Annotated in this window: 51 protein-coding genes (1 of these 51 only partly in view); 17 read left to right on the top strand and 34 right to left on the bottom strand. The window is 50.1% G+C overall.

Annotation, left to right across the window (positions count from 1 at the left end):
• The first annotated feature begins 387 nt into the window (after positions 1 to 387).
• Genes B0I18_RS23695 through B0I18_RS23685 form a run of 3 tightly spaced genes read left to right on the top strand, consistent with a single transcriptional unit; the run spans position 388 to position 4,725 of the window.
• Positions 388 to 1,086: a hypothetical protein gene (locus B0I18_RS23695; RefSeq protein ID WP_106525254.1), complete on the top strand. Its 699-nt coding sequence runs from the start codon at positions 388 to 390 to the stop codon at positions 1,084 to 1,086.
• Positions 1,087 to 1,129: 43 nt separating this feature from the next.
• The gene (locus B0I18_RS23690) at positions 1,130 to 1,993 is read left to right on the top strand and encodes a hypothetical protein (RefSeq protein ID WP_146146861.1); all 864 of its coding nucleotides are present in this window, start codon (positions 1,130 to 1,132) and stop codon (positions 1,991 to 1,993) included.
• A gap of 20 nt (positions 1,994 to 2,013) precedes the next feature.
• Positions 2,014 to 4,725 carry a T9SS type A sorting domain-containing protein gene (locus tag B0I18_RS23685; RefSeq protein WP_106525252.1) on the top strand — a complete coding sequence of 904 codons (2,712 nt, stop codon included), beginning with the start codon at positions 2,014 to 2,016 and terminating at the stop codon, positions 4,723 to 4,725.
• A 163-nt stretch (positions 4,726 to 4,888) separates the two neighbouring features.
• On the opposite strand, the gene B0I18_RS23680 is transcribed toward B0I18_RS23685, so the two are convergent.
• A complete protein-coding gene (locus tag B0I18_RS23680) occupies positions 4,889 to 5,788 on the bottom strand; it encodes a histone deacetylase family protein (RefSeq protein WP_106525251.1) in 900 nt (299 codons plus the stop codon).
• A gap of 288 nt (positions 5,789 to 6,076) precedes the next feature.
• Here B0I18_RS23680 and B0I18_RS23670 point away from each other — a divergent pair, with 288 nt between their 5' ends.
• The gene (locus tag B0I18_RS23670; protein ID WP_106525249.1) at positions 6,077 to 6,256 is read left to right on the top strand and encodes a hypothetical protein; all 180 of its coding nucleotides are present in this window, start codon (positions 6,077 to 6,079) and stop codon (positions 6,254 to 6,256) included.
• Between the two features lie 649 nt (positions 6,257 to 6,905).
• Here the strand turns inward: B0I18_RS23670 and B0I18_RS23665 are convergent.
• Positions 6,906 to 8,480, bottom strand: coding sequence for a T9SS type A sorting domain-containing protein (locus B0I18_RS23665; protein WP_106525248.1), 1,575 nt, complete (start codon positions 8,478 to 8,480; stop codon positions 6,906 to 6,908).
• Between the two features lie 725 nt (positions 8,481 to 9,205).
• Here B0I18_RS23665 and B0I18_RS23660 point away from each other — a divergent pair.
• Entirely contained in the window at positions 9,206 to 10,423 is a 1,218-nt protein-coding gene (locus tag B0I18_RS23660; protein ID WP_106525247.1) for a THUMP domain-containing class I SAM-dependent RNA methyltransferase, read from the top strand.
• Between the two features lie 152 nt (positions 10,424 to 10,575).
• On the opposite strand, the gene B0I18_RS23655 is transcribed toward B0I18_RS23660, so the two are convergent.
• The 14 genes from B0I18_RS23655 to B0I18_RS23590 all read right to left on the bottom strand — a co-directional run bounded on the left by B0I18_RS23655 (position 10,576) and on the right by B0I18_RS23590 (position 24,776).
• The gene (locus tag B0I18_RS23655; RefSeq protein ID WP_106525246.1) at positions 10,576 to 11,073 is read right to left on the bottom strand and encodes a DinB family protein; all 498 of its coding nucleotides are present in this window, start codon (positions 11,071 to 11,073) and stop codon (positions 10,576 to 10,578) included.
• 149 nt (positions 11,074 to 11,222) lie between these two features.
• Entirely contained in the window at positions 11,223 to 11,912 is a 690-nt protein-coding gene (locus tag B0I18_RS23650; RefSeq protein WP_106525245.1) for a helix-turn-helix transcriptional regulator, read from the bottom strand.
• 133 nt (positions 11,913 to 12,045) lie between these two features.
• The gene (locus tag B0I18_RS23645) at positions 12,046 to 12,342 is read right to left on the bottom strand and encodes a hypothetical protein (RefSeq protein ID WP_106525244.1); all 297 of its coding nucleotides are present in this window, start codon (positions 12,340 to 12,342) and stop codon (positions 12,046 to 12,048) included.
• An 8-nt stretch (positions 12,343 to 12,350) separates the two neighbouring features.
• Positions 12,351 to 13,091, bottom strand: a complete 741-nt coding sequence (locus B0I18_RS23640) for a phosphodiester glycosidase family protein (protein WP_219906040.1) — start codon at positions 13,089 to 13,091, stop codon at positions 12,351 to 12,353.
• An 18-nt stretch (positions 13,092 to 13,109) separates the two neighbouring features.
• Positions 13,110 to 14,435: a serine hydrolase domain-containing protein gene (locus B0I18_RS23635; protein ID WP_106525243.1), complete on the bottom strand. Its 1,326-nt coding sequence runs from the start codon at positions 14,433 to 14,435 to the stop codon at positions 13,110 to 13,112.
• A gap of 91 nt (positions 14,436 to 14,526) precedes the next feature.
• Entirely contained in the window at positions 14,527 to 15,102 is a 576-nt protein-coding gene (locus B0I18_RS23630) for an AraC family transcriptional regulator (protein WP_106525242.1), read from the bottom strand.
• Complete coding sequence (locus tag B0I18_RS23625; protein WP_106525241.1) at positions 15,086 to 15,406, bottom strand: hypothetical protein; 321 nt, start codon at positions 15,404 to 15,406, stop codon at positions 15,086 to 15,088. Before B0I18_RS23625 ends, B0I18_RS23630 begins: the two co-directional genes overlap by 17 nt.
• 7 nt (positions 15,407 to 15,413) lie before the next feature.
• The gene (locus B0I18_RS23620) at positions 15,414 to 15,791 is read right to left on the bottom strand and encodes a DUF1801 domain-containing protein (protein WP_181358599.1); all 378 of its coding nucleotides are present in this window, start codon (positions 15,789 to 15,791) and stop codon (positions 15,414 to 15,416) included.
• Positions 15,792 to 15,892: 101 nt separating this feature from the next.
• Positions 15,893 to 16,720 carry a hypothetical protein gene (locus B0I18_RS23615; RefSeq protein WP_106525239.1) on the bottom strand — a complete coding sequence of 276 codons (828 nt, stop codon included), beginning with the start codon at positions 16,718 to 16,720 and terminating at the stop codon, positions 15,893 to 15,895.
• Positions 16,721 to 16,769: 49 nt separating this feature from the next.
• A complete protein-coding gene (locus tag B0I18_RS23610) occupies positions 16,770 to 18,566 on the bottom strand; it encodes a MutS-related protein (protein ID WP_106525238.1) in 1,797 nt (598 codons plus the stop codon).
• Between the two features lie 120 nt (positions 18,567 to 18,686).
• On the bottom strand, positions 18,687 to 20,156 hold the full coding sequence (locus B0I18_RS23605) for an META domain-containing protein (RefSeq protein ID WP_106525237.1): 1,470 nt from the start codon (positions 20,154 to 20,156) through the stop codon (positions 18,687 to 18,689).
• A gap of 291 nt (positions 20,157 to 20,447) precedes the next feature.
• Entirely contained in the window at positions 20,448 to 21,944 is a 1,497-nt protein-coding gene (locus B0I18_RS23600; protein ID WP_106525236.1) for a GH3 auxin-responsive promoter family protein, read from the bottom strand.
• 90 nt (positions 21,945 to 22,034) lie between these two features.
• A complete protein-coding gene (locus B0I18_RS23595; RefSeq protein ID WP_106525235.1) occupies positions 22,035 to 23,252 on the bottom strand; it encodes a DUF1501 domain-containing protein in 1,218 nt (405 codons plus the stop codon).
• Between the two features lie 33 nt (positions 23,253 to 23,285).
• Positions 23,286 to 24,776, bottom strand: a complete 1,491-nt coding sequence (locus tag B0I18_RS23590) for a DUF1800 domain-containing protein (protein ID WP_106525234.1) — start codon at positions 24,774 to 24,776, stop codon at positions 23,286 to 23,288.
• 205 nt (positions 24,777 to 24,981) lie between these two features.
• Here B0I18_RS23590 and B0I18_RS23585 point away from each other — a divergent pair, with 205 nt between their 5' ends.
• From B0I18_RS23585 to pfkA, 5 genes are all read left to right on the top strand, one after another.
• Positions 24,982 to 27,012: a flagellar hook assembly protein FlgD gene (locus tag B0I18_RS23585; RefSeq protein WP_106525233.1), complete on the top strand. Its 2,031-nt coding sequence runs from the start codon at positions 24,982 to 24,984 to the stop codon at positions 27,010 to 27,012.
• A gap of 68 nt (positions 27,013 to 27,080) precedes the next feature.
• Positions 27,081 to 28,523, top strand: coding sequence for a TolC family protein (locus B0I18_RS23580; RefSeq protein WP_106525232.1), 1,443 nt, complete (start codon positions 27,081 to 27,083; stop codon positions 28,521 to 28,523).
• A gap of 51 nt (positions 28,524 to 28,574) precedes the next feature.
• On the top strand, positions 28,575 to 29,336 hold the full coding sequence (locus tag B0I18_RS23575) for an inositol monophosphatase family protein (protein WP_106525231.1): 762 nt from the start codon (positions 28,575 to 28,577) through the stop codon (positions 29,334 to 29,336).
• Between the two features lie 41 nt (positions 29,337 to 29,377).
• A complete protein-coding gene (gene dut / locus B0I18_RS23570; RefSeq protein ID WP_106525230.1) occupies positions 29,378 to 29,815 on the top strand; it encodes a dUTP diphosphatase in 438 nt (145 codons plus the stop codon).
• A 58-nt stretch (positions 29,816 to 29,873) separates the two neighbouring features.
• A complete protein-coding gene (gene pfkA / locus B0I18_RS23565) occupies positions 29,874 to 30,845 on the top strand; it encodes a 6-phosphofructokinase (protein WP_106525229.1) in 972 nt (323 codons plus the stop codon).
• A 308-nt stretch (positions 30,846 to 31,153) separates the two neighbouring features.
• Here pfkA and B0I18_RS23560 read toward each other — a convergent pair whose 3' ends face one another.
• From B0I18_RS23560 to B0I18_RS23545, 4 genes are read right to left on the bottom strand one after another with little or no spacing between them, the layout of a single operon-like run.
• Positions 31,154 to 31,990 carry a hypothetical protein gene (locus tag B0I18_RS23560; protein ID WP_106525228.1) on the bottom strand — a complete coding sequence of 279 codons (837 nt, stop codon included), beginning with the start codon at positions 31,988 to 31,990 and terminating at the stop codon, positions 31,154 to 31,156.
• Between the two features lie 37 nt (positions 31,991 to 32,027).
• Positions 32,028 to 32,810 (bottom strand): LytR/AlgR family response regulator transcription factor, encoded by a 783-nt coding sequence (locus tag B0I18_RS23555; RefSeq protein WP_106525227.1) that lies wholly within the window; start codon positions 32,808 to 32,810, stop codon positions 32,028 to 32,030.
• Complete coding sequence (locus B0I18_RS23550) at positions 32,771 to 33,859, bottom strand: histidine kinase (protein ID WP_106525226.1); 1,089 nt, start codon at positions 33,857 to 33,859, stop codon at positions 32,771 to 32,773. Before B0I18_RS23550 ends, B0I18_RS23555 begins: the two co-directional genes overlap by 40 nt.
• An 8-nt stretch (positions 33,860 to 33,867) precedes the next feature.
• Complete coding sequence (locus B0I18_RS23545; protein WP_106525225.1) at positions 33,868 to 35,013, bottom strand: sensor histidine kinase; 1,146 nt, start codon at positions 35,011 to 35,013, stop codon at positions 33,868 to 33,870.
• A gap of 264 nt (positions 35,014 to 35,277) precedes the next feature.
• On the opposite strand from B0I18_RS23545, the gene B0I18_RS23535 reads away from it, so the two are divergent.
• The 4 genes from B0I18_RS23535 to B0I18_RS23520 are packed head-to-tail and all read left to right on the top strand — an operon-like array spanning position 35,278 to position 38,209.
• Positions 35,278 to 35,640, top strand: coding sequence for a hypothetical protein (locus B0I18_RS23535; RefSeq protein ID WP_106525223.1), 363 nt, complete (start codon positions 35,278 to 35,280; stop codon positions 35,638 to 35,640).
• A gap of 20 nt (positions 35,641 to 35,660) precedes the next feature.
• The gene (locus B0I18_RS23530; protein ID WP_106525222.1) at positions 35,661 to 35,912 is read left to right on the top strand and encodes a hypothetical protein; all 252 of its coding nucleotides are present in this window, start codon (positions 35,661 to 35,663) and stop codon (positions 35,910 to 35,912) included.
• Between the two features lie 33 nt (positions 35,913 to 35,945).
• Positions 35,946 to 36,197, top strand: a complete 252-nt coding sequence (locus tag B0I18_RS23525; RefSeq protein WP_106525221.1) for a DUF2062 domain-containing protein — start codon at positions 35,946 to 35,948, stop codon at positions 36,195 to 36,197.
• Positions 36,198 to 36,247: 50 nt separating this feature from the next.
• Positions 36,248 to 38,209 carry a S9 family peptidase gene (locus B0I18_RS23520; RefSeq protein ID WP_106525220.1) on the top strand — a complete coding sequence of 654 codons (1,962 nt, stop codon included), beginning with the start codon at positions 36,248 to 36,250 and terminating at the stop codon, positions 38,207 to 38,209.
• 121 nt (positions 38,210 to 38,330) lie between these two features.
• Here the strand turns inward: B0I18_RS23520 and B0I18_RS23515 are convergent, their stop codons facing one another.
• The 9 genes from B0I18_RS23515 to B0I18_RS23475 all read right to left on the bottom strand — a co-directional run bounded on the left by B0I18_RS23515 (position 38,331) and on the right by B0I18_RS23475 (position 48,048).
• A complete protein-coding gene (locus tag B0I18_RS23515) occupies positions 38,331 to 40,514 on the bottom strand; it encodes a DEAD/DEAH box helicase (RefSeq protein WP_106525219.1) in 2,184 nt (727 codons plus the stop codon).
• Entirely contained in the window at positions 40,514 to 41,833 is a 1,320-nt protein-coding gene (locus B0I18_RS23510; protein WP_106525218.1) for an ATP-binding protein, read from the bottom strand. The genes B0I18_RS23515 and B0I18_RS23510 overlap by 1 nt, the downstream gene beginning before the upstream one ends.
• The gene (locus tag B0I18_RS23505) at positions 41,830 to 43,653 is read right to left on the bottom strand and encodes a tellurite resistance TerB C-terminal domain-containing protein (RefSeq protein WP_106525217.1); all 1,824 of its coding nucleotides are present in this window, start codon (positions 43,651 to 43,653) and stop codon (positions 41,830 to 41,832) included. Before B0I18_RS23505 ends, B0I18_RS23510 begins: the two co-directional genes overlap by 4 nt.
• A 321-nt stretch (positions 43,654 to 43,974) precedes the next feature.
• Positions 43,975 to 44,457 (bottom strand): hypothetical protein, encoded by a 483-nt coding sequence (locus B0I18_RS23500; protein WP_106525216.1) that lies wholly within the window; start codon positions 44,455 to 44,457, stop codon positions 43,975 to 43,977.
• A 20-nt stretch (positions 44,458 to 44,477) separates the two neighbouring features.
• Entirely contained in the window at positions 44,478 to 45,122 is a 645-nt protein-coding gene (locus tag B0I18_RS23495) for an MgtC/SapB family protein (RefSeq protein ID WP_106525215.1), read from the bottom strand.
• Positions 45,123 to 45,173: 51 nt separating this feature from the next.
• Positions 45,174 to 46,262 (bottom strand): peptide chain release factor 2, encoded by a 1,089-nt coding sequence (gene prfB / locus B0I18_RS23490; protein WP_106525214.1) that lies wholly within the window; start codon positions 46,260 to 46,262, stop codon positions 45,174 to 45,176.
• Between the two features lie 56 nt (positions 46,263 to 46,318).
• Entirely contained in the window at positions 46,319 to 47,041 is a 723-nt protein-coding gene (locus B0I18_RS23485) for a (Fe-S)-binding protein (RefSeq protein WP_106525213.1), read from the bottom strand.
• A 56-nt stretch (positions 47,042 to 47,097) separates the two neighbouring features.
• Entirely contained in the window at positions 47,098 to 47,661 is a 564-nt protein-coding gene (locus B0I18_RS23480; protein ID WP_106525212.1) for a hypothetical protein, read from the bottom strand.
• A 66-nt stretch (positions 47,662 to 47,727) separates the two neighbouring features.
• Entirely contained in the window at positions 47,728 to 48,048 is a 321-nt protein-coding gene (locus B0I18_RS23475) for a rhodanese-like domain-containing protein (RefSeq protein WP_106525211.1), read from the bottom strand.
• A gap of 198 nt (positions 48,049 to 48,246) precedes the next feature.
• On the opposite strand from B0I18_RS23475, the gene B0I18_RS23470 reads away from it, so the two are divergent.
• On the top strand, positions 48,247 to 48,537 hold the full coding sequence (locus tag B0I18_RS23470) for a YtxH domain-containing protein (protein ID WP_106525210.1): 291 nt from the start codon (positions 48,247 to 48,249) through the stop codon (positions 48,535 to 48,537).
• A 76-nt stretch (positions 48,538 to 48,613) separates the two neighbouring features.
• Here the strand turns inward: B0I18_RS23470 and B0I18_RS23465 are convergent, their stop codons facing one another.
• The 5 genes from B0I18_RS23465 to B0I18_RS23445 all read right to left on the bottom strand — a co-directional run bounded on the left by B0I18_RS23465 (position 48,614) and on the right by B0I18_RS23445 (position 54,250).
• The gene (locus tag B0I18_RS23465; protein ID WP_106525209.1) at positions 48,614 to 49,330 is read right to left on the bottom strand and encodes a head GIN domain-containing protein; all 717 of its coding nucleotides are present in this window, start codon (positions 49,328 to 49,330) and stop codon (positions 48,614 to 48,616) included.
• A gap of 36 nt (positions 49,331 to 49,366) precedes the next feature.
• Entirely contained in the window at positions 49,367 to 50,362 is a 996-nt protein-coding gene (locus tag B0I18_RS23460; RefSeq protein WP_106525208.1) for an AAA family ATPase, read from the bottom strand.
• Positions 50,363 to 50,418: 56 nt separating this feature from the next.
• A complete protein-coding gene (locus tag B0I18_RS23455) occupies positions 50,419 to 50,751 on the bottom strand; it encodes a dihydroneopterin aldolase (RefSeq protein ID WP_106525207.1) in 333 nt (110 codons plus the stop codon).
• Between the two features lie 87 nt (positions 50,752 to 50,838).
• Complete coding sequence (locus tag B0I18_RS23450) at positions 50,839 to 53,778, bottom strand: M16 family metallopeptidase (protein ID WP_106525206.1); 2,940 nt, start codon at positions 53,776 to 53,778, stop codon at positions 50,839 to 50,841.
• 124 nt (positions 53,779 to 53,902) lie between these two features.
• Positions 53,903 to 54,250, bottom strand: coding sequence for a DMT family protein (locus B0I18_RS23445; protein ID WP_106525205.1), 348 nt, complete (start codon positions 54,248 to 54,250; stop codon positions 53,903 to 53,905).
• A gap of 167 nt (positions 54,251 to 54,417) precedes the next feature.
• Here B0I18_RS23445 and B0I18_RS23440 point away from each other — a divergent pair, with 167 nt between their 5' ends.
• A complete protein-coding gene (locus B0I18_RS23440) occupies positions 54,418 to 55,788 on the top strand; it encodes a dipeptidase (RefSeq protein ID WP_106525204.1) in 1,371 nt (456 codons plus the stop codon).
• 427 nt (positions 55,789 to 56,215) lie between these two features.
• Positions 56,216 to 57,671, top strand: the start of a protein-coding gene (locus tag B0I18_RS23435) for a T9SS type B sorting domain-containing protein (RefSeq protein ID WP_106525203.1). It continues 3,617 nt past the right edge of the window; the window shows 1,456 of its 5,073 coding nt (coding positions 1-1,456); it begins with the start codon at positions 56,216 to 56,218; its stop codon lies off the right edge, out of view.

Raw genomic sequence — 57,671 nt, 5'->3', positions numbered from 1 at the left:
ATGATGATAAGTGGTATGTATTTTAGTTGTAAACGTGTTTTTGGGAGGGAAAGTATTTTGAGGGGGTATTATTCGCCCTTGCCGGTTTTATCAGGTATACATACCACATAAATAGGGAACACTACTGCTGTCCGGGTCGAAGCCCGCTATCCTGCTTTTGCTTTTGTAAATAAGAGGTACCGTTACTTTACGCCGGGTCATAAAACAACACCGGACACGCGCAGTTATGAACACGAGCAGCTCACCTGTAGCCAGGGTTGCACGTCGGTGAACATTGATTTCAGGCCTGTGTAAGAAGGGGTATTATTGCACCTGTATTGTTTATCTGTCTAATAATTAAGGATAAACATAAAACCATCTTTTATCCCTTACCAAAGCTCAGACTTTATGAAAAAGACATTGATCGCCGTGCTCCTGTTGGCAGCCAACGGCGCTTTTGCACAGAATTTATGGACCGGAAGCTCCATCCCCACAACAACGAACGGAAAGGTAGGCATTGGCCTGGGCACTACGGCTCCTGATGCGAGCCTTTCTATTCTGCGCCCTTATTCGTTCACCCCTTTCGAACCGGTAACGCCGCAGCCCGCTTTGAAAATACAGAGCAGCACCTCGAGTCAACTGGCTGCCCCCGGCAATATTTTTGAAATATACCGGGCTTACAAAGGACTGGGTTTTCCCGGAACGATGATCAATGAACTGACATTTGCCGCGGAGAATAACGGCGGGATTTTGATCAACACAAAACTCCGGATCGGGCCAACGCAGGCCACCGGTGCATTTGCCGACTACCGGTTGAGTGTAGATGGTACACTGGTAGCCAAACGCTGTGTCGTGCAGGTAGACAACTGGGCAGATTTTGTTTTTCACGATGCTTATGCTTTACCGGAACTCGAAGACGTAGCACAATTTGTCAACGAACATAAACATTTACCCGGTGTACCCAGCGAAGCCGAATTGAAAGAAAAAGGACTTGAAGTGGTAGAAATGAACCGGATCCTGATGCAGAAGGTCGAGGAACTTACGCTGTATGTAATCAAACAACAGAAGGAGATCGACGCCCTGAAAGTAAATACAGGAAAGCATTAAAGGACGATTGTCCAATAAGAAAACAGCCGGATAAGTAAATGTTATGCGAAAAAAACTACACCTGGGCCTGCTTTTAACGATGCTTGTAGCCGGCGGCTGCAGGAAAGCTGGTACCGATATTTCAGACCCTGATCCCTGTACCGGACAAATGAATATCAATGCAGGTTTCAGCATCACAGAAGAGCTGGTGTATACCGAGACAGATGCTGCCGGAAATTATATACACCAATACGAATACGCCGAAACAGATACGGTCTATGCCGCTAATACGGTAGTGTTCAGTGCCCTGACGCCTTACTGCGACAGTCTTAAATGGTATATAGGGGCGGAAGTACTGCCGGATAGAAAAGTACGCAGAAGAAGTTTCCCGGAAAACCAATATACTACCATCAGGCTGGTTGTGTATTATAAGTCTTATGCCGCCTGTATGCCGGGGCACCGCTGGACGGATACGGTCGAAAAGTCTTTTTATACCGTAGGGACGCTGGAGGATATTCCGGTAAGCGGCGTATATGAGGGATACAATACCGACAAACCGGACCAGCTGTTTACGATACAGGTAAACGATACCTCGGCCAATTACCGGGGCGCTATACTGGACCGCTATGGCCGTACAGGTTGTATCCAGGAGTTTCCCCGGGGTAACACGGACGAAGACTGGAACAAATATAATGGTATAGCCTGGGGCGGGAAGCATTTTTTTATCGGCCATTTCAACGATATCGATACGGCTGTAACCCGCAACTACTTTGGTATGTATGGTACCGGAGCTTTGCACGACGGGATTTTGACCATTGAGTACCGATACGAGGATAATGGCTATCAGCATTTTCTTACAGGTGTGGGGCGGCCCGGGCTTCAATATGTTTCCAAAACATTTATCGGCAAAAAGATTAGATCTTATTAAATAACTGAAATGCTACGAAAATGAAAACAAAAATTTTATTACTGGTCGGTATACTGGCTATGGGCCGGGCGCAGGCTCAGTATTGTTGGGATAACATCAATACCATTACTACGAAGCCCGGCGCAACCGGAAGCTTGAACACCTTCGACTGGACGCAGGAGTTAGCTTCCGCTTATCTGAAAGATGACAATAATCCTGCAACAGGTACGGCCCCTCCTTTCTCGATTACGCTTCCGATGTATGCGCAGGGCAGCGCCAGCGCATTTAATAACCTGAACCTTACGGATCTCCAGGATTTAGCCCCTTCGCTCAAAGACCATAAGCCGGAAGACGGTTGGGAGTTGCTTATCAAAGAGTTCGGGCTGCCTGGTCCCCCGATAGATAAAAATGTTGAAAATCCTTTTTTCGCATTGTATAACCGCTATACGGGCAAGATCCGCGTTTTTTTTATGCTTACCAGCAAGGCTGCATCGTTGAATCTTACCGGCGCCTATCTCGAATTGTCCTTCCTCAACAGTCCGCGCAGAACTGCCCTGTTGCAACATGTAAGCCCGATAGGCAAGCCGGTTGTATTCCTGGAAACGCAAAGCAGTATGCGGGTACCCAACTATCTCGATAACCGCGACCGGTATTGGTTTTTTGCCGACTTCCCCGCCGCTTATGACCCCTGTTCCTGTGGCATGACGGAGCTTAGCCGCATTACCATTCGCCTGATCGCTAATGAAGATGCGCTTATCGAGGCCAAGATCAATGGAAAACTTTATGAAAATGCAGTAATCAACATGCACCCAGGTACGTCTACCAATGCGATCGGTATGAATGGTTATTGGGGGCCCAACGAACAAATGGTGATTCAAGGCCTGCAGAAAGGTTTTGAAAGTTATAAAACCTTTGATGGCTACCGGAAGAATTTTGAAAAGGGTATCGGTGAAGTAGATGATTACCTGGTAAGAAAGATCGATACCATGCTTAAGAAGAGACATCCGGGTGGAATTACCCTCCCCGGGGTAAGCGGAACGGTTGCCCCTAATGTAGAGGCATTGAAAAAAAGTAAAGAGGGCGTGCAATTCCTGCAGGGACTGGGCTACGGGGCTAACCAGCTCGAGGCATTTAAGAGTGTGGCGTCTGCTGTTCCTTATGTGGGTGCTGCCATCGGGCTGATCGATTTTTTTACCAACCTGAGCAAACCAAACAAAACGGACGCTCCCTTGCCGACACCCACGACCTATTCGGTGGATATGACCCTTAATGGCACCATCAAGAAAACAAACCCGATCACCACTTATAGTTTTGCAACTCCCGGCTCTAGAACAGGGCCTCCCGGCAACGGTATCCCGGATTATAATAATATACTCGGTGTAGTTAACATACTGGACATCCCGACGCTGGAATATGTGCAATACGCGCCGAAGGCTCCGAGCTGGAATCCTTACCAGTTGAGTAGTATCAATGCCGCGGCGGCCGAGTTTATTCCCAATATACGCCAATACCGGATGAGCGGTGATCTCAAATATGTGCTGAACCCGGCAGCTAACCTGGAACTGATCAGTGCAGAGGCTACATATATCCTTGAATTCGGCAGTGATTCCGGCAAAGTGATTTTCCGTCGCCCGCCCTACAGTACCAATCTATGGCGGGATGTAGACCAGATGCCGGTGGAGTTTGGCCGGCCGGATAGCCATGCGGATAATATCCCGCAAAGGATGGAAGATGCAGGCTGGGAAACGGACTACCTGTCCAGTGGCTATTTTGATTATATGGCCAACAGCGGCGCGCAGAAGCCTGCACAGGGCAAATACAGGATAAGAACGCCCTATGCGCCGATCCAGTGTATGCGCAATGTTGCTTTCAATATGTATTATCATACCAAGACTGATCCCAACCAGACTTCTAATGATATTTGCTGCCGGAACAAGACACCGGATATTATCCTGAAGGTGGTATTTAAACTCCGGAAAAAGAACCGCGTCGACGACGACGTTACCACCATAATCATGTCCTACGATATGTCTAAGGCTAAAGAAGAGGCGCAGCCGGCCCCGGGGTATAGCAACCTGTATTATAACCTTGACCGCTATCTTGAACCCAATAGCCCGATTTATAATTACTACCCGCATAGCTTCGAGTCAGATCCGGTCTTTCCGACTTTGATCAACGCACCTAAAAATATCACGCTGGAGCAGGTATCGGTAAACAAGAACCTCTACGCACGCGATACGATCATTATCAAAGACAATGTCTTCCTGGGCAATAACGTGCATCTTTATGCCGGGAGTATGATTGCGACCAATGCCACTTTCTTTTCTCCGGCAACGGGCAATTCGTCGCTGAATATTTCCCGCTACATTCCCTGCGATGGCACCCTCGAATCGGCACACGAAAGCAAAGCAGGTATACTGGCTAAGTGCCAATCGCAGGCCTATAGAGACAGGGCGCTGGCTAGGCCGGCAGATCCTGCCCCCGTAGAAGCAACGATTATGGCGGACAACTTCTTTATTTATCCCAACCCGACGAATGATCAGCTTTTTATCCGGTTCATGTCGCCAGAGGAAACAAGGACCGATATCTCGGTCTATGATGCAACCGGCAGGAAGCTATATAGCGCCGGGCATAAACTCATCGGCACAGCACCCTACGCCGTCGATGTTAAAAAATTTGCACCGGGCGTGTATATCATGCACCTGAGCCGTGCTGATGGCACAAAACAGGTGTTTAAATTCGTTAAACAATAAAGTATCCTAATAACCGGAAGAAGGCCGCGCATGCGCGGCCTTCTTTTTTATAGCATTACTGTAGAGAGTGTATTCGATACTTAAGATAATCGTACCTGTAACGGCAAACAGACCTGCAAGGCGGTTCCGGCCTGATTGTTCAGGCTCCGGGGCGCTCCGTATTTTAGTACAGGGCCTTAGCTACCCTATAGGTATTGGCATGGGCTTCTATAATCGTACGGATGTCGGGAGCGTAACCGCCGCCCATACTGCATTGCAGGGGAATGCCATGCCGTTGTGCCGTAGCGAGCACCAGTTCGTCCCGTTGCCGGCAGCCGGAAAGGGTACAGGCCATACGGCCCATTTTATCGGTATCGAGAATGTCTACACCGGCCTGGTAGAAAATAAAACCCGGCTGTACCTTGTCGATCAGGCGGGGGAGCGTTTGTTGCAGCAGGTGCAGGTAATCGCTGTCGGTAGTGCCGTCGGGCAGACCGATATCCAGGTCGGATTGTTCCTTCCGGAATGGATAATTATTGGCGCCATGCATGGAGAACGTAAACACCCGTGTTTCGTGCCGGAAGATGTTTGCGGTGCCATTGCCCTGGTGCACATCCAGGTCGATGATCAGTACTTTACGGATCGTGGTATGATCGAGCAGGTATTGCGCCGCTACAGCTTGGTCGTTGATCATGCAGAAGCCTTCGCCATAATCGTAGCAGGCATGGTGGGTGCCGCCGGCAATATTAAAGGCGATGCCCGTATCGAGGGCTCGCAGCGCGCCGCTCAGCGTGCCCTGGGTAAGGCGTAGCTCCCGTTCGACCAGCAGGGGCGATTGTTCAAAGCCGATGCGCCTTGCAGCCTGGGTACTCAGCCTGCCCTGCAGGAAATCGTCGATATATGCCTGCTGGTGTACCGCGTATACGGCCTCCAGGGCCACCGGTGCAGGACTAAAGAAATCAGTCTCCGATACGATGCCCTCGCGCAGCAACTGTAAGGGTAGCAGTTCGTATTTATCCATCGGGAAACGGTGCCCTTCCGGTACCGGGTGCCGGTATACCGGGTGATATGCAATCGGGAACATAAAAGAAATACGGACTTGGTAAAACGGGGTACAATATTAAGCAAAACCGCCGGTCAGGCCAATCAATTGTGGTTAGTATCACGGGGCCTTTTTAGGCCGATGCCTTGTCGGCACTGGTAAGGCTGTAAAAAAACAGTACCCGGATTCCCATAGGTATGAACCATTTACAGGTATAGAAGTATTGTCTGGCGCAGATTTTAGCAGATACGATGCAACTTAAACCCGGTGATATTGTAGTAAGAGCAGGCCAGCGTTCCGGTTTATTTTTTACCAAAAACAGACAACGTTATGAAAGGTCAAGTAAAACCGCAGGTACCGGACAAACACATCAACCCGGATAACCGTAAGGCGAGACCCGATGTGCGGGATAATCTCGATCACCGCGAGGGAGAAGAACAGGATGATAAGGGCGATGATACTACGCACAATAAAAAAGAGCATCATACCCCTCCCAAAAAGAAAGAGTAATAACTATAAAAGCTACCGTCTTGCGACGGTAGCTTTTACTGTGCCGGTGCGGATGCAACAGGCATTGCAGAACGGGAGATAAGATTTGTTTTCGTGATGAACCAGGATACCTTAGATGTCCCCGCAGGGGCTCCTGCAAAGCGGCCCTGTGGAAGGCAGGGAACAACAGTAGTAAATAGCATCAAACGCATATCCCTGCCGGCGAGATAAACTGCCCCCGTTCGCAACGTCCCTTACAGTAGCCGTCGCGGCGAAAATCGGCCGGCCTGTTTGAGGTCTCGCAGTGGCGCGGCGCTGCGAAAAAAAATGAATTTCACGGATCACATCACTGGCTAACCAAAAAATTAAAAGCTACCGTACTGCGACGGTAGCTTCATTTTGCACGACATGCACACTGTTACCTGTGTATTTGCCGGTGGCCCTGTAAGGCTGCACCTTCTTTATAAACCCGGTACGCGGATCGCCCGGTACCGTTTTATTGTTATCCTGTTTGATCCTACAAATCTATAGTTAATTGTGTTTTCGGTATTCTAATTTGTGTTAATGTATGGTTGCATTCCCAATTAGTGTGAATTTATGTTATGCGCTAATGCAAAAGAGCTACTACAACGATGTTGCAGTAGCTCTGTTTTAATCCATAGAAAGGCGTCTATTTTACAACAACCAGGGATTTGGTAGTCGTTCCGTTTTTACCACTGATATGCACGAAATAAGTGCCTGCTGCGAGGTTGCTGATATCGAGCGTGGTTTCGCCGGTTTTAATGCTCTTACGCGAAACCAACGCACCGACGCTATTTACGATACTCACGCCGTTTACTTCTTCCGTTGTCCTGATGATGATCTTGTCTTTGGCCGGGTTGGGCGATACCGTCAGGGATGCAAAGGATTGCGCATCTTTTACGGCAGTTGGCCGGTATGCTAACGTATTGTCTAATTGCTTGTACATAACCCTGCTGCCTTCGTTCCAGGCTACGAAGAGGTCGGTACCGCTATTGGCGCTATTGCACAGGGCAATGAGCTCCGGCGGATCGGACGGCATTACGCAGGGGGAATTGTTCACCACATGAAAGTCGTTCGGGGCAATCGGGGTACCGTCTGTAGCTATAGCCTGCGAATAGTAGTTGCCCATTGTCGGTGCGCCCCAGGCATAGGTGTATTGGCTATTGCCCATATTAGCCGGTGGGCCGCCCAGTGCGCCGATACCGGACGCCAGCGCCGGGTACTCCTGCGAACCGGTATTGAAATAGGCTTGCGGATTGCAATAGTAAGGCGGTGTAAGGTTGGTGTACAGCATAATCCTGCGCAGGTTACTGCTGGTGGTTACCGCCCATTTGGCATCGTTAAGGCCCGAGTTTGCATCACGGAGCCCCAGGGCCTCAATGCGCGAATAGTAGCTCATCAGCCCGGTCTGCAGCGTTGTAAAGGTGGCAGCAGCACCGGTAGTCACGTTCTTTTCATAAACACGCAGCTCGGTATTACTGTTGCCGAGTACACTAGCATAGGCAAATACATCACCGCCATTAACACCAAGGTCCCGGACAGCCGCTGCATCCATGAACCTGTAACCGTTGGTTAGAGGTATTGTACCGACCTGTGGAGCGGTAAAATCCATATTGGCCTTGTGGTATCCGACCGTACTACCGGTCATAACGTTATAGGTTGCCAGGAACTGTGTCATACCCGGATAGGGGCCAACTGCATTCGCGGGATCGGCAACGTTGTCGATTTTGGGATTGTCACCCAGGCCAATCATAGCGGGCGCAAAGGGGGTAACGGTCATCGCCCCTGCAAGATCTTCTACAATAAAGCGCCTGATATAGATGTTATACATGCCCGGTGAAAAGTACTCGCGGTAAGAAACGACAACCACATAACGATTGCCGGGCATAACAGGGTCGTCGCCGATGGTTACATCGGCCCAGGCCCATCCGGCACTGGTTACGGGTATCGGTCCCGAAGTGACGGCCCCGTTGCCATAATTGAGGTAAAGATTGGTGCCGTTAATTTCGCTGGTGACTACGGCTGCAAGCGTTCTGCCGCCATAGTCGGGGCATTCCATCATGGCGGCGTTGATCGTAGCCATATTGTTAGGCGTAGGGGCAAGGCCCTGCTGGGCAAACGAAGGTGGTATAATGTTCTGTGCACGGGCAGTAGTACCAAGCCCTGTGCTGAGCAGGCAGGCCAGCATCCCGGCTCCGGCTAAGCGGGTAAGTTTGTGGTTCATGTTTGTGTTTGTTTGGTTAAAAAAAGAGGTCTGTGTATGGTGTACTTTATTTTAAAGAAATAGCTATTTATGACGTTAATATCTATAGCAAATTAATGGTTGCATTTTATTTTTTAGTTGCCAGTTTGTTAGATATTATGCTTTTGCAGCTGCTACTAAAGTAGCGGAAACCCTGCGTAGAAAAACTGCTATTTTTTTACTGCGTGTTCCCGGCGAGCAGGTGAGCAGATTCGACCGGTAGTTGCACGTAAACGGACTATGCAGCAAGCTCCTTACAAAACCAAAACTACCGGTCTATAGCGGTAGCTTTATAAGAAAAACCGGATTGCCGGTTATAAGCTCAACGGTACGGGGTAACCACAAGCGGTTTGGTAATGGTGCCAGCTTTACCGCTGATATGGAGGAATCAGGTCCCCGCTGAAAGGGGGTGTGCAAGTCCTGCGCAAAGCAGGCTGGCCAGGATCCCGATCCTGGTAAAACGGTGTTTGTTTGTCATAATCAGGTTTGTTTTGGGTTAAAAAAAAACGAAAGGATGGTGCAACTGCACGATCCTGTGCTATTATGGACCTTACAAACATAAGTACAAAAAAGGATATATTTTATCCGTAAGGGGGGCTATTAAAGCCCCTGTCGTTCATAATACATGATCAGGATGCCGGTAAGTTTTTTACATAATGCGGTTGTCGCTCACGGATAAAGTAGAAACTGCTTTACCTTTGCCGTTCATGTCTTTATTTACTACTATAGCACCGATCACCGTTACCTGTAACAAACGCCTGGCTCCTTACCTGGAGCTGGAAGTACGGGAGATGGGTTTTGATATCGAAGAAACTTTTATTACCGGCCTTCGCCTGCGGGGAACCCTCAACGATTGTATCCGGCTTAACCTGAACCTGCGCTGCGCCAGCCAGGTATTGTTCAGCCTCGACCGTTTCGAGGCCCGGCACCCCGACGATATTTACGAGAACCTGGTAGACCTGGTCTGGGAAGACCTGTTGCCCGAACCCGGTTATTTTTCCGTAACCAGTAATGTACAGCACGAAACGATCAACAACAGCATGTATGCCAACCTGCGGGTTAAAGATGCGATCGTGGACCGGCTGCGCAACAAGAGAGGCATAAGGCCCGAAACCGGCGCCGAGCTGCGCGGTGCGGTTATTCACCTGTTCTGGAAGCAGGACTATGCCGAGGTGTTTCTCGATACCTCGGGCGATTCGCTGGCACGCCATGGCTACCGTAAAATACCGGGCAGGGCGCCCATGCTGGAAGCCCTGGCCGCATCGACCATATTGGCTTCGCGCTGGGACCGCGTTTCTCCGTTTATCAATCCCATGTGCGGATCGGGTACCCTGGCGATAGAAGCTGCGCTGATTGCCACCAATAGCCGCCCGGGCCTGTTCCGGCTCAACTATGCTTTTATGCACCTCGTAGGTTATGATGAAAATGTATACCTGGAGGAAAGAGGCCGCCTGGAAGAACAGATCGTGGAGGTACCGGGCTTAAAGATTATGGCAACGGACTATAGCGACCAGGCCATCAGCAATGCCCGTAAAAATGCGCGGGCTGCGGGAGTGGAGGACCTTATCGAATTTGGCCTTTGCGACTTTGCAGATACCGCGGTGCCCGATACGGAGCAGGGGGTAATGATCATCAACCCCGAGTATGGAGAACGGCTGGGCGATATCCGGGAGCTGGAAACGACCTATGCGCGCATAGGCGACTTTATGAAACAGAAATGCCGCGGCTACTACGGTTATGTATTTACCGGCAATATGGAGCTGGCCAAGAAGATAGGCCTGAAGGCCAGCCGCCGGATCGAATTCTATAACAGTACTATCGACTGCCGGTTGCTGGAGTATGAATTGTATGCCGGGCGCAAAGCAGACAAGCCGGGGAATCCGGAGGAAGATATCCCGGCCGGCGATGCGGATAGCACGCTTTAAACGAACAGGGAATTAAGACCGGCAGCAAGGCCCCGGCCAAACCAGAAGATCCATTTGAAAGAGTGTTTGAAAGGGTAAGGCATAGTGTGTACAGGTTCGGTCATGTTATTTTTATTGGAAGTACCGGGTCTTACGGGGCCCGGTACTTTTTTTTAGAAACTCATATCGTCGGCGCTGGGTCCGTAGCTGCCCGGGATGGGAATGTCCAGCAGGCGCAGGTACACGCCCAGCTGTGCCCTGTGGTGCGTAACCTGGTTCAGGGTCATGCGGATCACTTCGGCCTTAGGCGATACATCATATACCTGGTCGCCGTTACGCAGGGTCCAGGGTTGATCCAGCTTACCTTCATTTTCTTCCTTTAATTCGGTATAACCTTCCTGCAGCGAGGTTTCAAAGAGTTCCATCAGGCTCTTCGTATCGTTGATCTGCTTGGCTTCATAAGGCGTAGTGGCAAAGTCCAGTTCATCGGTAGTCATGGTCATCGGGATCCAGGTGGGCAGCTCCGCGATGTGGGACGATAACTGGCGGATGGTCATACTTTTCGGGTGCGGTTTCCAGTCGTATTTATCGTCAGGAATGCGTTCCAGCATTTTGCGGGTAATAACGGATTCGCGGTCGAGCTCTTTTTTGAACATGCTGATCATAGACATAGTTTTTATTTTTTTTGTTTGATAAAGCAAAGTAACAGCCACCCACTGACAACAGTATGGCAGTGTTAAAAACGGCCGCAAAAAAAAATCCCGGCAACGATTGCCGGGGTCATAAACAGTGTTGTCGTGCTGGTCGGTTGTGGATCCTGTTAATAATCCACCGGCAGCATTTTGGTATACTCGTTCAGCGAAATATGCCCGGGACGCAGGAATGGGTCCTGGGTGTTTTTTACCCGGATAATGCTGGCTACTTTAAAATCACGGTATTCGCTGCGCAGGTGACACCAGGCGATCAGGTGCCAGCTAAAGGCATAAAAGATAAGGCCTATAGGCTCGAGCCGCCGGTTACTGATCTCCTCCTTATTATTTTTATATTCTATCGCCAGGATGTGTTTCGAACTGATGGCCTCCTGCAATACGGAAAGGTAATCCAGGTCGTTCATGATCCTTTTGGGCACCTGCAACATGATATTGGGGTGCAGCAGCTCCAGTTTTTCCTTTTGCGTATGCCGTAATACGGCCTTTACTTTATTGAGCGCCGTGGCATAATGATTCTGTATGGAGCGGTCGGCAAAACCACTGACCAGGGCTTCGATCAGCAGCAGGGCATTGGCCTCTTCATTGCTGAAGGAAACCGGCGGCAGGAAATAACCCTGCACCACGAAGTAACCTTTATGTTGTTCAAAACTGATGGGGATACCCTGTTCGCAGAGGGCTTTAATATCGCGGTATACAGTTCTTACACTGATCCCGAATTTATCCGCTATTTTTTCGGCGCTTACATATTTCCTGGACTGAAGAAAGGTGAGTATACCGAAAAGCCGGTCGATGCGGTTCATGGGGAACAGTTTAAATCAAAGCCCGAAATTAGGAAAGATTCTAAAATAATACCGGGTCTTATCCGGGCTTTTTATTGTTGTAGCTACAGTAAAAGCCCCGGTAGTACGGGGATTCCGGCAGTAGTGCTGTCTGTTACAGCGCGGCGGCGGCCTCGCGGGCCAGGGCCGGCCACAGGGCGGCATGCGCGGCGGGCACCTGTACCCAGGCTTTCATGGGCCTGCCTTTGCCCGAAGGATCAAACAGCATAGCGCCTTCGAGGGCTAATGCCCTGCTGTGGCTATCGCCGCCCAGTTTAAATACCATACACTCCGCGAAGAAACACGTAAATGCTTTCCCGTCGATCTTAAAACAGGGTTTACCAAACATCTGGCTTTCCGTTGCACCGGCGATCTGCCCGGCTGCAGCCTGGTATTGTGCTGTTGCTGACATAAATGTTCTTAAGGGTTGGTTTTGGGATATACGCCTATGATCACACCCAGGTCGCCGTCTTTTTGTTCCCACTGTTGGGCAGGCTGGTAGGCCCGCGAGATCTGGCCATCCAGGTATAAGGCATCCTTACAGCCCATGGTCTTGAAATAAGCGGCAAAATCGTAAAAGCTGATCGCTTTTTTCGAAAGTACAAAAAGTACTTTACCACCGGGTAGTATACCCACACCGTTGCGCACCAGCAGGTTGGCCGAGTCCTGTTTGAATGATGGATTGATCTGGCCGTCCTGTAACAGCATAGGTCCCGATTGGGTGGCATAGGCCATCTTGCCGGCACGGCTGATATCCTGTGTGATGCAGATGCCGGCACTGCCATCGGGGCGGACAAAGAATACCCCGTTGGGCTTCTTATAGAAGTTGCCCTTACCGTTACCCGTATCTGCCGGGTGCAGCAGTACGCTTTCTGCTATCAACAGGCCTACAGGACTGAAATCGGGTTGGTACATGCCGCCGTTCATCGCGAAGGAGAGGGTAACCTGGTGCTGCCCTGTCCAGGTCAATAGGTTGCCTATATTCCGGAAATCCTTGCCCTGCTCATCTTTCCAGTATAAACGGATCTGCTCGGTACGGGTATCGGCGGTATAACTGATAAAACGGTCGTCTGCGGTTGTGCGGGTTTTTTTGAAGAGGTAAAAACCTGCTGCCAGCCAGAACAGGGCGATGGCAATAAAAATGATTTCTTTTTTACTCAAGGTCGGAGGCGTTAAATATTAAGGTTCTTTGGTAAAGAGGTAGGTCTGCCCGGATTGTTTTAAGGTCATTTTATTATTGGGCGGGTCGAAACTCAGCTGTATGCCTGCCTGGTCAAAGCCAAACTGGTCGGGCCCTGTAGCGGTAAGGGCAAAGGCAGACTGGCCGGTGGCCTGGGCAAAGAGTACGTTTACATCTTTGGTAATGGTAATCTTAAGCGGCAGCTGTGTGCTGGCATAAGTGCCGGTATATTTGTCCAGCTCTTCGGGTTTCAGCACCAGGGTATTGAACTCCGGCAGGGTGTAAGGCATGCCGAAATAAATGCTGAGCATGCCGATCAGCGCGTCGTTCATGTTATAGTTAAGCGCATTGGTACAATAGGCGATCGATACTTCTTCCTTCGGAAAGTAAGCCAGCATAGAGGAGAAACCGTCTATACCGCCGCTATGCCCGAACGAAACCCGGTCGTGGAAAGGGATCTGGAACATACCCATACCGTATTGATCTTTTACGGTCTTCATCAGTTCGAGGTTGCCCGGGCTCACCAGCCTGCCGGTAAACAGGGCACGGATAAAGCGGATCAGGTCGGATGGGGTAGATACGATGGCACCGGCGCCACCGGGTATGCTCATATCCGTCTCGGTTTCGGGCGTGAGGGTATTGTCCGTATAATGGTAGGAGCGCGCTTCCTGTGCTTGGGTATTGATTTTGCCGCCATAATAGGTATTGGCCAGGCCGGCTTTTTTCGCCACCTGTGTTTGCAGTACTTCGGCGTAGGACTGCTTGTACAACTGTTCGATGATATAACCCAGCAATACATAGTTGGCATTGCTGTAGGCCGCTTTTTCGTTGGGGGTAAAATCAGAACCGCCTTTTACGATCAGCGCCACTATTTCGTCGTGGGTCTTGGGCTGGGTATGGTATGCGGCATAGTCGTCGGCATCGGTAAAGTTATGAATGCCGCTCCGGTGCTGCAACAGGTCGGCGATGGTAATCTGGGCGGCGTGAGGTACCGCAGGGTAAAATTTATCGAGTGTGGTGGCCAGGCTCAGCTTTTTCTTTTCGATCAGCTGGAAGATCATTGTGGCCGTAAACATTTTGGAGATCGAGCCTATACGGTACCGCGTCTGCGGCGTGGCCGGTATTTTGGCTTCAGCATCGGCATAGCCGTATGCCCGGGTATACACATTTTGTCCCTTTTGTCCAATGGCGACGCTGCCCATGGCTTTGTCGTGCCGGTTCAGGGTTTGCAGCAGGCTATCCATTTTTGCCGCATCAAAGGTTTGTGCCTGTAAGGTTATGGCCGAAAGCAGCAGGAGGGCCGTGGCTTTGATCAGTTTATTCATATACTTGCGGTTTAGGCTTATGGTTGGTATTGCAGGAGCAGGACAAAGATAAACCGGAATCGGCAAAATAAATTCCCGGGGTACGGCAGGCTTAACCCAGGCCGCCCAGGTCGTCGAGCGACTTGCGGGAATGGGTGCCCAGTTGTTTAAACTGCGTGGGCGTAAGCCCTGTCATTTTTTTAAACTGTGCCGAGAGGTGGGCGGTACTGCTGTACCCCAGGTCGAAGGCGATCTGCGACAGGGGGAGTTCGTCATACGCCAGCAGTTCCTTTACTTTCTCGATTTTTTGCCGGATCAGGTATTGTTCAATGGTAATGCCTTCTACCTCCGAAAAAAGCTTGCTGAGGTAGGAGTAGTCATGGCCGGTGTGCCGGGCCAGCAATTGGCTGAAATTAAGACGGGAAGGCTCTTCGCTGTAGTGTACCGTTTCTATGATGAATTTCCGGATCTGCTCCATCAGCTTGCTCTTCTTGTCATCCATCAGCTCGAATCCTATCTCCGACAGTGCTGTTCTCAATGCCTCTGCTTTTTTGGACGACAGCGTTTTTTCTTCGATAACCGCTTCTCCCAGGGTTACGGCAACCGGGTGCAGCTGCAGTTGTTGCAATATTTGCTCTACGGCCATCCTGCAACGATGGCATACCATGTTTTTAATGTGCAGTATCATGTGGTGTCTGGGTTCGGGTAAGGGTGAGCCATATATCCGCTTCGCGGAGTGCCAGGTGTTGTGCCATAATGCCCGGCAGTGCGCCCGCAATGGCTTCGGCCTCCTGGTCCGGCATGTCTGCCGGCAGGAATACCTGCAGGATCAGCTCAAATTGCCGGCCCACCTGTTGTACTACAGGAGTAAAATTGAGGCATATGTCCGTTGCTTGCAGGCCGGTGGCCGCTATGCAGGCTTCCAGCAGCCGGTCGGCATGGTGGCGGGGTATCATCCTGTTCCTGATCTGGCAATTCGCGATTAGTTGCATGTCGTCTTTATCTTTTTAGCTGTTTTCTTTGTTCCCAGGCCTTAAGCGCCTGCTGTAGCAATTGCAGTACCGCTTCGTTATCGAAGTCCGCTACCGACGACAGGGGAATATGTTTGTGTACTTTTCCGCTGCCCCGCAGCAGGCCCGCCGGATCGGGCAGGGTAGTGCCATAGGCCAGGCCCAGCTTTATTCCTGTTTTGGAGGGAATAATGGTACAGATCATATCCTTATACCCCGTGCCATAACCATAGCCTATAATCCCGGCCGGGGCATCGGGCTGTTCGCTGATGCCCGGCAGCTGTTGCAGCAGGTAATCCCGTACGCTATACCCGAGGCTGGCTACAGGTCCGTCGTATGGATCCAGTATTTCGGCTGCTGTACTCATGTTTTGATCCTGTTGCCTGGAACTTGCCATAGGAATGGGCTTATTTTTTGCTAAGGTACGAATAGCAGGGAAAGGATCGAAGCTACGTTTTGATTACCTGTTTAGCAACCCACGCTGGTATGTTTGGCCACACGCAACAGCAGTTTGTCTGCTGCAGCCTGCGCCGACAGGTAAAGTGTGGGCTGGAATACGTTATAGTGATCCGTGGTATCGATCAGGAAATCGGGCAGGCCATCGCCGTCCAGGTCGCCGCAGAAGATGATGCAGGGTAGGGTATCATCAAGGTTTTTCTGCGCAGTCAGCAATTGTTCTATCCGCTTGCCATTCTTGTCGCCTGCCAGGTAAAGGCGGTAGTCGGTAATGATCTCGTTACCGGGCTGGTCGTCTACCTGTTTTTTGGTGCCACGGGCAATCAGGGTATAACTGTGGCCTGCATAGTTAAAGCGGCTGCTGTCGCCGGGTTGCAGGGTAAAGAAAGAACGGTCGCCGGCGCTTAATTCCGGCACGGCGGTAACGGGGCCCGTACGCAGGTAAGGAACGCCCGATATCAATAATATGGCCGTGTCTTTATGCAGGGCCCTTACTTCGATGCCGGTATGTGGCCCGTTTTCCGATTCGTCCAGTACGGCATCGTAAACCCTGGCTGTTTGAATACGGGTAGCATCGAGATAGTAACCTCCCGCATTACGGAACAGGCCGGTCCAGCTCTTGCGGGATACGCTGTCGCCGACCTCGTCGCCATGGTAGCTGCTTGCGTTCAGGATCATGGCCCCGCCCGGTGGTATAGCGGCTGTATCCCGCTGCTGTACTGTCGTGGTATCGCTTACTGTTGCCGGCGTTGTTTGCTGTTGTTGTGTTGCCGTATCGTTACAGGCGCAGAGCAATAAAAAACTAAAGAGACCGTAAACCCGGTTCAGATTTTTTTTCATGTGTACTATTAAAAATTAGGTTCAGGGTACCTGTTACTGGCTTGGTATTTTAGATGATCTCCATCTTACGCATCAGGAAGGTGGCGCTTTTGTTTTTACAGATACCATTACGGAGTTGATAATCGAATACGAGCTCGTTATTGATGATCTCTACTTCAAAGCATTTATTAATGAGCTTGCCAGGGTGCGCATCCGTGGTAAGACATACCTCGAGATCATGTGTGGCAATAGCCCCGATCGCTTTTTTATGGATTATCTTTTCGATCACCCCGATGGTGCCGCTGCGTTTATCGTCGGAGTTGGTGCCGCGCAGTATTTCATCGAGCAGTACGAAGCAAGTTTCCTTACCCAGTTGGTCAATGATAAACTTAAGCCGTTTTACTTCGGCAAAAAAATACGATTCGCTATCGGCCAGCGAGTCGGTTTGCCGCATCGACACCAGTACCGGCATCGGGTGGAAGGTGGCTTTGCGCGCGCATACCGGCGCCCCCATACCCGCCAGCACCATGTTGACGCCCAGTGTACGCAGGAAGGTGCTTTTGCCCGACATATTGGAGCCGGTAAGGATCACGAAATTGTGGTCGATAAAAGAGATGTCGTTGTTTATCCGTTTTTCTTCGTCGATAAGCGGGTGCCCTAATTCGGTAAAGGCCAGCTCCTGCCGGTCGTTTAATACCGGGAAGGCAAAGTCCGGGTTGTTATAGCTGAAATTGGCCAGGCTGCCCAGGGCTTCCGCCCTGCCGATCACGTCGAGCCATACCGGTATCTGCGCGGCATAGCGGGCTTTCCATTGGCGCAGGCTGTTGAGCGCATGCACATGATACAGGAATAAGCCGTTGAGGATAATGGCGCCGAAAGGGTTTTGTACGGTTTCCATACGACGGTATATGGCCGATAATTTACCGATCTGCCGGCTGGCCTGGTCATGTGTGGCCTTGAGGCGTTGTTGCAGTTGCAGCATCGCGTCGCTTTTAAACGGCGCCTGTTCTATTCTTGCGATCATGGCGGCGTATTGCCTCAGGATCTCGTCGGTTTTGTCGGTACTGGCCACCGCCTGTTTTACCTGTTTTAGCTGGGTCGCAATAATAACCAGGTTCAGCGGCGCCAGTTTGGTAGCCAGCTCCCAGTACAGGTTGTCGTGCAACAGGAAGTAGAGCGCCAGGCTCGATAACAAGGCTGCCGGCAATATCCAGGCCAGTACCAATAGTACCCTGGGTAACCGGGGTTCTTTGGTATCCGCCCACTGTAACAGGTAACGGTATACATCCTTGTTGTCGTCGGTAATACGGGCTATGGCCAGCAATTCCTGTCGCCAGTCTATCGCATCGCGCAGTTCCTGTACCGCTTCCTGCGCCGCTTTGATTTGTTCGCTGTTCCCCGGTTGCAGCATCAGGCCTGCCAGCTGGTCTTTGCCCATCTGTGTGCCAGTCCTGTTAAGGTATTGGTACAGCGAGCGCGGCCCGAAGAGGTCGAGGTCGGCGGCATAGGCATGGTTGCCATCCTGGTAACGCAGGCCCGGGTCGGCATGGTTTTCTTTATACTCGAGGAAGTCAATCTCCTCTTTATTGATACGGACCAGGTTTTTATGAAAGTGCTTGTTCCAGGCTGTTTTGCGGTTCAGTTGCATCAGGGCGATAAACGGAACTATCAATACAAGGGCACAGTATAAGAATATCGGAACGCTTGCCGAAGGGTATCTGAAATGAAGATAAAGCGCGGCAATAAATCCTGCGGCGATCAGCAGGCGAAAGGCAGTAATGATATTGTGCTGCCTGCTGAGCTGTGCATAACGGCGTGTATGTTTTTCCTGGAGCTGGCGATAGTTCGGTATAATATCCTTGTGCATGGTTAGGGAGCGGGTAAAGGAGCAAAGGTCCTGTTTTTTTCTAAGCAAACACGCTATTATGGAAATGACAAAGCACGCTGTGGAAAGCGTGCTTTGTTGATTGCAGGTACCTTGCTTTATTTAGTAGGCGGCTTTGTAGTTGATATTGATATCAAAATCGGTAAAGGCATCCGGGGCGATGGTAACGGTTTGTATATAACCTTCACCATCTGTTCCGTTGGCATACAGGCGGCCATTTTCCATAACGAATACGGAATAGGTGCCTGCCGGCAGTTTTACGTTGTAACGGCCATCGGTGCCAGATTTTATGGTAGCGATCTTTTTAGTGGCAATGCTGCGGCTATCGAAGAATCCCGCCTCGCCGGCTGTAACCTGGTTCTGGCGCGTCTTTTCGTAGATCAGGATCTCGCGTGCCACAGGTTTATTACTGCCGGTACGAGGCCCGGTACCCGGCATCTGGTTGCCTTCCAGGAAGCGGACGGTGCCACGTAAGCCCGATCCCTCTGGTTTGCCTGCGCTAAACTTGCCAAACATCAGTACGATGCGGTTGTTCTGGTACAGGTTCAGGGTCTGGTCGGCTACGTCGAAACTATAGGTCTGGTTACCGAGCAACTGCAGGAGTTCCTGCTCTGTTTTGCTGCGTTTGGGATCCATACAGGCCATGCGGGTCGATCCCATCTGGCTGAAGGTGATGCTTTGGTCCTTTGCGGTATAACTGCCGAAGAACCGGTTGCAGCCTGCATTACCGCTTACTTTATTTTCTTGTACATTAAAGTCTATGAAAGCGGGCGATTGGTCCTGGGTTTTGCCGTTCATCTGGATCAGGCGCCATTGGTGTTTGGCAATATAACTCCAGATATCGGTGCTGTTGTTTTTGCCGGTTGTGCCGCCGGTAAGCGGTGCAGGGATAAACTCGAGCACCACTTTGCCCTTGCGGGATAAGGTCAGGGTATGATTGGTTACTTTGGTGGTAAATTCTTTTTGTTGCAGTGCCTGTCCGTATTCATTGGCCAGTTGCATTACCGCGCGGTCGGCACAGGCTTTAAGGGTAGACATGGCATCGCCCAGGGTAATGATCCGGCTACGTTCGTTATAGGTAAAGCCGCCGCCATAACCATTACATCCATCGCTACCGCTAAAACGGTTTTCTTTGGTATCGATATAGAGAAATACACGGCTGTTGGCTACCTTACGACCATTGATCGCGGTCAGTACCCATTGCTGGTCGGCAAAGGCTGCTACACCGGAAGCTGCTGCGCTGCCGATCCATTCTTTTTTTACGATGTTCTTCAATTTGTAGCTGTAAATGGAGGCGTCGGCCGGTACATTTTTCCTGCGGGTACGGTATACGTTCAGGGTATAACGATAGCCTTCCTCGTAGCGGAAGCCGTCTATACTTTCGTAGAAGAACTCCCAATCGGTGCTGTTTTTATACTTTACCTGGAAGCAGGTTTGCGGTGCTACGCCGGTGCAGGTGGCCCGGTCTTCTTTTACGATCAGCCGGATCAGGTCTGCGGCCCTGGCGGGCAGCGCGAATACCAGTAAAAAGGCAAATGCTGCGAGTAACTTCCAATTGCGTGTTGTTGTCATATTTCAGATATTAAAATGATGTTGATAAATTAGTTACGCTACTTAGATGCAGCATGTCGCTGCATTCCATAACAGGGAATAGTTGATTTTGCATTTTATTCGTTACCCCATAGTTAACGCTGATCTCATAGTGAGGCTACCCGGCTGCAAAGATCAGCTTCCTTTCATAATATAAGAAATATATTTTCTTAAATATTAATCGCATACGGAAAAATATTGCTTTAAAGAATGCGTGTCCGGCTGCAGCACAGCGCATAAAAAAAGCCAACCCGGGGGTTGGCTTGAATGCTTTTATTGTGCGATCCGGAGCAGGGCATCAGCCAGCTTGCGGTCGTTGCTGAGGCGGGGTGTTTTATTCTGTCCGCCCAGCTTGCCGATCGATTTCATATAATCGATAAAGGCATTGCGGCGCAGCGACCGTATTTTGAGGGGCTGCAGAATAGCGCCGCGGATCAGGTCGTCGTAGTAAATATTTTTCTCCCGCAGGGTCTCATCTACTTCCGCTGCGAAGGCTTCGAGGTTAGCAGGTGCCTGTTCAAACTCGACCATCCATTCATGGAAAGGGAGTTCGCCATTGGTATTGATCATAGGCGCTACGGTAAACTCAACGATCTTCACGTTGTGCCGCGCGGCGGTTTTCATCAGGGCATGTTCTACTTCCTCTGCGATTACATGTTCGCCGAATGCAGATATAAAATGTTTGGTACGGCCGGTAACGACGATACGATACGGATTGAGGCTTACAAATTTGACGGTATCGCCAATGTTATAACCCCATAACCCCGCATTGCTGTTGATGATGAGCGCGTAGTTCTCCCCGAGTTTTACCTCGCTCAGGGTAAGCCGGGTAGGGTTGTCGTTAAAGATTTCCTGGGCCGGGATAAACTCGAAAAAGATGCCGGATGCTGTATTGAGTAACAAGCCTTCCTGGTCGAGGCTATCCTGGAAGGCAAAGAAGCCTTCGGAGGCCGGGAAGGTCTCGATGGTATCGATCGGTTTGCCGATGCTGTCGATCAGCTTTTGCCGGTAAGGTTCGAAGTTGACGCCGCCATGTACCAGCAGCTGCAGGTTAGGGAAAATGTCTTTGATCTTGCGGCCATTGCCTTTCTCGATCAGCCAGTCGAAGTACATCTGCATCCAGGGCGGTATACCGCTGATGAGGGTCATATTCTGACCCAATGTTTCTGCTACGATCTTGTCGAGTTTGGTTTCCCAGTCTTCGATGCAATTGGTTTCATAACTGGGCATCTGGTTGCGGCGCAGGTAGCCGGGTACATGATGGTTTACGATACCGCTGAGCCTGCCGGTGGGTATACCGGCAATGCGTTCGAGGGTGGGCGAACCGGAGAGGAAGATCATTTTGCCATCGGCAAAAGCCGTATTGCCGCTTTCCACCATATAACACAGCAGGGCATTACGGGCGGTATTGATATGATTGGATATGGAATCTTTACTGATGGGTATGTATTTCACACCGCTGGTAGTACCCGAGGTTTTGGCAAAATAAAGGGGTTTGCCATGCCAGAGCACATTTTGTTTGCCTTCTTTGATCTGGTCGATATAGGGGGCTATACCTTCGTAGTCGCGAACGGGAATGGCGGCTTTAAATTCGTCGTAGTTATTAGTGTCTTTCAGGTTGTGATCGCGTCCGAACTGTGTACGGGAGCCGTTTTTGATCAGGTGTAAAAGGGTAGTTTGCTGGTCTGCAACTGCGGTCTGCATCGACTTTTGTATCCGTTTATGAACAACAGCTGCGTAGGGCTTGGCTAAGAAAGACTTTATTTTCATTCCGATCGATTAGCGGTAAAGGTAAACAAAGATAACATAATTAGGCGACTACCCTTGTTTATACTGCATCGCGCGGCCCCGGAACCTTGTTTAAATAAAGCTGAGGTAGTCCATTTGTTTACCCAGTATCCTGCGGTCGTCGGCGCCGAGCCATTGCTTCAGCACCGTGGCATATACCTGTTTAAAATCTACCTTGTATTGCAGGTCGCCGTCCTTAAGTCCCTGCAGGTCGGGCAGGGCATTGAGCAGGCCTTTTTCTTTAAGACCGCCACCGGCAAAGAACATACAGTTGGCCGTACCATGATCGGTGCCGCCGCTGGCATTTTCGGCCACACGCCTGCCAAATTCGCTGAAGGTAAAGACCAGTACATCGTCGAACCGGTTATTGGCTTTAAGGTCGCCGGTAAAGGCCGCCAGTGCTTCGTTAATTTGTTTAAACAGGCGGGCCTGTTGCGCCTGCTGGTTGGTATGGGTATCGAAGCTGCCCACGCTTACATAATATACCTGGGTATTGATATCGGATAGGATCAGCGAGGCGATGGTCTTCATGTTTTTACCCAGTTCCGTTTTCGGGTAGGATACCGTGCTGTTGACCGCTTTACTTTCTTCGAATATATACTGGGCGCTGCTCAGGGTGCCGGTCATGGTTTTATACAGGTAGTCGACGGGTTGCTCGTGGTGCGCCGCATGCGCCATTTTGTTATGGGCTTCCGAAAGACTTTGCAGGTAAGCTTTATGACTGTTGTTGTACAACAGTTTGGGATCTTTCAGTGCAATGGCTTTTTCCAGTTCCCCTTTTAAGGCAAGGCTCAGCGTATCGTCGATCTCGAGGGCCTGGGTAGGCCTGGCGCAGCCCTGGCAGGCTTCGTCCAGATAACGGCCCAGCCAGCCGGTTTGCCATACCTCGCTGCTTTCGCTGGCGCTTTGCCAGATGTCCATACTCCGGAAGTGGCTCCGGTCGGGGTTGGGATACCCCACTTCGTTGAGGATGGCCAGGTGGCCTTCATCATAAAGGGCTTTAAAATGGCTGAGCTCGGGATGCAGACCGGTTTCATCGTTCAGCAACAGGGTCCGGTCCATTTTCATACCCAGTGTAGGGCGCATCCGGTAGTAGTTGTCGTTGCGCACGGGTATGAGGGTATTCAAACCATCGTTGCCGCCGCTAAGCTGGAGTACTACCAGTACTTTATTGCCGGGCGGCACAATGCCTGCAGCCGGGCCTTCGAAGGCCCGCAGGAACCGGGGAACGAGTAAGGCTGTGGTGGCCAGCACACCTGTTTTGATAAAACTTCTGCGACCGATCTGCATGGGTTGTATTTTGTAGGATGAAGTAAATTAAGATCAGCACAACTGGTATTCCGGCGTGCTCATAAAGGCGATTACCAGCGAGTGGATATAAGCCGGTCTGTCGGTCTGCACCACCAGCTTCTGTAGCGAAGCGGCATCTGCCGAACCGGGTGGCGTTTGCAGGATAAATTGTTCCAGGGTAGGATAGAGCGCTTCCTGCGATACCCGTTCCAGGGGCTGGTCCAGTTGCTGCCAGTCGATCTGCGCCAGGATCTGGTAGCCGCCTCCGGGTTTCTTTTGCCTGGGACGCGCCACCGTACCGGTTTCCAGCATTTCCTTCCGGCCCATCTGTACATCGTCGTCGCCTTTGGGTTTTATATTGATGCTTTCTTCGTTTTTAACCAGGCCGGGTATGCGCAGGCGCAGCATCAGGCTGGAGCTGTCGATCCAGGCGGTGCCACCGGGCCAGCCGGCTACATTGGGCGGGTTAAACAACCATTGGCCCAGCAGGCGTTGCAGCAATACCTGTACTTCCTCGTTCTGTATCGTTATGGGCAACAGGCGCCGTATGCCGGTCATATAGGCTACCGGCGATTTGATCTGTGCGCCTATATTTTCTTCGTCGTAAAACCAGTCGCTGGTAAAAATGTCGCGCATCAAGCCGGGTATGTGATAGTTGCCTGCATAGAAACGCCCGGCCAGCCATTCGATGCGGGCGGCATCCGGGCGGTCGTTTACAAAATAGCGGTAAATCTTCTCTGTAATATACACGGCGGTTTGCCGCTGTTTCAGGATAATGTCGAGGATATCGTCGCCGGTAAAGGCGCCGCTTTGCCCCAGGAAGGTTTTGTTGTCTTCGTCATGTATTTTAGGGCGGAACACGAAACTGCCGTTTTTTTCGAATCCCCAGCCGGTAAAGGCCCTGGCCGATTCTTTAATGTCGGTTTCGGTATAATGGCCGCGGCCCATGGTAAACAGTTCGAGCACTTCGCGGGCAAAGTTTTCATTGGGTCTCTTTTTCCGGTTCTGCTGGTTGTTGAGAAAAGTAAGCATGGAAGCGCTTTTGCTCACCGCCTTCAGCAGGTCGCCGAAGTTGCCGAAGGCATGCTCCCTGATGTCCTGCAGCAGCATTTGCTGGTACAGGCTGTTGTTGACCCGGCAGGCAAAGTGCCCATGCCAGAACAGGGCCAGTTTCTCCCGGAGTTGTCCTTCACCTTTTGCCATTTCGTCGAGCCACAGCAGGCTTAACTTCCGGATGTCTTCATTGCTTTGCCGGTTAATGAGTCTGCGTTGCTCGGTAGTATATCTTTTTTTGTCTTCGGGCGATAACTGGCCTTCCATAGCCGGCGCAGCCTGCAACAAGGCCGTTTTGATATAGTCGCTTGCCGCATCGAAGGGTACAGGCTTTTGCTTTGCCTGTTTTTCCAGCTGTTTGTAAAGTTTGTCCGGGTTGATGTGACGGAGCCGGTCCAGGTCGGCAGCAGCGGGGCCAAAGCCGGCACGCCAGAGCAGGTGCTGGTTGTGACGTTGTTTCGTACTATCCATAGCAAGCAGTTCTTTGAAACGGTAACGGTGAGGGATATGGATAGCTAAAGTTCGGACAGGTTTAAAAAGTTGAAAAGTTAAATTACTGTGTCCTCCTTTGCCTGCGGCCGTCTGCAAATTTCATTTTAAGCCTGCTAATAGTTTGTCATACCCCTATTTTCCGTTAAACTTGCATACTGAATTACTGACCGTTTATATCCCATTGATGAATTTTATATATTGGCTGCTTTGTTTCGTTATCGGATTATTGCCTGCCTGTTTTATATTTATACGTGACCGTAAAAAAAATATACCGGTAAAATGGTTGCCTGCGCTGCTCCGTTTTTTTACCTGTTTTTTTACTGCCGTCTTATTGCTGGCGCCGGCCTTCCCGGTACAGCATACCGAAGAGGAAAAACCGCTCCTGCTCTGGTTGCAGGATAATTCCTCATCGATGCGTGGCGCCCTGGGCAAGGATTCTGCCAATTACCGCAAGCAGGCCGAGGCCATGCGGGCGCGCTGGCAGCAGGACTACCAGGTGGTTACCCTGGGCTTTGGCGGCGATGTGGGTCCCGACAGCCTGTTTCGCTACGATCAGAAAAGTACGGACATAGCCGGCGCCCTGCAATCGGTTACGGAGCAATACCGCGATCAGAATATTGGCGCCATCATTCTTTCCAGCGATGGTATCTACAACGAAGGGCTCGATCCCCTGTACGCCCCGGTGGCTACGCCCGTGCCGGTGTATAGCATTGCCCTGGGCGACAGCACGCGGCCCCGCGACATAGCCGTGACCAGGGTATACGCCAATAAGACCGTGGCGCTCAACACTAATTTCGAGATTGTTGCAGACCTGCGGATCGAAAAGCTCAACGGCCTGCATACGGCTATTACGGTACAACACCAGGGTAAAACCATAAGCCAGAGCCCGGTGCATGTGGATAAGGACCGGTATACGGCTTCGTTCCGGTTCGAGGCAAAGGCCGCGGTTAAAGGGTTTCAGCGGTACAGCATCGTAGTGCCGGTAGCGGATGGGGAACAGAACAGCAACAATAACCGCATGGACTTTTTCGTTGAAGTGATCGACGAACAGACTAAGGTGCTGCTGCTTGCTGCAGGTCCGCACCCGGATTTGGCTGCAATCAAGGCGGCGCTCGAGCCCCTGCCCCAATACAAAACAGAACTCCGGTTTGGCAACGATCTGCCCGCCGATCTGAATACTTATGCCCTGGTGGTGGCGCATAACATACCGGCACTACAGGCCGGGCGCAGTCCTGCTTTGGGCAATGTGCCGGTATGGTATATCCTGGGCAGCCAGACGAATCTTGCCGCTTTTTCGCAGGCACAGCCATTGTTGAAGGTGGCCGGCTCCAATAATACGAACGATGTATTGCCACTGATCAATGCCAGCTTCAGTTATTTTACCCTGCCGGCCAATATCCGCGAGGTAATCGCGAAGATGCCGCCCCTGCAGGCGCCTTATGGCAATTACAGTGCCGGCGGCGACGGCCAGGTGCTGCTGCAGCAACAGATCGGCAATGTGGCTACCCAATACCCGCTGTGGCTGTTTCGTGCCGGCGAACAGCCTATGGCTGTACTTTGCGGCGAAGGCATTTGGCGTTGGCGCCTCTACGAGTTTAAATACTTTGGTAAACACGAAACCGTAGACGAGTTGATCCGGCAGACGGTAAGCCTGCTGAGCGCTAAAAAAGATACACGGCCTTTCCGGGTATTTATGGACAAATACATCCTGAGCGATAACGAGGCAGCCTACCTGTATGCAGAGCTGAAGAATGATAACGGCGAATTGGTGAACGGCCCGGATGCCCGCCTGTCGCTGGCCGACAGTGCCGGCAAGAACTGGAATTATGCCTTCGAGCGGAATGGTAAAAGCTATCGCCTGAACATAGGCCTGCTGGCCCCGGGCAGTTATACCTTTAAAGGAAGCACCCAGGCCAATGGCAAAAGCTATACCAGCGAAGGTTCTTTTGTGGTAACGGCGGTACCGCTGGAAGCCCTGAAGACCAATGCCGATTATGAATTGCTGTACAAGCTGGGCCGGCAGACCGGCGGTGGATTTTTTACCTACGCCAATATGGGAGCGCTGGCCGACAGCCTGAAAAATAACCCCACGGTAAAACCCCTGATACACACCGATAAAACCTATATACAATTGATTAACCTGCGCTGGCTTTTCTTCGTGATCCTGCTGTTTGCCGCGGCCGAATGGCTGTTGCGTAAATACTGGAATGCATAAGCCATGCAAGGCACTATACACCTGTAAAATTCAAATCTTAAACCTGCTATTTTAACTACATTTGCACCATGTTAAAACGTATACCCCTAGTTTTTTCTCTTTTTATAGCCGGCGCCCTACAGGCGCAGGCACAGGAGCAGGATTCCCTGTGGACATTGCAGCGAAGTGTGGAATATGCGGTAAGGAATAACCTGGACATCAAACAAAGCGTACTGAACGAAAGGCTGGCCAAACTGCAGCTGCAGCAAAGCCAGCTGGCGCAGTTGCCCAGCGCCTCGGCATCGGGCAACTATGGCCGTAATTTCGGTCGTTCTATCGATCCTACGTCCAACCAGTTCATCAGGTCGGGGTACAACTTTATGGGCTTGAACGGTAACGTGGATGTGCTGCTGTTCGGCTGGTTCCAGAAACGGCATACCATAGAACGGAACCGGTCCCTGATGAGCGCCGCTACAGCCGATCTCGACCAGTTAAAAGACGATGTATCGCTGAACGTAGCCACGGCTTTCCTGCGGGTACTGCTGGCGCGCGAACAGATCGGCATCGCCAGGAGCCAGCTGGGCTTCAGCGTTAAACAGATGGAGCAAACCAAAGCCTTCGTATCCGTAGGCCGCTCGCCCGAACTCGACCTGGCCCAGATGGAATCACAGGTAGCCACCGACAGTTCCAATTATTACTCGGCACAGGCCACTTATTTCCAGTCCCTGCTGGATATGAAAGCGCTGATGAACTTCGAGATCGCAGATCCCTTTGTGCCCCTGGCGCCCAATGTAGATGTGGTGCCGGTAACCGAGGTAATCGGTATGAAACCGGAGCAGATCTACACGGTTGCCAAAGATCATTTCGGATCGATAAAAAGCGGGCAGTATAAATATGCAGCAGCGAAAAAGGCCGTCGATGTTTCCCGGGCTGGTCTCTTGCCCCAGATCTCGCTGGGCGGTCAGTTTGGTACCAACTATGCCTCTTCCTATACCGAACCTACGGGCGTTACCGTTACCGGTTCGGTTAAGAACGGCGACTTTGTAAATATCAACAATAATATTTACTGGATAGAACAGCCGACCCTGAAAACAGATTTGCGTACCATTCCCTTTGGAACCCAGATCTGGGACAACTTCCGGCAGACCGTTGCCCTGAGTGCCAATATCCCGCTGTTTAACGGCTGGAGCACCCGCACGCAGATCGCGCAGAACAGGATCGATATGGCTTCGAAGGGCCTGAACCTGGAACAAACTAAACTCAAACTGAAGCAAGACGTCTATAAAGCGTATTACGACGCTATGGTAGCCGTACAAAAATATTATGCCGCAACCAGTGCGGCCGAAGCCTCCGACCGTGCTTTCCACTTTGCCGAAAAGCGGTATGAACTGGGCCTGATGAACGCGCTGGAACTGCTGACTACGCAGAACAACGGCTATAAGGCCAAGTCCGATGCCCTGTCTGCCAAATACGACCTGATCTTTAAGCTGAAGGTTATCGATTATTACCTGGGTAAGGAGTTGAAACTCTAACCGGTAACCGGATCCCGGAATTTATACATTTATTGTCAGAAAAAAGAAGCTATGAGGGCAGTTCTATTACAAGCGGTTCAGGAAGCAGGCGCATTGATCAAAGAAAGATTCAACGGTCCGTTTGAAATATCCCACAAAGAGGGTATCAATAACCTCGTAACCGAGGTAGACCAGGCCGTGGAAAGGTTGATCACCGGTATTATAAAAACGGCGTTCCCCGATCATGGCATCATCGGCGAAGAGTATGGCCGGCACGATGTGCAGGCCCGCTACCGCTGGGTGATCGATCCCATCGACGGCACGGTTAACTTTGCCCATGGCATTCCCTTATGTTGCGTCAGCATCGGGCTGATGGATGGCGAAGACATTATTATGGGCGCTGTGTTTAACCCGATGATGAACGAGCTCTTCTTTGCCGAAAAAGGCAAGGGCGCTTTCCTCAACGACCAGCCCATCCATGTATCCCGCAAAGAAGACTTTGCTACGGCTTGCCTGGTAACCGGTTTTCCCTATCATTTTCCCGAAGGCAAAGACCCTTTTTCCGCCTTTGAGCGACTGGTGAAGAAAGGCCTGCCGGTAAGGCGGCTCGGTTCTGCAGCCCTGGATCTTTGCTGGGTGGCCTGTGGCCGTTTCGACGGCTTCTGGGAGTACAACCTCAATCCCTGGGATATCGCAGCCGGTTATCTTATCGTATCGGAAGCGGGCGGCCGTGTTACCGATTTTAAGAACAATCCTTATACCGCCTGGGACCTGGAAACCCTGGCCACCAATGGCCATATCCACGAAGCCCTGCGGCTTGAAGTGACCGGCTAAGCCTGTCCCGTTTTTTATTTATTATTAAACCTGCATATACAATGACTCCCGTAAATATCATTAACCAGTCGCACCATGCGCTGCCCAAATACCAGACCGCCGGTTCGGCAGGTATGGATCTCTGTGCCTTTATTTCTGAAACCATTACCCTGCAGCCTCTCGAGCGTACCCTGGTTCCTACCGGTCTGTTTATAGAGTTGCCCCAAGGTTTCGAAGCACAGATCAGGCCCCGCAGCGGTATGTCCATTAAAAAAGGAATTACCGTGATCAATGCACCAGGCACGATCGACAGCGATTACCGCGGCGAGATCAAGATCCCGATCGTAAACCTCTCCAACGAAGCGCAGACCATCGAAGACGGTGAGCGCGTGGCGCAGATGGTGATTGCCAAACATGAAACTGTGAGCTGGACCGAAGTAAGCCTGCTCGGCGAAACCGAAAGGGGAGCGGGTGGTTTTGGTCATACCGGCGCCAACTAAGCCAACCAAATAGTACAAAACTTGTTGTAGAGGATTCTCAGCAAATACATCGGGCATTATGAAGAAAATTGCAGTAATGACATCGGGCGGCGACGCGCCGGGTATGAATGCGGCCATACGCGCGGTAGTGCGTACCGCCATATACAACAATGTACAGGTGGCCGGTATACGCCGGGGTTACCAGGGCATGATCGAAGGTGATATCTTCAACATGGATACCACTTCCGTATCCAATATCATACAGCGGGGCGGTACTATATTGAAAACCGCGCGCAGTAAGGAATTTATGACCCCCGAGGGACGAAAGAAAGCCTTCGAACAATTAAAAAAACACGAGGTGGACGGCCTGGTACTGATCGGTGGCGACGGTACCTTTAAGGGAGCGCATGCATTTTTCGGAGAACATTCGCTGCCGGCGGTAGGCATACCCGGTACGATCGATAACGATATAGCCGGCACCGACTATTCGCTGGGCTTCGATACGGCTGTAAATACCGCTGTGGATGCCATCGACAAGATCCGGGATACTGCCGAAGCACATGACCGTATGTTTATCGTAGAGGTGATGGGCAGGGATGCGGGTTATATCGCCCTGAACAGTGGTATAGCCTGTGGCGCCGAGGATATACTGGTGCCGGAAAAGGATACCGATTTTAAATCGATCCTGAAACGGATCAGCAACGATAAAAGAAGGAAGAAACTGGTTAACATCATCGTGGTGGCCGAAGGCGATGACTTTGGCGGGGCGGAAGCCGTGAAGGCCAAGATACTCGAACACTTTCCCCGGATCGATGTACGGGCCACCATACTCGGCCATATACAACGCGGCGGCTCGCCCTCTTATTTCGACCGGGTACAGGCCAGCCGGATGGGTTATGCCGCAGTAAACACGCTTTTAAAAGGCACCTCGCAGGTAATGATCGGGTTGGAAAACCAGCAGATCATCTGCACGCCTTTCGAAAATGCTATTAAAGAACATGCGCCCCTGGATATGGATATGCTGGAAATGGCGAAAATCCTCTCTTCCTAAAGGGCATAAAAAGAGGAATGCTCCCAATCCCGTAACCCGTGGGCGGAGCATTCCCTTAGAAAACAAAAACTATCTTTTACCTGATCGGGATTTTTCCCCTGTCCCCCGGGTTATTACACCCGGCAATCTGCTTCTTCTGGTTTTTGTTTCCTTTTTCGTTATTACCCGTTCGGGGCAATAAAACGTTTCGTTTTTTGCTGTTTGCTTGTGGTAATACAACAATGCATTGATGAAAAAGTTTCTTTACCGGGGTCAAAAAGAAATGCTAAAAATACCTGCAGTAGAGGCAGGTATTGAGATACAGGCGTTTATCGCGGCAGGATCTTGTAGTGGAGGTGCAACAGTTTGAAGCCCATAAACCAAAAAAGATGGTCGGTACGCAGTACGCCCTCCGCATCTTCGAATACATGGATCGACTCTTTGATCGGTATATATTTAACCCGCACATAACCGGTATCGCTCCTGCGCAGCCGGTAGTAACCTGCATCGCCATAACGTTTACCGTCCGATAGTAGTTTTACCGATCCATCGGGTTGTACTTCGGTACGCAGCAGCACCGTTGCATTGCCGGCGGGCAGGGGAAATACCACGCGTACCATGGGTAGGCCATTCCGTTCGGCCGGGGAATAGAAGCCGGCATATACGACTTTACCGTTTTGTATCGACTTGCGTAACCAGCAGGCTGCCTGTTGTTCGGTGGCGCCCGGTGGCACCAGGCGGATCACTTCGTTGCTCATGCCCCGACTGGTTTCCAGCGGGTTAAGCGGTATGTTGAGCTGGTCCATCTTGGTACTGACCAGGCCCACGAGGGTGCGGGCAAAGAAGCGCATCGGCCGGAACCACTGCGACCATACCTCGAGTTTGTAAGCGGCAGTATGTTCGTAGAAATGAATGATCGAGGACTTCAGTTTATCGCGATGAGGATCGTTGACTGCAATTACTTTACGGAAATCGGCGAGCAGGCCGGCATCCGGTTCTGCAAAGGTTTGCAGGCCTTCAGCCCGGGCATAGGTCTGGTAAAAGCTGCTGCCGATCTGCTCGTCGCCGGTAGGGCCCTCAAGCCACGGATCCGCTTCCAGGCTGCGCTTGCGGCCTGTAGTGGCAATCCAGGTATTGATGAGGCCTTTCAGTAATGCGCCGGGCATGGGTGTTCGGGAAGGTTTAAGGTTTTGACGGAGGGCATTAGCGGTTGGCCGCTACAGTAGCGAGCAGGGCATCCCGGAAGCTGCTGCCCAGGGGTATTTCAGCCTTATCCATATCCAGGGTTATGATATTGCCGTCTATCGATTTTATGGCGCCGAGCGCAATAATATAAGATTTATGTACCCGCATAAATTTATCGGAAGGCAATTGCTCTTCCATGGCTTTCATGGTATGATGGGATACGATACTCTGGTTGACGCAATGGATCTTGAGGTAATCTTTCATGCCTTCGATATAACGGATATCGGCATAGTTGACCTTAACCAGTTTACCATCGGCCTTGATAAAGAAGTAATTCTTTTCGGTGGTATTGACCTGGGTTACGGTTTGCTGTACGGGCAGGCTCAGGGGCGCATCGTCCTGTAGTACGGGTACATTACGGCCGGTATGGCTCAGTTGTTGCGATGCTTTTTTTACTGCTTTAAAAAAACGGTCGAAGGGTACGGGTTTCAGCAGGTAATCGACTACGTCCAGCTCGTAACCTTCCATAGCATACTCGGTATAGGCCGTGGTCAGGATAACGGCTGGCGGGTCTTTGAGCGAACGCAGGAAGCTGAGCCCGCTGACCACGGGCATATTGATATCGAGAAAAATAAGGTCTATCGTGTTTTTGTGCAAAGCCTCGAATGCTTCCATAGCATTGGAACATTGTTGTACGAGGTTAAGCGAAGGTATCTTGGCGATGTGGGCAGCCAGCACTTCCTGGGCCAGCGGCTCATCGTCTACGATAAGGCAGTTGAGTTGATTCGTAGGGGTATGCATGTACGGATACTGTAAGCATTTTGTGCTTGCTCTGCTGTAAAGATAACATCTGTACCCAATAACCGCTTCAAATCGTGGTGAATTGTTTCGAAAACGGCCTCTGCGCCGGGTGCGCCGTCATAGGTCATTTCGATGGCTACCTGTATTTCTTCGGCCTCGATCAGGATATAAAAAAGCAGGCTCCAGTCCTGCGACCGGCTGAAGGCCGTGAGCAGGGCCTCCGCCATATTGATCAGGGCCAGGGGGATGATATATTTTGTGCTCGTATCGCCTTCGGTTTCCAGGCTGCAGGCCTGCTCCTGGCCCGGAACGGTATTCTGGAAGCGGAACAGGTTGCCAAGCTGCTGCAGCTCTTCAGACAGGGGCACCAGTTTGTTGACGCTCCTGTACAGGCGGTAGCGCAATACATCGGAGAAGTGGATCACGGCCTCCGGTGCATCCTGCCGTTTCTCCTCCGACAACTGGATAATACCGTCGAGCGAACGTACCATAAAGTCGGGGTTCATATGGGTTTTGAGCAGGTTCAGTTCGGTAAGGGCCAGTTGATGCTCGTTCTGGTTGATCTCCTTGGAGGTTCTTATTTCTTCCATCAGTTCCATGATGAACAACATCGACGTAAAACCCGTAAAATTGGACAGGAACTCTTTATAGGTCTCGAAAAGTAAAGCGACCCAGGACTTTGTCTTTTGCGCGGTCAGGTGCGGCAGGTAATTCCGGAAAGCCGTTTCTATGGCCAGGTCGAGCAGGGGGAAGACAATGAGGGAAATGATGAGCAGCTGCCAGAATTTTTTCCGCTGGTTGCCTTTAAAGCAAACCGGGATCAGGTACAGGCAATAAAAGTAGAAAAAGGTAACGAAGGGCAGCAGGGTACACAGGCTGGCCAGTCCCTTTTCGAGGTTCAGTTTGTGCAGGCTTTCCTCGGTGGGTTTTACCATCGTTATAATCGCGATCAGGGTCAGGAACACCACATGGAAGATCCATTTCCCTTTCTTGAAATAGACACCGCGGTTCTTACGCCTGATCTCCCGTTCTATATAGTTATTGATCATATTGCTGCTCAGAGTTCGATATTAAGATGCACGGTATATTCCTGCCTGGACTGGTTGATGCGCAGCCGGTGCCGGCCGGGGTAGAGTATCTCGAGCCTGCGGCGTACATTCCTGATGCCGATACCGCCGGCTTCCTTTACGGCCAGGCCGGGCGTTTCCTGTACGGATGGCCTGCTGTTGGTTATCTCCATCGACAGGGTTTCGTCCATGATCAGCAGGCTGATCTTTACAAAAGCATGGCTGATGCCGGACTTTACGCCATGTTTAAAGGCGTTCTCGATAAAGTTGACCAGCAGGAGCGGGGCGATCTCTTTGTCGCCCGTATCGCCATCTACATGCAGCTGTATGTCTACATCATCCTGTTTGTTGCGCAACTGTTCGAGGCTTACATAATTCTTCAGGAAGTTTACCTCGCCGGCCAGCGGCACCATATCCTGCATACAATCGTGCAGCATGTACTGGGTGAGTTCCTTCAGCTGGCGGGCTATTACCGGGGCGTCGTCCGATTGGCGCAGCGCCAGCGAATAAATGTTGTTGAGGGTATTAAAGAGGAAATGCGGGTTGATCTGGGTTTTCAGGAAATTGGTTTCGGCCTGCAGCTTATCGGTAAATACCTGCTGGAAACGGGTAAGATTGCGCTGCTGGTCGTAGAGATCGATAAAGTAATAGAAGGCGAAAAAGTAGGCGGGTATAATGACCGATACCGTGGCCATGATACTCAGGTTGACCATGATACCCGAAGCCGTTTCCTGGTTGCGCTGGGCCGTATAACCCGCGATAATGCCCACGACGCCCATGGTGACTACGAACAACACCCCGTTGGCAATCAGGCCAAGCCATAGTACGCGTTTTTGCCGGCGTACCCTGGCCAGGGGGATCACGAACAGCAACAGGCCGTATACCATCAATGCGGCGGTGATGGCGGCCAGGGTGAGGGTGGTGGTAATAGAAACCGGGTCGAGGGCCACGCGTTTGTTGTTGACCTTCATCCCGATCCGGAGCCCTTTCTGGAAATCCTGGTTCTGGATGAGGGCAAAAAACAAGACAAGCACCCACAACACGATATGAAACCAATATCGTTTGTTGCCGAATATGGTTTTTCGCTGCTGCCGGAGCTCCTGTTTAAAGGCTTCGCTGATCCTGAATATACGCAATGCTTTTCTGCTTATGGGTCTATGGCCCTGGGGCCGTTGTTGTTGATACAAAACTACAGTTTCCCGGCCGCGGGGCTGCCCGCATTCGTCCTGTAGCCCTATTTTTCGACAAACCGGGTTTTTTCTTCGACGAACGTAAATTACGCATTGGTCGAATATTTGCCGGCATAGGTCTAAATGTCGGAAGCGGCGCTGGTAACCCGGGGTATGTTTGCATCATCAAATCGAAACACACATTTATCTAAACCCATAAAATTGTTAACCATGAACCGCTTTTCCTCTTTCCAATCCTTTATCAGCCGTAAAGCCGCCTTTATTGCCTTTTTCCTGGTGCTTGTTGCAGGCGCCGGTACGGTAGACGCCGCTTCTGCACTGAACACCGTACGGCCCCTGGGCAATATGGACGAAGCCATCGTTTACCAGCGTACGCTCAATCCCTATATCGGGATTACCGTGGAACACGCAACCGGCGCAGCCTATACTATTGCCGATAAAAACGGCAAGATAATCCTTAAAGGCAAAATAAACTCAGATAAGGCATTCTTTGTAGCCACAGCCCGTTTGCCCAAAGGTTCTTACCAGTTCCGCGTAGCGGGTGCATTGATGCAGCATTTTATTATCCAGTAAGTCTTTTAATCCTTTGCTCCATGAGATACCTGACCTATTTCACGACCGATAACCAACGTATCGATATAAAAAGTAACTGGCTCGGCGAAGAGAAGATCTATCATAACGGTAAGCTGGTATCCAGCCAGCAATCGATCCTGGGCAGCTATCATAGCTTTTCGGTAATCGAGCACGACGAGCCGGCCGATTACCAGGTGCGCATCGGCATCCGGTGGCCCGCCCGCATGGGTTTCGATATTTACCGCAACGGCAGGGCGCTCCTGCTTTCCTGAAACTTTTATCCTTAAATTTTAAAACCAGATATTATGCGTTACCAGGATCAGAAAAAGATATTTTACCTGCAACTCTTCATCGGGATGCTGCTGCTGGGATACAATGCCGGCAAACTGCTCAAAAACGGCTTCGATACCAGTACTGTAGATATACCGCTGGCGCTTGCCGTGGGCGTAGTGTTACCACTGGCCGGCTATTTCGGTCTGCGCAGGGTAAAGGCTACCGAGCAGCGCCAGAAAGCCCTGGCTGCCAAAGCAGATAACGGCACGGCACAGGACTGCTGAGTAAAAAAGAAAAAAAATGAATAATTTCACGAAATCAACCACACCCCGCTATGCGTACAACAATTTTCAGAACAATGGCCTTTGCTGCCCTTATCGGTAGTATGGGCGGCACTGTAGCCCAGGCACAAACCAAAGCAAAACCCGGTATGACGACCAACAACGGACCTTCCAGCCTGATCCCGATGAGAGACTTCTTCAGGAACTCCGAAAAAAGAAGCTTTCAGCTTTCTCCCGACGGCAACTACATTTCTTTTATGGCGCCTTTCAAAAGCCGTATGAACATTTTTGTACAGAAAACCGGCGATAAAAAAAGCGAGCCTGTACGGCTTACTTCGCTGGAGGACCGCGATATTGCGGGCTACTTCTGGGCCAACAATGGCCGTATCGCCTACCTGAAGGATAGTGGCGGCGATGAAAACTATCACCTCTTTGCCGTGAATATAGACGGCTCCAACGATAAAGAACTGACGCCTTTCGATAAGGTACGGGTAGACATTATCGACGATCTGCCGGAGCAGGATGATTATATGATCATCGGTCTCAACAAACGGAACCCGCAGGTAAGCGATCCCTATCGCCTCAATATCAATACCGGCGCACTGGAGCAGCTTTACGAAAACCCCGGCAACATTACCGGCTGGCAAACCGACCACGATGGCAAACTGCTGATCGCTTCCACCTCGGACGGCGTTAATACAACCCTGTTGTACCGCCCCAACGAGAAAGCGCCTTTTGCCGAAGTGATGACCACGAATTTTAAAGAAAGCCTTTCCCCGCAGTTCTTCGATCCGAAAAATCCGAGCGTGGTATATGCCGTAAGTAATATTGGCCGGGATAAGGCCGCAGCCGTGCGTTACGACCTGGTAAAGAAAAAAGAGCTGGAAGAACTCTACCGCAACGATAAGGTGGATGTGGAAGGCATCGGTTATTCACAGAAGCGTAAAGTACCTACATCTATTTATTATACGGTTGATAAAAGAGAGTTCCGGTTCCTGGATAAGGAAGCCGAAAGCCGCCGCGCCGAAATGCGTAAGCTGATCGACAAAGACCTGGAATTCGGTATCGCTTCCTCCAACAAGAATGAAGACAAGTTCCTGATCGTGACTTTCGATGATAAGACCAGCGGTTCCTATTATTTCTACGACCAGAAAGTCAAAAAAATGGAGAAGATCGCGGATATCAGTCCCTGGCTGAACCGCAGCGATATGGCCGATATGAAGCCGGTATCCTATACCTCGCGCGATGGTGTGACCATACATGGTTATCTTACCCTGCCTAAAGGAGTTCCTGCGCAACAGCTGCCTGTGGTGATCAACCCGCATGGCGGACCCTGGGCCCGCGATAAATGGGGCTTTAATCCCGAAATACAGTTCCTGGCCAACCGTGGTTATGCGGTATTACAGATGAACTTCAGGGGCTCTACCGGTTATGGCCGCGACTTTATGGAGAAGTCCTTTAAGCAATGGGGCCAGACCATGCAGGACGATATTACCGATGGCGTACGTTACCTGGTAAGCGAAGGTATTGCCGATCCTAAACGCATAGCGATATACGGCGGCTCCTATGGCGGTTACGCCACCCTGGCGGGCATTACCAAAACCCCGGACCTGTATGCCTGTGCGATCGATTATGTAGGTGTTTCCAATCTCTTTACCTTTATGAACACGATACCGCCTTACTGGGAGCCGTTCAAAAAGATGATGTACGAGATGGTAGGCGACCCGACCAACGAGGCCGACAGCACGATGCTGCGCGCCAACAGCCCGGTGTTTCATGCCGACCGGATCATTTGTCCTTTGTTCGTAGCACAGGGCGCCAAGGATCCGCGGGTAAACAAGGACGAAAGCGACCAGATGGTAGCAGCCCTTAAGAAACGCGGCATAGAAGTGCAGTACATGGTGAAAGATAACGAAGGGCATGGCTTCCACAACGAAGAGAACCGGTTCGAGTTCTACAAAGCCATGGAAGATTTCCTTTCGTTACACCTGAAAGGAAAACGCGAAACAAATTAATTTACCTTTTTTTGAGTGTCATAAATCTGACGTTCTAATTAGTCAACAAGCAAATGCCGGCTTTCCAGCCGGCATTTTTCGTGTAAAGCATGTTTGTGTAAGTATACCCCGGGAACTATGGTCAGGCCTTACCGGGTAACTGGTCCATAGAGGAAAATGGCGCCTGATTACCTTCGGTTTGTTGGGCTGCAAGAAAGGTAACAGTCTCCAAAAAGGCGCGTGTACCTTCAATATCATAAACCTTTTCTTTCGCAATAGCGATCCGGAGCGGCAGGGGTAATAAAAAAGCCCACTTCGTCACCTCACTCTTTTCCGGATTCGTTTCAGCTTGTGCTGACAGATAACCATCGATAGCTGAAATGGTTTCGGGAAGACTGCGCCACTGCGCCATGAAATCAGTGTATCCCAGTACGACTTCAAACGAATCTGTGGGCGGGTTAAACTGGGATGGAATTCCTTTAATATGGAACAAGAGCGCTATCGTGTTATTGATCTTCGTACTGGTAAAGGCAAATAGCTGTAATTTATTGCCGGTATCAATAAGCGGGCGTTGTACTGTGGGGTCTTCGATGGGTACTGCCCTAAAGTCTGATCTTATAACTTTAAGTTCGTCGACGCTGGCTTCGTCCAGGAAATCATAGCAATCACCGGTATAAATAATTTCCAGCATTTTCTGACGCACTTTTGCATGTACGTTTCCCGGTAAGCCGAGGAAAATGGGCTTCTTCCCGTCTTTGGCTACCGCTACTTCTATCTTTTTCGCTTTAAAGTCGATATCCCGTATTTTCCAGATTTTGGCGGCGAGCATAATATTCTGATCTACGAGAACCTGTGGCGTATAGGGTATTTCGCCAATCCTGTTGCCGGCATGGACGACTTTAAAGTGCTCCTCGGTAGTGAATGCGCTATAAAAATCCTTGTTGTTGACGACCTTTTCTCCCGTTACACCAATAATGAGTTCGCGGCCTAAGCGCTCGAGCATATCGGTATCGATAAGATGATTGATGATCGGGAGTATTTCGTTTTCTGCTATGGCCGCAAAGGCGTAATTACCCTTCAACTGTGCGATAAGTTGATCGGGGGCGATACCGGAAGTCCCTTTGACGATAGACAAAGCCTGTTGGGCAAGCAGGTCATATGGCTTTGAAGATTCAGCAGGGGGCTCGATAAAACCTTCCCGGTACAGCAGCCAGCACGCCATTGACTGAAGTAAGCTCCAGGGGCCTGTTGCATATAAGACAAGCGTACTGGCAGCGCCATCCCGGCGGCCGCTCCGTCCCAGTCTCTGGACCAATGAGGCGATACTATGGCTGGCGTCGATCTGCACCACTTCATCAACCGTGCCGATATCAATGCCCAATTCAAGCGTTGATGTGCAGGCGATACAAAAATTGTGGAGGGTATTGTTCTTCGCAAAATACTCGACATATTCTCTCTCGTCGCGGTCGACGGATGAATGGTGGGAAAAGTAATTGGGGTGCCCGTTTACTTTTTGCGAGATTTTCTTCAGCTTCACGGCAACCTCTTCCGCCCGTCCACGGCTGTTGGGAAATATGAGCGCCTTGTTGTCTTTTGTTTCCAGGTATAAATTTTTCAGCAAGGCAAGGGGCAGTTCATCTGTTCCGCCTGAAAAATAGCGGAAGGATACCTTTACCTCCTTGGGTGTCTTGTCCAACAAAACGGTCGTTTTACGGGATGGGCCGGCAAATGTTTTCGCCAGCTCATAATCCCCGATCGTCGCGGAAAGACCAATTACGCGAAAGTAATGCCGGTTAACGGTCTGGAGCCTGGAGAGCAGGGATTTGAGTTGGATGCCCCGGTCGGTTCCTAAAAACGAATGAATTTCGTCGATGACCACAAATTCCAAACCGCTAAACAACCGGATAACATTAAAAGGTTTGTTGACAAACATGGCTTCGATAGATTCAGGTGTGATCAGCATTACGCCTGAAGGGTCCTTAAGCAATTGGTCTTTTAATGATTTGTTGGCCTCTCCATGCCATTTGGTAACCGGTACTTCAAGGTTTTTGCATAATTCCTCTACCCGCAAAAACTGGTCATTGATCAATGCGATCAACGGAGAGATGTACAGTACTTTAATCCCCGGCGCATTAAAGTTGGCCGCAGACAGCACCGGCAGAAATGCAGCTTCAGTTTTGCCCGAAGCTGTACGGGAAGCTAATATATAGTTGTCCTCTGTAGTAAGAATCCGCTCGATAGCTGCGGCCTGGATGGGTTTTAGCTGTTCCCATTTCTTATCCCGGACATATTTGCGTATGGGTTCGGAAAGCAGGTTAAATGACATTATAATTCTTCTATATTATCAAGAGAAAATTCATTTGGTCTTTCGTCCCTAATCTCTATGTCGCCAAATAATTTTGATTTGTCAAGGTCCGGGTTTTGACGCAGGATATTGAGTATATTCAGGAAGTCGCGAATGACCTCTCTCGGGGTCAGGAATTCAGCTGCCCCGGGTTTGTTGAACATTTCCTCCATGAACTGAAGAATTTCTTCGTCGGTAATATCACTCTCCATCTTGTAATTGAAATCGAAGATATCCTTTAACTTATTGAGCAGAACGAATATCTCATTATGGTCGAGCGGTAGCAAACGGATTACAGGCTGCGCAAAATCCCGCACTCCGGCGGTTTCAAACCTGTTGGTCTCCAGTCTCGATTTCAAGGCATGATAACTGAATAAGCCCCTGCGTTCATTTTCCAGTACCTCTTTGGTTCCCGCAAAGTTGAAAAACAAGTTGGCTACTTTCCCCTGGAAACAGTCGTTATAAATGGAAAGGATTTTCTCATAGTTTTTTTCGCGCATTACTGAGGTGGATATTTTATAGAGATTGATCGCTTCGTCAAGGTTAATCATGAAGCCACTATAACCCATGCTCACAAAAAATTTGCAAAAGTTCTTCAGCATGTCGTAGAAATTGAGATCATTTACGATTTCCCGGACACCAAGATCCTGTTTAGCTTCCGTCTTCGTATGGTATTCGCCTTTCAGCCATTTAAGTGCATTCTTGCGCAGCTGATCATCGTCTTTGATATAACCTTCATAGTACTTCATGATCACGGTACCAAAGTCGAAGCCACCGACCTCGGTAATTTCATTGATCGTTTTCATGATATTACTTTGAACGAGGTTCAGGTATTCCTCGCTGCGTATTTGCGTCAAGGAAATATTATTCTTTTCCGCGGTTTGCGTGATGACCTGTTCAATCCATTTCTCCATTAAGGTCGGCAATGCGCCACCCTCTGGTTTTGTCTGGATCGCAATATTGTCCATAATGGCGGTATACAGAGCCACAGCTTTGCCATCGTTGGCATACAGGCGATTGTCGGGTGTAAAGTCTGCGTTTGCTACTACAAACTTTTGTTTTAACGCTACGGTATTGAGCAGGTGGAGCATGAATGATTTTCCGGATCCGAAATCGCCGATCCAGAATTTAACCATACTGTGACCATTCCTGACATCTTCCAGCGCGGTCACGAATGCGGCAATTTCCTCGGAGCGGCCCACTGTTATATGTTGCACCCCGATTTTGGGAACAACACCCCCGATCAATGAATTTATAATTGCAGTAGCTTCTTTAGGTTTAATGTTGATGTTGTTGGTCATGCTAATAGTTGATGATAATAGGTTGGATTAACGGTATAAAAGTCATTGTCTTCTTCAATGATAAGGTCATCCAGGAAGTCGAAGCAGGCTCCGTTGATACTTTCAATCAAATGATTTTTAAAGGAGCCATTGGATTTTGCAAAGCTTTCAAAGTCGCTTTGCGCCACCGAAAAGTTGTTTTTTACAAAGTAAATAAGCGATTGTTCCTGGATGCCGGTTAGCCCCAGGCCCGAAACATACAGGGATGGCCGTACCGCTTCAGATGGCTTATCTTCAGTTTGTAAATCTGCTTTTGGCCCGGTAGTTCCGGTAGCGGCCGGCACGGTAAGGGGCTGCGGGACATCATCCTCATCAGCCAGGATATCATTCAGCAGTAATACGGTATCGGCATGCCTGCTGCTGGCCTCTTGTATAGAGTTTATATCTAGTTCGATTTTCTTGCGTTTCAGGGCGTATACGGCCGGAACGGCGTCCAGGGCCGCAGCGAGATTATGATCCTTAATAAACTGGCTTACCAGGGTTTCAAATTTGTTTAATTGTTCGTCATTCGCAAAAAGGTTTTTCTGAATGCTTTTCGAATGTTTTTTGTAATCGAAAGTGGCGGATTTCAGGTCATAGTTGATATGATGCAGGTACAGTCTTAAAGCCGTTTCTTTGTCCTGTTTTGCCATGAACTTCGAGGCTTCGAAAAGAATGTCCTCAACAGAGGAATTCTTTTCGTTTTGTTTGGCCAATGCTACAACCGAATACAGGAACTCCTGCGGGTTGGATCCATGGTCTTTGCATATTTGGTCAAAACGGATTTTCCAACGGGTCGGGTTTAAAATGTTTAATGCAATGTCGGTATCATGATCCGGCAACTGGATCGTCGGGATTAATTCGGTTAACAAGTCCGTGTATTTCGAAAATACTTCTACTTTATACAAGGCTTCGGCCTCGTTAAGCCCGGTAAGCGGAAAATCAATGGTCAGTTTTCGTTTATGACCATATACCTCCCGGATCACGTTTTCGCATGTCCGGAACAGGTGCGCATAGAGTTGGCTGGAAAAAGACTGGACAAAATATTTATGGCTTTCACTGTCATTTTTGTAATTAAGGTGCCTGGAAGAGACGATCCCGGAGATCTTGTCGATAATGGCTTCTAATGAGGTATTGGCTTTTTTGTAGTCCTTTTCCAATTTACGAACAGACAAAAGGAATAACTTGATCAACTGCAAATAACAGGATTCAATAGCACAGAAGTTGTTGGTTTGTAGCCAAAGCTTATTGAGCAGGTTAACCTCTGCATCCGTCAGGTTTAATTTGGTCCTGAACCGAAGTCCCAGCTTCCAGTAATGTTCGTCGTGTGCTTGCTGCTGATTGTTCCCGGGTAGTCCGGGGGCCGCATCAGGGTATTTCAGTTTATTGAAGAAGGATTGGGCATACCGGTGTGTTTTGGGGTAATGCTGTGTTAGAATATTAAGCCATTTTTCCAACTGGGACAGGTTTTTATGCCTGTCATAATCATTCAGCAGGTCAAACAGGAGGATAAATGCGTAGTTTACGTTCCCGTTCAGATTAAGGCAGTTGCCTTGCAAAAACTCTACTTTAAACGTTCTATAGAAGTCTTTTTGTGCTTTTGAGGCTGCGTTTAATTCGTTATACGCATAAACGTAATGATGATCCCAATCGGGGACATGTAGTTTTTGTTCTTCTGAAGGAAGGTTCGTTCGCAAATCATAGGATATCGATGAAATATCGATAATGCCGTTATCATTGCCCGGGCCAGGTGTGGGATGCACTGAGGGCTGGGTTTCCTTGTCCTGAGGATTACTTTGCATCTTGCTTTTTGTTTTTCGTTGATCCGCTTTTCCCGGCTTTACCTGGTATTTTATCCGGAGTACTTGAACTCCCGCTCAACCCGATAAATTTCTACGAGTTAAATTACCTTCATATTGTTTCCGGGTAATGCCGGCGGTCCCGGGCTGCATAGGTAGACGCCGCTTCCGGGAATGATCCGGCCGGGGCAATAGGTATCCGACAAAGATAGATTTTTTCTTAAAATGTCTACAAGGGTAATAGTAAGATGAATACCCATTTTCGTGCCCCCTCTAATGTCCCCCTAGTTTACCTGTTGATTTTAGGTGTGGCTAATGGATTACCTACAGGAAACTCAGCAGGGGCGCTAGTTCCTGTTCGTAATCATATTGGAGGTCTTCGTGCAGTTTGCTGATCGCTTTGGCGATCTTATCGAGCTGGCGCTGGTAGAGGTTGGCCAGGGCGGTGCTGTTGCGTACGGGCAGGCCCGATTGCATCACTTTAAGGCAGTAGTACATCAGCACTTCTACTTCGGTTTGTTTGTTGCCGGAATACTTGATATACTTATTGGCCAGGCGTAATATTTTGCGGAGGTTCTTGGCGGCGTAGTAAAGACTGCCCCGGTTGATGCCGGCAAAGGCTTCATCCATTTCCTCCTGTATGCCGCGTATATAGCCCTGTTCGTTGCCGGCTTCGAACAAGAGGTAGGTAAGCAGCTCTTTGTTTTCCTTTTTATATTTGGCCAGGCGCAGGCACAACTCTTTTACCGCTTTGGGCGAAAGTTGGTCCAGTTCTTTTTTTACATCGGATAATGAGGCGGCTTGCATAAGCAGGATGGGAGCGGGGATCAGAAATCGAATTCGATAATATCGGGATCGTTCAGCAGGTGATGGATCATTTTTTCGTGGGCTTTCTCGGGTCCGTGCACCTGCCAGTTGCCGGTTATGGTATTGCCGCTGCGCGACTGTTTGCCGCGGTCGGCTTTGAGCTTGTATTTTTTGAACAGGTGCTCGTATTTTTTCAGTGTTTCGTGCTGGTAAGGCGATACAATGCGGTAAGAGCGGCTACGGTTCAGCCTTTCGATCACGGTTTGCATAGGCGACAGGAAAATGAGCACAATGATCACGGCAGCCGTACCTACCATGGCGGCCTGGAAGTGCCCCGAGCCGATGGCCATGCCGAGTGCGGCCACCATCCATATGGTAGTGGCGGTGGTGATACCCGATACCCGGTTGTCGTCTTTAAAAATAACGCCGGCGCCCAGGAAACCGATACCCGTTATGATATTGGCTGCGATACGGTCGGCGCTGGCCGGCATCCCGATCCTTACCGACAGGATGGTAAACAGGCAGGAGCCGAGGCTTACCAGGATCATGGTACGCAGACCCGCCGACTTGGAGCGGTATTCGCGCTCCGCACCTACGATAGCGCCTACCAGCAGGGCAATCAGTATGCGTACAATATCATCCGTAAGAAAACGCGAGATCTCCATAAATGCATCCTGTTTAAAAAACCGGCCACCCGGAGGCGGCCGTTGTATTACTTAGCTTTCGGCTTCCTGCATCATCAGGTAAGCTTTGATAAAGTCGTCTATTTCGCCGTCCATTACGGGCTGCACATTGCCCACCTCGTAATCGGTACGGTGATCTTTGATCATTTTATACGGGTGGAATACGTAAGAGCGGATCTGCGAGCCCCATTCGATTTTCTTTTTGGAAGCGTTGGTCGCATCTTTTACTTCCTGGCGTTTACGCATTTCTTCTTCATACAGGCGGCTTTTCAGCATCTGCATCGCTTTTTCGCGGTTGCCCAGCTGGCTGCGTTCGGTCTGGCATACCACCACGATACCGGTGGCCAGGTGGGTCAGCATTACCTTGGTCTCTACCTTATTTACGTTCTGTCCGCCCGCACCGCCGCTTCGCGATGTTTCCATCTTTACATCGCTGTCTTTTACTTCGATGTTGATGGTATCGTCGATCAGGGGATATACGTATACCGAAGCAAATGAGGTATGCCTGCGTGCATTGCTGTCGAAGGGCGAGATTCGCACCAGGCGGTGTACGCCGCTTTCGGCTTTTAACAGGCCATAGGCAAAGTCGCCGTCGAACTGGAAGGTACAGGTTTTAATACCTGCGCCGTCGCCGTTCTGCCAGTCGAGCTCGGTTACCGACCAGCCTTGTTTCTGGCCGTACATCCGGTACATACGGGCCAGTATTTCGGCCCAGTCCTGGCTTTCGGTACCGCCTGCACCCGAGTTGATCACCATTACGGCAGGCATTTCATCTTCAGGCTGGTTAAGCGTGGATTTAAATTCGGCCTCGTCCATTTTTTTGATGGCAAGCTCATAGGCTTCCTTGGCTTCTTCTTCGGTAGCTTCTCCTTCTTTCCAGAAATCGAAGAGTATGGCGAAGTCTTCGACCGCGCTTTTAACCTGTTCGTACAGGTCGATCCAGTATTTATTGGCGTTTTGCTCTTTAAGCACAGTCGTAGCGCGCTCGTTATCGTCCCAGAAGCCCGGCGACAAGGTTAGTTGTTTATCGCTTTCGTACTTGGCTTTCCGGTCTCCTACTTTCAGGTATCTGTCCAGGTGAGCTACGCGTTCCCGTAGTTCTTTCAGTTGTTCAGCAGTCATAATTAACGCAAATATAAGACGAATAATGGATTTGAATCCCCAAGGGCAGGAGGCGTTTACCAGCCGCTTGCCAGCACATCGGCGATATGCATGGTTTTCAGATCCACGTTGTGCTTGCGGATATAGGTGTCTATATGCATCAGGCAGGAGAGGTCGGTAGAGATGAGGCATTGCGCCCCGGCCGCCACGGCGCTTTGTACTTTGGTATAGGCCATACCGGTGGATATGGGTTCGTATTTAACGGCAAAGGCGCCTCCAAAGCCGCAGCAGGTCTCACATTCCTTCATTTCGGTCAGCTCCAGGCCCTTTACCTGTTCCAGGAGCTGCCGGGGTTGTTGTTTAACACCGCATTCCCGCAGCGTGCCACAACCGTCGTGGTAGGTGGCACGGGTATGCAGGCTGGCGCCTACATCGGTTACATGCAGCACATTGACCAGGAATTCGGTAAACTCGAACAGCTGCACTTTTACTTTTTTATAGTCGTTATGCTCGGCCGAATTTTCAAACAATTTCTGGTAATAATTGCGCACATAACCCGTACACGAGCCGCTCGGGGCAACGATATAATGGTCGGTTCCCGAAAAGTCCTTCAGGAATTTCCTGCCTATAGCCTTGGCCTCATCCCAATAGCCGCTGTTAAAGGCCGGCTGGCCGCAACAGGTCTGCTGGTTGTTATACTGTACCTCGCAATTGAATTTTTCCAACACTTTCACCATATTGAAACCCGTTTCGGGAAACAACTGGTCAACAAAACAGGGAATAAATAAGTCCACCTTCATAATAAAATCAAATACCTTTTGCCGGCAACGGGCCGGTGTGTCTATTCCATGTTCTTTTAATCCAGCAGGCGCAACAGCTTATTGTCGATCGCCTGGTAAAGATGCAGCGGGTTGAGGGTGCGCCAGTTCGGATACTCCATCAGGAAGCTGTAATGTTCCAGTTTGGCCTGCCTGATCTCCTGGTGGGAGTGTTCGGGCATACCCAGGAATACGATCCAGCCGCCTTCGTCCTTGATGTCATCGTTCCATTCTTCGTAATAGCTGTCGTCGCTGCTATGGAAGTTCAATACATTTTCGGTGATCAGGATATACTTGGTAATACCCTGCGCGATCATCGGGTCTATGATGGCTCTTTTGAGCGTTTCGATATCGTTTTCGACGGCATCATTCCATTCCCCGATAAATTCTATGATCGCAAAGTTCTGATCGTAGTCTACGTAAAGGATCTTTAAATAAAGCGTACGCGAACCGAAATCATCCCATTGCGGATGAATGTAATAGTTATAGACCGTATTGGAAAATTCGAATTCGCTGTGTTCTTTACCGAAGAAGGGAGAACGTTCGTCCTCCTCTGCGGTATAGAGATGTCGCCAATTGTAAAATGGTTCTAATTCGTGCATATATCGATCGCGGTTCCCCAGTCAGAAAAACCGAAATTGGGGCATAAGGTTCGGAAGGAGGCAATTTTACTTGATCTGTGCATTGCCGAATTTCTGCTGCCAGTCGAGAATTCCGCCGGTTACATTTACGGTTTTGGCAAAGCCCATGGTGTCGAGCAGCATACAGGCTTCCATGCTGCGTTTACCGCTCCTGCAGTGTACGATCACTTCGTCCTGTTTCCAGTCGTCGATGGCTTCGGTATCCATGTTACGCAGCTGGCTCAGGGGCAGCAGGGTAGCGCCGATGTTTGATTCGGCGTATTCGTTGGCTTCTCTTACATCCAGTACATGCAGTTGTTCTCCGGCATCCAGGCGCGCTTTCAGTTGCTCTACGGTTATATGTTCCATTTTGGTTGGTTTGTTGTTTTGTCAAAAAATTGGGTGCAAAGTTACTTTTTCTTCTAACACAATACTAAAATTCAGACCAATCCAACTTTATGGCCTGATCTATGTTTGTATAAAAGTAATGATTTACCAAAAAATGCGGTGCATTTTAATGGTAAACATTTAAATTGCTTACAATTAATCACATAAAACCTGTTCGTAATGAGATTCAATAAATTCATGGCCGGTGTTGTTTCCGGCGTGGTACTTGGCTTACTGGTAGCGCCACAGAAAGGTAAAGAAACACGGCAAAAGGTAAAGGAAACCGCGGAAGCCTGGAAGTCGCGTCTGGTGCATCTTTTCGGAAAAGGAGAAAATGAACTGGATGAACTGCAGCATATACTCGAAAACGAAACCACGGACCTGAGTGAGGATGTACGGCAAAAACTGTTAAAACTTGTAGAGGAAAACAGGAAGACCTATCAGCATGCCCGGCTGGAATCCCTTTCCTGAGTTCCTTTAAGGGTGTAGTCTATAAAAGAAGCTCCTGCCACGGCAGGAGCTTCTTTGCGTATATAGGGTATAAGATTTAATCGGCGGAGCTGATGCTGCCCGCGCCGGATATGTCTTTCTTGATATTGGCGGGTTTGCCTTTGTAGGACACGTCGCCTGCGCCGCTGATCGATACATTGAGCGACTGGGAGGCGTATACCTTGGCGTTGCCGCCGCCGGAGATGTCCAGGCTTGTATTTTCGGTCAGCAGTTCGAAACAGTTGATCGAGCTTGCTCCCGATGCATCTACCGAGAAATCGCGGGTCTGGCCTTTAAGGCGGATCTCGCTGGCTCCCGATGCATCCACATCGATTTTAGGGGCATCTATTTCGAGACGGGTTTCGCAGGCGCCGGACAGCCCGATTTTTACATCGGCCTTGCTGGTCAGCCGGCCTTCGCTGATAAAGGTACAGGCCCCGGAGCCTTCTATGTCGCGGTATTCGGGGGCGGTAATATATACTTTCAGCGGGTGGGTAGGCCGGATCGAGGTATTGTTTTTAAAGTCGATCTTTAATTTATCGCCTGTTACCTGGAGCTCCATCAGGTCGATAATGTTCTCTTCGCCTTCTACTTTTACTTTATACTCGGAACCCTGGGCCAGGTGTATCTCGAACTGGGAGCTGGCGTCGATATCTTTAAATCCCTTCTGTTCAAAGTTGCGGGTAATTACATGCCCGTCGCCCTTTACGGAGTTCATATTACAGGCGGAAAAAGCGAACAGGGCCAGGGAGCAGGCCAATACTAATTTTTTCATAAATGATCTGGTTGGTGTTACTATTAAATAGCTTGTTTAGCCTTGCAGTTTGAGTTTGGACAGGCGATCCATTTCTTTTTGCAGGATCTGGTCAAAAGCCTTGAGCCTGCCTTCCTTGTTGCGGTAGATCAGGCGGTGGTCCAGTACGCTGCGGGCTATATCTTGTACATCGTCTTCGATCACGAAGCTCCTGCCTTTTACGAGTGCATAAGCACGCAGGCAGCGCAGGAAGGCAATACCGGCGCGGGTACTGGCGCCCAGGGTAATTTCGGGATGCTCGCGGGTACCGCGTACGATATTGGCCGTGGCCTGTATGATTTCGTCGTGTACAAATACCTGCTCGGCCTCTTTTCGCAGGCCCAGCACATCTTCCAGGCTTAATACCTGGTCCAGGTGCTCCAGGTTATCCTGTATGGTGGCATAGTTACGGTAGATCTCCACTTCGGTAGCGGCATCCACATACCCGAAATAGATCTTCATAAAGAAACGGTCCAGCTGGGCGGCGGGCAGGGGATAGGTGCCTTCCATCTCGACGGGATTCTGTGTGGCAATGGTAAAAAAGAGGTCTTCCAGTTTGGTGGTTACATCGCCTACGGTAATCTGGCCTTCTGCCATACATTCCAGCAGCGCGCTTTGCACCTTAGGCGAGGCCCTGTTGATCTCATCGGCCAGCAACACATTACAGAAGAGCGGTCCTTTTTTAAATATGAAATCGGTATTCTTTTCGTCGAACAGGTGCGAACCGATCAGGTCCATCGGCAACAGGTCGGGGGTAAACTGGATACGTTTGAAGAGGACATTGCCCGCTTCGCCCTTACCGCTTATGGAATGGGCCAGGGTACGCGCCAGTACTGTTTTACCGGTTCCGGGGTTATCTTCCATCAATACATGCCCCTTGGCCAGCAGGCAGGTAATCACCATTTCTATCTGCGGGCGTTTGCCACGGATAACGCGTTCCATATGCGCGATCAGCTGCGGGATGCGGGCGGCGGCATTATTGCCGGTTTGCGTATACGCTGTGTTTTCTTCCATTTTTGATCAAATCAGTTTGCAGTATACAATGTTAGCAATTTATTTGCTTGTTACCATCAGGATTCCCATTTTACCTCCGAATGGGCAACAGTGCCGGGCATGGGCGGGTTGAGCTTGCGCACGGCCACGCTCAGTTTGCTGCCGGGGTACTCCAGGTTTATGGCCGTTACAATACGTTGTACCACGGTTTCCAGCAGGGCGGCCGGCTCGCTTACCGATGCGGCGGCAATGCTGTGCAGCCGGGTATAATCGATCAGGGGCAGGGTATCGATACCCGATTCGACCGATACGGAGATCTGCATTTCGATTTCGTTGAGCAGGAAAGCCTCCTGCGGGTAAAGGCCTATCGCGGCGTGAAAGCGCACACCGGCAAGGGAAACGGTAAGCATGGTAATGTTTTAGGAGGCAAAGCTAATACAATAAACAATGGCATCCATAAGACCGGATGCCATTGTTTGTACAGGGAAAAGATGCGGTTAGTAACCGAATATTTCTTCGAGCGTCAGTTTTTTGAAATCGCCCAGTTTTTTCATTTCTTCTTCCTTCAGTTTGTCCTGGTTGGCTACAATACAGTAGGTATACGGTTTTGCGCTCAGTTCTTTCTGGTGGAAGTTTTTAAGATCGGCAAAGGTAAATTTCGGTACGGCCTCGTAGGTGTTCTTACGGATATCGTAGTCGCGGCCCATACGCTCTGCGGTCAGGTAGCTGAATAAGATGCCGTCCTGGGTAATACGTTCGGTAGCCAGTGTTTTCTGTACACTTGTTTTGGCAGTTTGCAAGGCCTTATCCGACTCGGGCAGGTTATTGAGCAGTTCGTTCATAGCGGCAACGGCATCGTTAAACTTGTCGGATTGGGTACCTACATAGGCCATGGCAACATTACGGTATTCCTTGCGGGCCGGCGGGTTGAAGTAGGCATAAGTAGTATAGGCCAGGGCTTTGGACTCGCGGATGGTCTGGAATACGATAGAGCCCATGCCGCCACCGAAATATTCGTTGAACAGTGTTACGGTCGGGATCTCGCCGGCCTGGTAAGGATCGGAGGTGCGCAGCCAGTTGATCTCGGCCTGTACCATATCGTAATGGGTAAACAGCACCTTATTACTGCCCTGGGTCTGCTGGATAAACTTCTTGGTAACGGGCGGCGCTTTGATGCCACCGGCAGGCGTTGTATGGATGCCGGCCAGGCTGGAAGCGAAGGCAGTGGCGGTCTGTGGACCGTAGTACAGTACGCGGTGCGGATAGCCGGCCAGGTTGTGCAGTACGTTTACCAGGTCTTCGGCAGTAAGGGCATTCAGTTCGGCATCGCTCAGTTCGTTATTGAAAGGGTTGCTGCTGCCGTACTGTGCGTAACTGCTCAGGCCGCGCATAATCTGTCCTTTGTTCAGTTTTTTGTTGGCACGGGCTTTCTTCAGCCTGGTTTTAAAGGCCTCGAGCGCTTCGGTATCGGGCTGGCAATTGCGCAGCAGGTTATCGAACATGCTTACTGCCTTACCCATGTGCTCCTGCAGGCCATCGATGCTTACCGTCGTGTTTTCGCCGCCGGCATTGATATTGAAAGAAGAGGCAATCTGGTAGAAGTCTTTGCTGATCGCTTCAGACGATTTGTCTTTGGTACCCAGGAACTCCAGGTATTGCGTAGCGATTGGCAACAGTTTGCTGGCCCAGCTGCCGGTTTCATATTGGTAGTAAACACGGAACAGGTCGTTGTCCTTGTTCTGTACCGCCAGTACTTCGTAAGTGCCGGCCTTGGCTTTCTGGATATCTTTTTTGTAATCGAGCCATACCGGGTTGATCTTGTTTTCCGGCATTGCATTTACCTTTTTCAGGAATGCAGACTGGGCTTCGCGGTTTACTTCTACCGCGGTGATCTCCGGTTTGTCTACCTTAACGATGTTCTTGTCTTCGCCCTGGCGTTTGTATACCGCCACGTAGTTATTGGCCAGGTATTTGTTGGCAAAGGTCATGATATCCTGTTTCGTGATCTTGCTCAGGTCGTTTACATAAGCCACACGGCTCTGCCAGTCTACATCCGAGGTGAAGTTGTTCATCAGCTCATCGGCCCTGTCGGAGTAGCTTTCGTTACGCTCGATGATTTTTTTCTTTTCGTTGTTGACGATAGCCTGGATCAGGTCGTCGGAGAAGTCGCCTTTTTTCAGTTTGTCCAATTCCGCCAGCATCAGGGCTTTCACATCGTCCAACGACTGTCCTTCCACGGGGTTACCCTGCAGGATCAGCACGCTGTAGTCTTTCAGGATATAGGGGAAAGCGAAGGCCTGCAGCAGTTTTTGTTTTTTTACCAGGTTCAGGTCGATCAGGCCGGCTGAGCCATTGGTCAGGATATTGCCTACCAGTTCCAGCATCTGTGCATCTTTGGTAGCGGCGCCCGGGAAGCGGAAGCCCAGCATCACGCGCTCCGGTTCCGGACCGGTAACGTTTACGTTGATGGGCGCTTTAATCGGCTCTTCAGGTTTAAAGGTATAAGCCGGTACGGGTTTGGATTGCATATAGCCAAAGTCCTTATCGATCTGGCTTACCACCTGGTCGGGGTTAAAGTCGCCCGACATAATGATGCCCATATTGTTGGGCACATAATAGGTACTGTAGTATTTGCGTATTTCGACCAGCGAAGGGTTTCTCAGGTGTTCTACCGTGCCCAGGGTGGTCTGCTTGCCATAATTATTGTTCGGGAAGATGGTGGCAAACATGGCTTCGTTTACTTTGCGGCCGTCGTTGTCCAGCCCGCGGTTCTTCTCCTCGTATACCGCTTCCAGCTCGGTATGGAACAGGCGCAGTATCGGGTTACGGAAGCGTTCGGCCTGTATGGCCAGGTATTTATCCAGGGTATTGCTGGGTACGTCTTCGGTATATACGGTCTGCTCGAAAGAGGTAAAGGCATTGGAACCTTTAGCGCCTATGGATGCCACCATTTTATCGTATTCGTTGGCAATAGCGTATTTGGCTGCTTCGCCCGAAGTTTTGTCGATCTGTTTATAGATCTCTTTACGTTTGGCTTCGTCGGTAGTCTTGTTGTATTGTTCGTACAGGGCGTCGATCTGGTCGAGCACGGGTTTCTCTTTAGCCCAGTCGAGCGAACCAAACTGGTCGGTGCCTTTAAACAGCATATGCTCCAGGTAGTGGGCCAGGCCTGTATTGGTAGCCGGATCGGTTTTACTGCCGGCTTTCACCGCGATAAAACTCTGTATCCTCGGCTCTTTTTTCGAAGGACTGAGAATGACGGTAAGGCCGTTCTTTAACGTGTAAAAACGCGATTGGGTGGGGTCGTTGGTTACATACTTGTAGGTGTAACCGCCGGAGGAAGCTTCCTTCCATTCAAATTTTTGCTGTGCGAAAGTGGCCTGGCCGATACCGGCTGTCAACAGGAAAGCCACCCCGGCATAACGGAGTAATTTCATAATGGTGAATTTATTTATGGATCAGCCAAAAATAAGCCCTAATTCAGGCTCCTGCTAATATTTTGCCAAAATACCCCCAACGGGGGGAAGCGGGGGGACTGGGGCATCCGTTACTTTGGCGGCGTTATTTGCTTTGGGGCAGGAACATGAAATAAACCGCCCCGATAATAAGCAGGAAGGCCACCAGGTAATTCCAGCGGAACTGCTCTTTTAAAAAGAAAATGGCAAACAGGAAGAACACCGTAAGGGAAATGATTTCCTGGATGGTTTTAAGCTGGAAGGGACTGAAGCCCTCAAGCTTACCGAACCTGTTGTTGGCCGGTACCATAAAGAGGTATTCGAAAAAAGCAATGCCCCAGCTGATCAGCACCAGTTTGAGCAGGGGCATGTCGGAGGTATCCTTTTTCAGGTGACCGTACCAGGCATAGGTCATAAAGCAGTTCGAAACAAGCAGGCAGGCAATGGTGCGCATGTAGGTAAAAATTTAACCCTTAAATCAGGGTGCAAATGTTAGGAATTATCCCGATGCAGACAAGTGCCGGAAGCAGGTACAGCGGGATTAAATGGAAAATTAAAATTATTCGGGTAAAAGTAGAATTAAATCATTTCGCTTACTTTTGAGCCTCAAAATTAAATATCATGGAAGTCTGGAAAGAATATCTTGAAACCAACAAACAACGTTTTCTCGACGAATTATTGGACCTGCTGCGTATCCCATCGGTAAGCGCCGACAGTAAATATAAAGGAGATGTTGCCCGTTGTGCCGACGCCGTTCAGGCTGCGATGCTGGCCGCCGGTTGCACCAAGGCTGAAGTTTGCCCTACGGCCGGCCACCCGATCGTGTATGGCGAAATCATCGTTGACGAAAAATTACCGACCGTACTGGTTTACGGGCACTACGACGTACAGCCCGCCGATCCGCTGGATCTCTGGCATAGCGGACCCTTCGATCCGGTGATCAAAGACGGTAAGATCTATGCCCGCGGTGCATGCGACGACAAAGGCCAGATGTACATGCATATTAAAGCGCTCGAAGTAATGGTGAAAACCAATACACTGCCCTGCAACGTGAAGCTGATGATCGAAGGTGAAGAAGAAGTGGGCAGCGATAACCTGGGCATCTTCGTCGAAGCCAACAAAGAAAAACTGAAAGCCGATATCGTGCTGATCTCCGATACTTCGATGATCAGTATGGAAAATCCTTCTATCGAAAGCGGTCTGCGTGGCCTGGCTTATATGGAAGTAGAAGTTACCGGTCCGGACCGCGACCTGCACAGTGGCGTTTACGGCGGTGCTGTAGCCAACCCAATCAACCAGCTGTGCAAAATGATAGCTTCGCTGCACGACGAAAACAATCACATTACCATACCCGGCTTCTACGACAAGGTGCTTGATCTCAAAGCCGAAGAGCGCGACGAGCTTAATAAAGCGCCTTTCGACCTGGACGAGTATAAAAAAGACCTGAAGGTAGACGAAGTATGGGGCGAAAAAGGATATACCGTACTCGAACGTACCGGTACCCGTCCTACATTGGATGTAAACGGTATCTGGGGCGGTTATACCGGCGAAGGCGCTAAAACCGTGCTGCCTTCCAAGGCTTATGCCAAGATCTCTATGCGCCTGGTGCCTAACCAGATCTCCAAAGAAATTTCCAACCTGTTTGCCGACCATTTTAAAAAGATCGCACCCGAAGGTGTTACCGTTAAAGTAACCCCGCACCACGGCGGCGAGCCTGTAGTAACGCCTACCGATTCGCCGGCATACCAGGCGGCAGCCCGCGCTATCAAAGCTACCTTCGGTAAGGATCCGATCCCTACACGCGGTGGCGGCAGTATCCCTATCGTAGCGCTGTTTGAAAGCGTGCTGGGACTGAAAACCGTATTGCTTGGTTTTGGCCTGGACAACGATAACATCCACTCGCCAAACGAGAAATACGATGTGTTCAATTACTACAAAGGCATCGAAACGATCCCGTACTTCCATAAGTTCTTTGCAGAAAGCAAAGCTTAAACAAGATAACCTGGTCTTCGTATAAAGATTAAAAGAGGCCTGCAGTTAAAAAACTGCAGGCCTCTTTGCTTTTAGGGGGGCTTTAAATCCTTTACATGTATTTGCGTCTTGTAAGTAACATTCTTTAAATATTCGGCTAATCGGAAATACATGTAAAATGATTTTTTTGTACTATAAAATGTAAATTAATGTAAATCGCTATCTATGCATTAGTTTACTGAATTATCTTCGCTGTTCCTTTTATTTCTTCTGTGACGGTAATTCGCGGTTGTCTGTGATTGCCGGAGTGCTTGCTATATGCATATATGGCTGGTATCGTCATGTAAGTAATATGCATTAAAAATGTATTAAATTTTTAACTGTGATTTAGTTTGGAGCCGGGGATACGGGCAGTTGTATGCAAAGTGTTTGATCAAGTCTCATAAATATGAAATCAAGATTACCTCCACACCCCGCTTCTTTAAAGCGTATTACGGGATTTCGTTTTTTACTGTTGGGGTGTATATTTACGGCAGGGACCGGTCGTGCCCAGAACCTCTTATACAACGGTAGTTTTACGGCACAACCTGCCAGTCAGTGGGGGGCTGTAGCACCGGGCACCGTTACGGAGACGACAAATCCCGAGAGCACCTACGGTGGCGCCTCTGCAACGAATATCGTGGCGGAGGTAGACGCCGAAGCTACCTTGCGAAGGACGGCGATACCCGTGGTGGCCGGGCAGGCTTATCACTTTGCCTACCGGTATTCAAGGCGTACTTCCAATGGACCGGCATCCAATCCCAATACGGTCAATGTACGCCTGTATAATGGCGCCAATACTTTCCTGGCACAAAGCGTGGCCGCATCCAATTCCAGTTGGACCTGGCAGTGTTTCACGGGCACGTTTACCCCTACAACTAATGCCGTCGCCCTGGATATGACCAGCCAGAATCCTGCCGGTGTCACCTCGGGTACACTGGTCGACGATATTACCCTTACCCCGGTCAACCAGCCCATAACCGCTACGGGTACGCCTTGCCGGGGTAAAACAATCATTTTAAGTGCGCCCGATTTTCCGGGCGACCCCGATTCAAAATATACCAATCATAGCTGGACTGGCCCCAACGGTTTTACGGCAACCGGTTCGTCGGTAACGCTTACCAATGTACAGCCTTTACAAAGTGGTGTATACACCTGTACCATGACCCTTAATTCCTGTTTGCAGGTAAGTGGTCAGTACCAGCTTACCATTGCTCCTTATCCTACGGGTATCGATGTAAAGACCATCTGCCAGGGTAAGAGTTATGTATTTAATGGCGTTGCCTATACCACGGCGAACAATACCGCCAAAGACACGTTCCAAACTGCTGCAGGCTGCGATAGTATTGTAACGCTAAACCTGACGGTAACGCCTTATCCCACGGGTACCGATGTAAAGACCATCTGCCAGGGTAAGAGTTATGTATTCAATGGCATTACCTATACCACGGCGAATAATACCGCCAAAGACACGTTTCAGACCGCTGCAGGTTGCGATAGTATTGTAACACTTAATCTTACAGTGACACCTTATCTTACCGGAACGGCCAACGTTACCATTTGCCAGGGTAAAAGTTATAGCTTTAATGGCACGACCTATACCACATCGCAGTCGGGTTTAAAGGATACCCTGCAGACTGCTGCAGGCTGCGATAGTATTGTCACGCTAAACCTTACGGTAACACCTTATCTTACGGGTACCGATATAAAGACGATCTGCCAGGGGCAGAGTTATGTATTTAATGGCATTACTTATACCACGGCGAATAATACCGCCAAAGATACGTTTCAAACTGCTGCAGGCTGCGATAGTATCGTAACACTGAATCTTACAGTGACACCTTATCTTACCGGAACGGCTCATG

The organism is Taibaiella chishuiensis (assembly GCF_003014535.1).
Taxonomy (GTDB): domain Bacteria; phylum Bacteroidota; class Bacteroidia; order Chitinophagales; family Chitinophagaceae; genus Taibaiella; species Taibaiella chishuiensis.
This window is presented reverse-complemented; position numbering and strand designations above follow the sequence as displayed.

Coding starts and splice junctions, on each gene's coding strand:
- B0I18_RS23695 (WP_106525254.1), top strand. CDS start 388: ATGAAAAAGACATTGATCGCCGTGCTCCTGTTGGCAGCCAACGGCGCT.
- B0I18_RS23690 (WP_146146861.1), top strand. CDS start 1,130: ATGCGAAAAAAACTACACCTGGGCCTGCTTTTAACGATGCTTGTAGCC.
- B0I18_RS23685 (WP_106525252.1), top strand. CDS start 2,014: ATGAAAACAAAAATTTTATTACTGGTCGGTATACTGGCTATGGGCCGG.
- B0I18_RS23680 (WP_106525251.1), bottom strand. CDS start 5,788: ATGTTCCCGATTGCATATCACCCGGTATACCGGCACCCGGTACCGGAA.
- B0I18_RS23670 (WP_106525249.1), top strand. CDS start 6,077: ATGAAAGGTCAAGTAAAACCGCAGGTACCGGACAAACACATCAACCCG.
- B0I18_RS23665 (WP_106525248.1), bottom strand. CDS start 8,480: ATGAACCACAAACTTACCCGCTTAGCCGGAGCCGGGATGCTGGCCTGC.
- B0I18_RS23660 (WP_106525247.1), top strand. CDS start 9,206: ATGTCTTTATTTACTACTATAGCACCGATCACCGTTACCTGTAACAAA.
- B0I18_RS23655 (WP_106525246.1), bottom strand. CDS start 11,073: ATGTCTATGATCAGCATGTTCAAAAAAGAGCTCGACCGCGAATCCGTT.
- B0I18_RS23650 (WP_106525245.1), bottom strand. CDS start 11,912: ATGAACCGCATCGACCGGCTTTTCGGTATACTCACCTTTCTTCAGTCC.
- B0I18_RS23645 (WP_106525244.1), bottom strand. CDS start 12,342: ATGTCAGCAACAGCACAATACCAGGCTGCAGCCGGGCAGATCGCCGGT.
- B0I18_RS23635 (WP_106525243.1), bottom strand. CDS start 14,435: ATGAATAAACTGATCAAAGCCACGGCCCTCCTGCTGCTTTCGGCCATA.
- B0I18_RS23630 (WP_106525242.1), bottom strand. CDS start 15,102: ATGATACTGCACATTAAAAACATGGTATGCCATCGTTGCAGGATGGCC.
- B0I18_RS23625 (WP_106525241.1), bottom strand. CDS start 15,406: ATGCAACTAATCGCGAATTGCCAGATCAGGAACAGGATGATACCCCGC.
- B0I18_RS23620 (WP_181358599.1), bottom strand. CDS start 15,791: ATGAGTACAGCAGCCGAAATACTGGATCCATACGACGGACCTGTAGCC.
- B0I18_RS23615 (WP_106525239.1), bottom strand. CDS start 16,720: ATGAAAAAAAATCTGAACCGGGTTTACGGTCTCTTTAGTTTTTTATTG.
- B0I18_RS23610 (WP_106525238.1), bottom strand. CDS start 18,566: ATGCACAAGGATATTATACCGAACTATCGCCAGCTCCAGGAAAAACAT.
- B0I18_RS23605 (WP_106525237.1), bottom strand. CDS start 20,156: ATGACAACAACACGCAATTGGAAGTTACTCGCAGCATTTGCCTTTTTA.
- B0I18_RS23600 (WP_106525236.1), bottom strand. CDS start 21,944: ATGAAAATAAAGTCTTTCTTAGCCAAGCCCTACGCAGCTGTTGTTCAT.
- B0I18_RS23595 (WP_106525235.1), bottom strand. CDS start 23,252: ATGCAGATCGGTCGCAGAAGTTTTATCAAAACAGGTGTGCTGGCCACC.
- B0I18_RS23590 (WP_106525234.1), bottom strand. CDS start 24,776: ATGGATAGTACGAAACAACGTCACAACCAGCACCTGCTCTGGCGTGCC.
- B0I18_RS23585 (WP_106525233.1), top strand. CDS start 24,982: ATGAATTTTATATATTGGCTGCTTTGTTTCGTTATCGGATTATTGCCT.
- B0I18_RS23580 (WP_106525232.1), top strand. CDS start 27,081: ATGTTAAAACGTATACCCCTAGTTTTTTCTCTTTTTATAGCCGGCGCC.
- B0I18_RS23575 (WP_106525231.1), top strand. CDS start 28,575: ATGAGGGCAGTTCTATTACAAGCGGTTCAGGAAGCAGGCGCATTGATC.
- dut (WP_106525230.1), top strand. CDS start 29,378: ATGACTCCCGTAAATATCATTAACCAGTCGCACCATGCGCTGCCCAAA.
- pfkA (WP_106525229.1), top strand. CDS start 29,874: ATGAAGAAAATTGCAGTAATGACATCGGGCGGCGACGCGCCGGGTATG.
- B0I18_RS23560 (WP_106525228.1), bottom strand. CDS start 31,990: ATGCCCGGCGCATTACTGAAAGGCCTCATCAATACCTGGATTGCCACT.
- B0I18_RS23555 (WP_106525227.1), bottom strand. CDS start 32,810: ATGCATACCCCTACGAATCAACTCAACTGCCTTATCGTAGACGATGAG.
- B0I18_RS23550 (WP_106525226.1), bottom strand. CDS start 33,859: ATGATCAATAACTATATAGAACGGGAGATCAGGCGTAAGAACCGCGGT.
- B0I18_RS23535 (WP_106525223.1), top strand. CDS start 35,278: ATGAACCGCTTTTCCTCTTTCCAATCCTTTATCAGCCGTAAAGCCGCC.
- B0I18_RS23530 (WP_106525222.1), top strand. CDS start 35,661: ATGAGATACCTGACCTATTTCACGACCGATAACCAACGTATCGATATA.
- B0I18_RS23525 (WP_106525221.1), top strand. CDS start 35,946: ATGCGTTACCAGGATCAGAAAAAGATATTTTACCTGCAACTCTTCATC.
- B0I18_RS23520 (WP_106525220.1), top strand. CDS start 36,248: ATGCGTACAACAATTTTCAGAACAATGGCCTTTGCTGCCCTTATCGGT.
- B0I18_RS23515 (WP_106525219.1), bottom strand. CDS start 40,514: ATGTCATTTAACCTGCTTTCCGAACCCATACGCAAATATGTCCGGGAT.
- B0I18_RS23510 (WP_106525218.1), bottom strand. CDS start 41,833: ATGACCAACAACATCAACATTAAACCTAAAGAAGCTACTGCAATTATA.
- B0I18_RS23505 (WP_106525217.1), bottom strand. CDS start 43,653: ATGCAAAGTAATCCTCAGGACAAGGAAACCCAGCCCTCAGTGCATCCC.
- B0I18_RS23500 (WP_106525216.1), bottom strand. CDS start 44,457: ATGCAAGCCGCCTCATTATCCGATGTAAAAAAAGAACTGGACCAACTT.
- B0I18_RS23495 (WP_106525215.1), bottom strand. CDS start 45,122: ATGGAGATCTCGCGTTTTCTTACGGATGATATTGTACGCATACTGATT.
- prfB (WP_106525214.1), bottom strand. CDS start 46,262: ATGACTGCTGAACAACTGAAAGAACTACGGGAACGCGTAGCTCACCTG.
- B0I18_RS23485 (WP_106525213.1), bottom strand. CDS start 47,041: ATGAAGGTGGACTTATTTATTCCCTGTTTTGTTGACCAGTTGTTTCCC.
- B0I18_RS23480 (WP_106525212.1), bottom strand. CDS start 47,661: ATGCACGAATTAGAACCATTTTACAATTGGCGACATCTCTATACCGCA.
- B0I18_RS23475 (WP_106525211.1), bottom strand. CDS start 48,048: ATGGAACATATAACCGTAGAGCAACTGAAAGCGCGCCTGGATGCCGGA.
- B0I18_RS23470 (WP_106525210.1), top strand. CDS start 48,247: ATGAGATTCAATAAATTCATGGCCGGTGTTGTTTCCGGCGTGGTACTT.
- B0I18_RS23465 (WP_106525209.1), bottom strand. CDS start 49,330: ATGAAAAAATTAGTATTGGCCTGCTCCCTGGCCCTGTTCGCTTTTTCC.
- B0I18_RS23460 (WP_106525208.1), bottom strand. CDS start 50,362: ATGGAAGAAAACACAGCGTATACGCAAACCGGCAATAATGCCGCCGCC.
- B0I18_RS23455 (WP_106525207.1), bottom strand. CDS start 50,751: ATGCTTACCGTTTCCCTTGCCGGTGTGCGCTTTCACGCCGCGATAGGC.
- B0I18_RS23450 (WP_106525206.1), bottom strand. CDS start 53,778: ATGAAATTACTCCGTTATGCCGGGGTGGCTTTCCTGTTGACAGCCGGT.
- B0I18_RS23445 (WP_106525205.1), bottom strand. CDS start 54,250: ATGCGCACCATTGCCTGCCTGCTTGTTTCGAACTGCTTTATGACCTAT.
- B0I18_RS23440 (WP_106525204.1), top strand. CDS start 54,418: ATGGAAGTCTGGAAAGAATATCTTGAAACCAACAAACAACGTTTTCTC.